The organism is Sphingomonas sp. KR3-1, assembly GCF_040049295.1.
GTDB lineage: Bacteria > Pseudomonadota > Alphaproteobacteria > Sphingomonadales > Sphingomonadaceae > Sphingomonas.
In genome coordinates, this window is the sequence record NZ_JBDZDQ010000002.1 from 115,343 (window position 1) to 173,013 (window position 57,671).

At 68.4% G+C, this 57,671-nt stretch carries 33 protein-coding genes and 1 pseudogene (1 of these 34 cut by a window edge); 14 read left to right on the forward strand and 20 right to left on the reverse strand.

Translation table 11 applies throughout. From position 1 onward, the window contains the following. Both ABLE38_RS12590 and ABLE38_RS12595 read left to right on the forward strand, forming a co-directional pair. On the forward strand, window positions 1–463 hold the 3' portion of the coding sequence (locus ABLE38_RS12590; protein ID WP_348974573.1) for an SDR family oxidoreductase. Its footprint begins 320 nt before the window's first position; only the last 463 of its 783 coding nucleotides appear in the window; its start codon lies off the left edge, out of view; its stop codon occupies window positions 461–463. A gap of 10 nt (window positions 464–473) precedes the next feature. Then, entirely contained in the window at window positions 474–2,195 is a 1,722-nt protein-coding gene (locus ABLE38_RS12595; protein ID WP_348974574.1) for an acyl-CoA dehydrogenase, read from the forward strand. On the opposite strand, the gene ABLE38_RS12600 is transcribed toward ABLE38_RS12595, so the two are convergent. The 6 genes from ABLE38_RS12600 to ABLE38_RS12625 are packed head-to-tail and all read right to left on the reverse strand — an operon-like array spanning window position 2,192 to window position 13,537. After that, window positions 2,192–3,658, reverse strand: a complete 1,467-nt coding sequence (locus ABLE38_RS12600) for an MFS transporter (protein ID WP_348974575.1) — start codon at window positions 3,656–3,658, stop codon at window positions 2,192–2,194. The two genes, ABLE38_RS12595 and ABLE38_RS12600, sit on opposite strands and share 4 nt — an antisense overlap. Next, window positions 3,655–5,736, reverse strand: a complete 2,082-nt coding sequence (locus ABLE38_RS12605) for a glycoside hydrolase family 97 protein (RefSeq protein WP_348974576.1) — start codon at window positions 5,734–5,736, stop codon at window positions 3,655–3,657. The genes ABLE38_RS12600 and ABLE38_RS12605 overlap by 4 nt, the downstream gene beginning before the upstream one ends. A 9-nt stretch (window positions 5,737–5,745) precedes the next feature. Next, window positions 5,746–7,365, reverse strand: a complete 1,620-nt coding sequence (locus ABLE38_RS12610; protein ID WP_348974577.1) for an alpha-glucosidase — start codon at window positions 7,363–7,365, stop codon at window positions 5,746–5,748. Next, window positions 7,362–9,143, reverse strand: coding sequence for an alpha-amylase family glycosyl hydrolase (locus ABLE38_RS12615; protein ID WP_348974578.1), 1,782 nt, complete (start codon window positions 9,141–9,143; stop codon window positions 7,362–7,364). Before ABLE38_RS12615 ends, ABLE38_RS12610 begins: the two co-directional genes overlap by 4 nt. Further along, window positions 9,140–10,642, reverse strand: coding sequence for a tryptophan halogenase family protein (locus ABLE38_RS12620; RefSeq protein ID WP_348974579.1), 1,503 nt, complete (start codon window positions 10,640–10,642; stop codon window positions 9,140–9,142). Before ABLE38_RS12620 ends, ABLE38_RS12615 begins: the two co-directional genes overlap by 4 nt. 60 nt (window positions 10,643–10,702) lie before the next feature. Beyond that, the gene (locus ABLE38_RS12625) at window positions 10,703–13,537 is read right to left on the reverse strand and encodes a TonB-dependent receptor (protein WP_348974580.1); all 2,835 of its coding nucleotides are present in this window, start codon (window positions 13,535–13,537) and stop codon (window positions 10,703–10,705) included. A gap of 202 nt (window positions 13,538–13,739) precedes the next feature. Between ABLE38_RS12625 and ABLE38_RS12630 the strand changes: the two genes are divergently transcribed. Continuing rightward, window positions 13,740–14,762: a LacI family DNA-binding transcriptional regulator gene (locus ABLE38_RS12630; RefSeq protein ID WP_348975209.1), complete on the forward strand. Its 1,023-nt coding sequence runs from the start codon at window positions 13,740–13,742 to the stop codon at window positions 14,760–14,762. Here the strand turns inward: ABLE38_RS12630 and gluP are convergent. Together gluP and ABLE38_RS12640 are read right to left on the reverse strand one after the other, a co-directional pair. Continuing rightward, complete coding sequence (gene gluP, locus ABLE38_RS12635) at window positions 14,719–15,969, reverse strand: glucose/galactose MFS transporter (RefSeq protein WP_348974581.1); 1,251 nt, start codon at window positions 15,967–15,969, stop codon at window positions 14,719–14,721. The two genes, ABLE38_RS12630 and gluP, sit on opposite strands and share 44 nt — an antisense overlap. Continuing rightward, window positions 15,966–17,369: a glycoside hydrolase family 30 beta sandwich domain-containing protein gene (locus ABLE38_RS12640; RefSeq protein WP_348974582.1), complete on the reverse strand. Its 1,404-nt coding sequence runs from the start codon at window positions 17,367–17,369 to the stop codon at window positions 15,966–15,968. Before ABLE38_RS12640 ends, gluP begins: the two co-directional genes overlap by 4 nt. Before the next feature lie 56 nt (window positions 17,370–17,425). Between ABLE38_RS12640 and ABLE38_RS12645 the strand changes: the two genes are divergently transcribed. Next, window positions 17,426–18,412 carry a cupin-like domain-containing protein gene (locus ABLE38_RS12645; RefSeq protein ID WP_348974583.1) on the forward strand — a complete coding sequence of 329 codons (987 nt, stop codon included), beginning with the start codon at window positions 17,426–17,428 and terminating at the stop codon, window positions 18,410–18,412. A gap of 284 nt (window positions 18,413–18,696) precedes the next feature. Here the strand turns inward: ABLE38_RS12645 and ABLE38_RS12650 are convergent, their stop codons facing one another. From ABLE38_RS12650 to ABLE38_RS12665, 4 genes are all read right to left on the reverse strand, one after another. Beyond that, window positions 18,697–20,208: a tryptophan halogenase family protein gene (locus ABLE38_RS12650; protein WP_348974584.1), complete on the reverse strand. Its 1,512-nt coding sequence runs from the start codon at window positions 20,206–20,208 to the stop codon at window positions 18,697–18,699. Window positions 20,209–20,329: 121 nt separating this feature from the next. Next, a complete protein-coding gene (locus tag ABLE38_RS12655; protein ID WP_348974585.1) occupies window positions 20,330–22,249 on the reverse strand; it encodes a glycoside hydrolase family 3 protein in 1,920 nt (639 codons plus the stop codon). 120 nt (window positions 22,250–22,369) lie between these two features. Then, the gene (locus ABLE38_RS12660; protein WP_348974586.1) at window positions 22,370–25,261 is read right to left on the reverse strand and encodes a TonB-dependent receptor; all 2,892 of its coding nucleotides are present in this window, start codon (window positions 25,259–25,261) and stop codon (window positions 22,370–22,372) included. A 159-nt stretch (window positions 25,262–25,420) separates the two neighbouring features. After that, complete coding sequence (locus ABLE38_RS12665) at window positions 25,421–26,524, reverse strand: LacI family DNA-binding transcriptional regulator (protein WP_348974587.1); 1,104 nt, start codon at window positions 26,522–26,524, stop codon at window positions 25,421–25,423. 254 nt (window positions 26,525–26,778) lie between these two features. Between ABLE38_RS12665 and ABLE38_RS12670 the strand changes: the two genes are divergently transcribed. Beyond that, window positions 26,779–27,105, forward strand: coding sequence for a hypothetical protein (locus ABLE38_RS12670; protein ID WP_348974588.1), 327 nt, complete (start codon window positions 26,779–26,781; stop codon window positions 27,103–27,105). Here the strand turns inward: ABLE38_RS12670 and ABLE38_RS12675 are convergent. The 3 genes and pseudogenes from ABLE38_RS12675 to ABLE38_RS12685 form a co-directional block, all read right to left on the reverse strand. Beyond that, entirely contained in the window at window positions 27,102–28,631 is a 1,530-nt protein-coding gene (locus tag ABLE38_RS12675; protein WP_348974589.1) for a DHA2 family efflux MFS transporter permease subunit, read from the reverse strand. The two genes, ABLE38_RS12670 and ABLE38_RS12675, sit on opposite strands and share 4 nt — an antisense overlap. Before the next feature lie 10 nt (window positions 28,632–28,641). Continuing rightward, window positions 28,642–29,787: pseudogene (locus tag ABLE38_RS12680) on the reverse strand (HlyD family efflux transporter periplasmic adaptor subunit). Then, on the reverse strand, window positions 29,780–31,252 hold the full coding sequence (locus tag ABLE38_RS12685; protein WP_348974590.1) for an efflux transporter outer membrane subunit: 1,473 nt from the start codon (window positions 31,250–31,252) through the stop codon (window positions 29,780–29,782). The pseudogene ABLE38_RS12680 and the gene ABLE38_RS12685 overlap by 8 nt, the downstream one beginning before the upstream one ends. Window positions 31,253–31,341: 89 nt before the next feature. Here ABLE38_RS12685 and ABLE38_RS12690 point away from each other — a divergent pair, with 89 nt between their 5' ends. Both ABLE38_RS12690 and ABLE38_RS12695 read left to right on the forward strand, forming a co-directional pair. Then, window positions 31,342–31,971, forward strand: a complete 630-nt coding sequence (locus ABLE38_RS12690) for a TetR/AcrR family transcriptional regulator C-terminal domain-containing protein (protein WP_348974591.1) — start codon at window positions 31,342–31,344, stop codon at window positions 31,969–31,971. A 179-nt stretch (window positions 31,972–32,150) separates the two neighbouring features. Further along, window positions 32,151–46,358, forward strand: coding sequence for a hypothetical protein (locus ABLE38_RS12695; RefSeq protein WP_348974592.1), 14,208 nt, complete (start codon window positions 32,151–32,153; stop codon window positions 46,356–46,358). 69 nt (window positions 46,359–46,427) lie between these two features. Here ABLE38_RS12695 and ABLE38_RS12700 read toward each other — a convergent pair whose 3' ends face one another. Then, a complete protein-coding gene (locus ABLE38_RS12700) occupies window positions 46,428–47,789 on the reverse strand; it encodes an alginate export family protein (RefSeq protein ID WP_348974593.1) in 1,362 nt (453 codons plus the stop codon). A 15-nt stretch (window positions 47,790–47,804) separates the two neighbouring features. Continuing rightward, window positions 47,805–48,500: a DUF3313 family protein gene (locus ABLE38_RS12705; protein WP_348974594.1), complete on the reverse strand. Its 696-nt coding sequence runs from the start codon at window positions 48,498–48,500 to the stop codon at window positions 47,805–47,807. Between the two features lie 230 nt (window positions 48,501–48,730). Here ABLE38_RS12705 and ABLE38_RS12710 point away from each other — a divergent pair, with 230 nt between their 5' ends. Further along, on the forward strand, window positions 48,731–49,708 hold the full coding sequence (locus tag ABLE38_RS12710) for a transporter (RefSeq protein WP_348974595.1): 978 nt from the start codon (window positions 48,731–48,733) through the stop codon (window positions 49,706–49,708). A gap of 250 nt (window positions 49,709–49,958) precedes the next feature. On the opposite strand, the gene ABLE38_RS12715 is transcribed toward ABLE38_RS12710, so the two are convergent. Both ABLE38_RS12715 and ABLE38_RS12720 read right to left on the reverse strand, forming a co-directional pair. Further along, the gene (locus ABLE38_RS12715) at window positions 49,959–50,861 is read right to left on the reverse strand and encodes a formylglycine-generating enzyme family protein (protein WP_348975210.1); all 903 of its coding nucleotides are present in this window, start codon (window positions 50,859–50,861) and stop codon (window positions 49,959–49,961) included. Between the two features lie 50 nt (window positions 50,862–50,911). After that, window positions 50,912–51,574 carry a DUF202 domain-containing protein gene (locus ABLE38_RS12720; protein WP_348974596.1) on the reverse strand — a complete coding sequence of 221 codons (663 nt, stop codon included), beginning with the start codon at window positions 51,572–51,574 and terminating at the stop codon, window positions 50,912–50,914. A gap of 210 nt (window positions 51,575–51,784) precedes the next feature. On the opposite strand from ABLE38_RS12720, the gene ABLE38_RS12725 reads away from it, so the two are divergent. From ABLE38_RS12725 to ABLE38_RS12750, 6 genes are all read left to right on the forward strand, one after another. Next, entirely contained in the window at window positions 51,785–52,612 is an 828-nt protein-coding gene (locus tag ABLE38_RS12725; RefSeq protein ID WP_348974597.1) for a hypothetical protein, read from the forward strand. Window positions 52,613–52,710: 98 nt separating this feature from the next. Then, a complete protein-coding gene (locus ABLE38_RS12730) occupies window positions 52,711–54,246 on the forward strand; it encodes an arylsulfatase (RefSeq protein ID WP_348974598.1) in 1,536 nt (511 codons plus the stop codon). 84 nt (window positions 54,247–54,330) lie between these two features. After that, window positions 54,331–54,687 (forward strand): UrcA family protein, encoded by a 357-nt coding sequence (locus tag ABLE38_RS12735; protein WP_348974599.1) that lies wholly within the window; start codon window positions 54,331–54,333, stop codon window positions 54,685–54,687. After that, on the forward strand, window positions 54,688–55,479 hold the full coding sequence (locus ABLE38_RS12740; protein ID WP_348974600.1) for a phosphatase PAP2 family protein: 792 nt from the start codon (window positions 54,688–54,690) through the stop codon (window positions 55,477–55,479). Window positions 55,480–55,580: 101 nt separating this feature from the next. Continuing rightward, a complete protein-coding gene (locus tag ABLE38_RS12745; RefSeq protein WP_348974601.1) occupies window positions 55,581–56,366 on the forward strand; it encodes a DUF2092 domain-containing protein in 786 nt (261 codons plus the stop codon). A gap of 383 nt (window positions 56,367–56,749) precedes the next feature. Continuing rightward, a complete protein-coding gene (locus ABLE38_RS12750; RefSeq protein ID WP_348974602.1) occupies window positions 56,750–57,058 on the forward strand; it encodes a hypothetical protein in 309 nt (102 codons plus the stop codon). 66 nt (window positions 57,059–57,124) lie between these two features. Here the strand turns inward: ABLE38_RS12750 and ABLE38_RS12755 are convergent, their stop codons facing one another. Continuing rightward, window positions 57,125–57,559 (reverse strand): EF-hand domain-containing protein, encoded by a 435-nt coding sequence (locus tag ABLE38_RS12755; protein WP_348974603.1) that lies wholly within the window; start codon window positions 57,557–57,559, stop codon window positions 57,125–57,127. Window positions 57,560–57,671: the final 112 nt, after the last annotated feature.

Genomic DNA, 57,671 nt, shown 5'->3' on the forward strand with positions numbered 1-57,671 from the left:
AGCCTATCCGCTCGAGGGCTGGAACAAGGTGATCGACCTCAACGTCACCGGCCTGTTCCTGCTCACCCAGGCAGTGGCGCGCACGGCGTTCCTGCCGCAGGGCAAGGGCGCGGTGGTCAACGTCGCGTCGATCGAGGGGCTGCTCGGCCATCATCCCGACCGGCTCGGCACGATCGCCTACAACACCGCCAAGGGCGCGGTGATCAACATGACCCGCGCGCTCGCCGCCGAATGGGGGCCGCGCGGCATCCGGGTCAACGCGCTGGCGCCGGGCTTCTTCCCCTCCAAGATGACCGCGGCGACGCTTGACGCGCACGGGGCCGAGATGCTGCACCAGACTCCGCTCGGCAAGCTGGGCGGCGAGACCGACCTGATGGGGCCCGCGCTCCTCCTCGCCTCCGATGCCGGGGGCCATATCACCGGCCAGACCATCGTCGTCGATGGCGGCATGACCATCGTTTGAAGGTAACCCCATGCTGCTCGACCGTCGCGATATCGACTTCCTGCTCCACGACTGGCTGAACGCCAGCGCGCTGGCCGACCGCGCGACTGTGGATGCAATCCTCGACTTGTCGGAGAAGCTCGCCGCCGAGCAGTTCCTGCCGCATTACAAGCGCAGCGACGTGGAGGAGCCGTGGCTCGACGAGGCGGGGCAGGTCCATATCTGTCCGGCGATCGGCGAGGCGCTGGCGCATTATGCCGAGCTCGGCCTGTTCGCCGCGGGCTTTCCGGAGGAACAGGGCGGGCTCGGGCTGCCCTATCTGGTCTGTGCGGCGTCCTTCGCGTTCTTCGCCGCGGCCAATGTCGCGACCGCGGCCTATCCGATGCTCACCGTCGCCAATGCGCGGCTGATCGCGGCCTTTGGCAGCGAGGTGCAGTTCGAGGCCTTTGCCCGGCCCGAGATCGAGGGGCGCTGGTTCGGGACGATGTGCCTGTCCGAGCCCCAAGCCGGATCGAGCCTCGCCGATGTGCGCACCCGAGCGGTGGCGGACGGGGAGGACCTGCTCGGCGCGCGCTACCGGCTGACCGGCAACAAGATGTGGATCTCGGGCGGCGACCAGGATGCGAGCGGCAACATCGTCCATCTCGTGCTCGCCAAGGTGCCCGATGCCGCGGGCGTTCTGCCGGAGGGGACCGCGGGCATCTCGCTGTTCATCGTGCCCAAGATCCTGCCCGACGGCAGCCGCAACGACGTGCGCGTCGCCGGGCTCAACCACAAGATGGGCTATCGCGGCACCGCCAATTGCCTGCTCAATTTCGGCGAAGAGGGCGGGGCGACCGGCTGGATCGTCGGCGCGCCGGGCGAGGGGCTGCGCCAGATGTTCCAGATGATGAACGAAGCGCGGATCGGCGTCGGCATCGGCGCGGCGGCGCTCGGCTATCGCAGCTATCTGCTCTCCGCGCGCTATGCCCGCGAGCGGCTGCAGGGCCGGTCGGCCGGGGTGCGCAGCGGCGCGCCGGTGGCGATCATCGAGCATGCCGATGTGCGCCACATGCTGCTGCGGCAGAAAGCCTATGTGGAAGGCGCGATGGCGCTCTGCCTCTATTGCGCGCGGCTGGTCGATACCGCCGAGGACAATGGAGAGGATGCCGCGCTGCTCGGCCTGCTCACCCCCGTCGCCAAGACCTGGCCATCCGAGCATGGCCTTGCCGCCAACGACATCGCGATCCAGATCCATGGCGGCTACGGCTATACGCGCGACTTCGATGTCGAGCAGTTGTGGCGCGACAACCGGCTGAACCCGATCCACGAGGGCACCACCGGCATCCAGGCGATCGACCTGCTCGGCCGCAAGATCCTGGGTGATGGATCGGGGCTGCCGGTGCTGAGCCTGCGGATTGCGCAGGCAGTGAAGGCGGCGCGCGCGGTGCCGGCGCTCGCGCGGCATGCCGATGCGCTTTCGGCATCGCTGCAGCGCGTGACCGACACGATCGAGCTGCTGCGCGGTGGCAATCGCGCCGCGGCCGCGGACAATGCCACGGCATTCCTCCAGGCGTTCGGCCAGGTCGTGCTGGCCTGGCTGTGGCTCGAGCAGGCGGTCGTGGCCGATGCGGTGGGCGGCGAGATGGCCGAGGGCAAGCTGCGCGCCTGCCGCTATTTCTTCGAATGCGAGCTGCCCAGGGCCGACCTGTTGCTCGGCTTCGTCGCCTCGGGGAGCGATGTCGCGTCAGGCGCGCCGACGCGGATCTTCTAGGCTTCGCGCACCCGGAGCGTCGCCAGCGCGGCGAGCAGCATCACTGCGGCGGCGATCGCCATCGTCCAGATCGGCTGACCCGGGAACAGGTGGCGCATCACCGTGCCGATCACCGTCGCCACCAGCAGCTGGGGAATGACGACGAAGACGTTGAACAGGCCCATGTACACGCCGAGCTTTGCCTGGGGCAGCGCCGAGGCGAGGATCGCATAGGGCATGGCGAGGATCGAGGCCCAGGCCACGCCGATGCCGATCTCGGCGAGGAGCAGCGCCTGCGGGTCGCGGATCACCAGGAAGCTCGCATAGCCGAGCGCGCCGAGCGCGAGCGCGATCGCATGCGTCCTCACCTTGCCGAGGCGACGGGCGAGGGGGCGGAGCACGAACAGCGCAGCGAGCGTGGCGACGGCATTGTAGGCGGCGAAGAGGATGCCGACCCAGTTGCCGGCCTCGTTATAGCCGGCGCTGCTGCTGTCGGGCGCGTGGAAGACATATTGGGCGACCACCGGCGTGGTGTAGATCCACATGATGAACAGCGCGGACCAGCTGAAGAACTGGACCAGCGCGAGCCGCTTCATCACCGCCGGCATGCCCGAGAAATCGGCCATCAGGTCGCCGAGCAGCCCGGTGCCGCTGGTCAGCGCCGTGACGATCCTGGCGGCGCCATAGGCGGCGAGCAGCCCGGCGAGGAGGTAGAGTTCCTTCTCGAGCCCTAGCGCGAAGACCAGCAGGCCGAGCACCGCGCCGCCGATGAGCCAGGGCAGGCCGGCGCCGGCCTTGGCGGGCGGGGCCGGTTGCGGCGCGGGGGCGGGGCCGTCGAACGCCAGGATCTCGCCGGGGGAATGTTCGCGGGTGGTGAGCACGGTCCACAGCACCGCCAGCAGCAGCGCCGCGCCGCCGAGGTAGAAGCTCCAGCGCACCGTGTCGGGCAGGCCGCCGCCGGGGGCGGCATTGGACACGCCGAGATGGTCGAGCAACCAGGGAGTGGCGGAGCCCATCACCGCGCCTGCGCCGATGAACGCGGTCTGGATCGCATAGCCGGCAGTGTGCTGTTCCTTGTCGAGCATGTCGCCGACAAAGGCGCGGAACGGCTCCATCGAGACGTTGAGCGATGCGTCGAGTATCCAGAGCAGCAGCGCCGCGGCGAGCAGCGCCGGCGCGTTGGGCATGGCGACCAGCGCCAGCGTCGCCAGCACCGCGCCGGCGAGGAAATAGGGGCGGCGGCGGCCGAAGCGGCCCCAGGTCCGGTCCGAATAATGGCCGATGATCGGCTGGACCAGCAGCCCGGTCAGCGGCGCGGCGATCCACAGCAAGGCGAGGTCGTCGATGCTCTCGCCGAGCGACTGGAAGACTCGGCTCATGTTCGCGTTCTGCAGCGCGAAGCCGATCTGGATGCCCAGGAAGCCGAAGCTGATGTTCCACAGCCCGGCAAATCCCTGGCGCGGGCGGCCCGCCGATGTCGTCACCGGCGGCGCGCCTTTTTCGGGCTCGCGACGAAGCGGATCGCCTCGCCGCCGCCCGGCGCAAGCGCGATCGTCAGCGTGTCGCCCTTCTTCACCTGGCGCGTCTCCATCGTGATCGATTGGCGGGCGTCGGTGCGATAGTCGGCGCCGGGGCCGTCGCGATAGATCTCGGCGGTGTAGCTGCGCCCGGCGTCGAGGAAGTCGAGCGTGACGACCGAGCTGCGCGCCTGCTCGTCGCCGACCGCGCCGAGATACCAGTCGTCGCTGCCCCTGGCCTTGCGCGCGAAGGTCGCATAGTCGCCGACCTCGCCGTTCAGCACGCGGGTGTCGCTCCAGTCGGTCGGCACGTCGCGGATGAACTTCATCTCGCCGGGGTACTTGGCGTAGTTCTCGGGCGTGTCGGCGGCCATCACCACCGGCGAATAGAGCACGACGTAGAGCGCGAGCTGCTTGGCGACGGTCGACTGGATGTCCGAATTGTCCGAGCCCTTGAGGCTGAGCACGCCGGGGGTGAAGTCCATCGGCCCGCCGAGGAACTGGGTGAAGACCATGTTCGCCTCATGCTCGGGCGGATTCTTGCCACCCCAGGCGTTGTATTCCATGCCCCGGCCGCCCTCGCGCGCCACCCAGTTCGGCCAGGTGCGGCGCAGGCCGGTGTCCTTCACCGGCTCATGGCTGTCGATCGAGACGTGATAGTTGGCGGCGGTGGTGACGACGCGGAGGTGGTGGTTCACCATCCACTGGCCCTCATGCCATTCGCGGTGCTGCGAGCCGTCCGGATCGACGCGCTCGATCTGGCCGGCGTCCGTCACATAGCCGGTCTTGACCACCGGGATGCCGTGGTCACGGGCATAGCCGAAAGCGCGGTCGAGCTGGCTGTCGTAATGGCTGGCCGAGCCGCCGGTCTCGTTATGGCCGATCAGATAGACGCCCTTGGCCTTCGCATAGCGCGCCAGCTCGGCGGCATCGAAATCCTCGGTCGGCTGGTCGAAGTTCATCGCGTTGCCGTTGCCGAACCAGTTGCCGTCCCAGCCGACATTCCAGCCCTCGACCAGGACGCCGGGGATGTGGTTGGCGGCGGCGAAGTCGATATAGGCCTTCACATGCGCGGTGGTGGCGCCGTGCTTGGGCCCGCGCGACCAGGTCCATTCGCCCTTGATCATGTTCCACCACACGCCGACGAACTTGCCCGGCTTGATCCAGGAGACGTCCCCAAGCTTGTTCGGCTCGTTGAGGTTCAGCGTCATCCGGCTCGCGGCGTAGAGCCCGGCCGCGTCGTCGGCGATCGCGATCGTGCGCCACGGCGTCGAGAAGCCGGCATCGCGCGAGACCTTGGGGGCGCCGGCACCGGGGGTGAGCGAGGCCTTGAAGGTGTTCCCCTCGGCCCGCTGCAGGTTCATCGCGGCATAATCGACCAGCGCCGCCTCGTGCAGCGCGACATGCGTGCCGTCGGCGAGCTTGACCGTCATCACCGTCTGCGCGGTGCCGACCGCGTCGAGCGCGGTCTTGTTGTAGAGATATTCCTCGCGGTTCCACAGATAGGCGGGCTTCCACCAGGCGGTGCCTGGCTCCGCGAAGGCGAACTCGGTCAGCTCGTCGGCGATGTTGGCGTGATGCAGGTTGGGCTGGTCGGGCAGCGTGTAGCGGAAGCCTACGCCATCGTCGAAGATGCGGAAAGTGACGTCCATCTCGCGCTTGAGATCGGCCTTTTCCCGAAGACGAACCGTCATCTCGGTGTGGTTGTCGCGGACCGTGGTCCATTCGCCAAAGGGCTGGGTCCAGCTCGTGTCGGACTTGTCGCGCTTGATCTCGACCAGGCTCATGCCGCGATCGAGCTTGGGCGCGTCGGTGAACAGGAAGCCCAGGCGGCTGTCGCTCAGCAGCGGCTTGCCGGCGCGCTGGACGGCATAGCTCGCGCGGCCCTCGCTATCGAGGCTGATCGTCACGCTGAGCTTGCCGTCGGGCGAGGCGGCGCGGGCGACGACATTGCCATCCTGCTTCTGCGACAGATCGTCCTGGGCGAGCGCGGGGGCGGAGAAGGTGAAGGCAGCGAATGCCAGCGCGATGGGGGCGAGCTTCATGGGTTCTCCTCAGGCTTCGAAACGGGCGATCAGCCCGGAATGGGGGACAAAGGCCCAGGCGTCCACCATGCCGGTGGCGAGCAGGCTGTGCCATCGTGCCGGGTCGGCGGGTGCCCAATGCTGCGCAGCATCGCCCAGGTTGAAGACGCAGAGCAAGCGCTCGCCCTCGGCCGCGCGCTCGAAAGCGATCAGCTCGCCCGGCGCATCGATGAACGCGATGTCGCCAGTGCGTAGCGCGGGCGAGGCGTTTCGGAAGGCGAGCACCTGGCGGGTCCAAGCGAGGTGCGAGGCCGGATCGGCATCCTGGACGTCGATCGCGAGCCTGTCGTGGTTGGGGCCGAGCGGCAGCCAGGGCTTGCCGCTGGTGAAGCCGAGTTGCGGCGCCCCGGCTTCCCACGGCATCGGCGTCCGCGCGCCGTCGCGCGACAGCGTGCGCGGCCAGTTGGCGATCGCCTCGGGATCCTGCAGCGCCTCGAACGGGATCTCGACCTGGTCAAGCCCCAGCTCCTCTCCATAGTACAGGAAGATGTTGCCGCGCAGTGCGGCGAGCAACAGCATCTTCATGCGGGCGAACGCGTCGGCCTGCGCGGGCGCCGCCCAGCGCGAGACGGCACGGGGCGCGTCGTGGTTCTCGAATGCCCAGCTCGGCCAGCTGCCGCCCGCGGGCCAGTTCTGCAGCGCCGCGCGCACCGCCGCCGCGGTCAGCTTCGGCGCGTAGAGGAAGTCGAAGCCATAGGCGGTGTTGAGCCGGTTGTCGCCGGCGGTGAACAGCTTCATCTCGCGGTCCGCATCCGCCCCGCCGACCTCCGCGACGGTGAAGCGATCGGGATAGGCATCGAACACGCCCCGCAGCCGCTCGAGAAAGCCGGGGATGTCGGCATGGCTCTGGTTGTAGATGTGCTGCTGGAAGTCGAACGGGCGGGTGCGCGGCTTGCCGTCGTCAGGCGCCGGCGGATTGTCGCGGAATTCGGGATCGTGCATCGAGAAGTTGATCGCATCGATGCGGAAGCCGTCGACGCCGCGATCGAGCCAGAAGCGGGTGATCGCCAGCAGCTCTTCCTGCACTTCGGGCAGGTGACAGTTGAGCTGCGGTTGCTCCTTCAGGAAATTGTGCATGTAATATTGGCCGCGCCGCGCGTCCCAGGTCCAGGCCGGGCCGCCGAAGACCGACTGCCAGTTGGTCGGCGGCGAGCCCTCGGGCTTGGCATCATGCCAGACATACCAGTCGGCCTTGGGATTGTCGCGGCTGGCCCGGCTCTCGACGAACCATGCATGTTCGTCCGACGTGTGCGCCCAGACCTGGTCGATCAGCACGCGCAAGCCGAGCGCATGGGCGCGGGCGATGAGCGCGTCGAAATCGGCGAGTGTGCCGAAGATCGGATCGACGTTGCGATAGTCCGCCACGTCATAGCCGAAATCGGCCATCGGTGATTTGAAGAAGGGCGACAGCCAGATCGCATCGACGCCCAGGCCCGCGACATAGTCGAGCCTCGCGGTGATGCCAGGCAGGTCACCGATCCCGTCGCCGTTCGAATCGAAGAAGCTGCGCGGGTAGATCTGGTAGATCGACGCGCCCCGCCACCAGGGCTGTGCATTCTGAGGTTCCGCCTTCGCGGCAAGCTGGTTCACTGCTGGGTCTCCGCCGCGCACACCGCATAGCCGAGCGGTGGCAGGGTGATGGTCAGGGAGCCGGGGGCGCTGGCCGTGGCGGCGCAGTTTCCGGCAAGGGGATGGAAACGGATGGAGCGCGTCTCGACCTGCACCTGGCGGGTCAGCGGCTCGGTGGACGTGTTGAAGGCGAGCAGCACTTCGCCGCCGGTGACGGGATCGAAGCGCGAGATGGCGAGCAGACCGGGCTTGTCCTCCCGGGCGCGCAGCAGCTGGCGGCCGCGGGTCAGCGCCGGCGTGGCGGTGCGCAGGCGGGCCAGCGCGGCGATCTCGCGAAAGAGCGCGCCGCTTTCCTCGAAGCGCGGGGTTGCGGTGGTTGCGGTGCTGCCGACCAGCCTGTGCGCGTTATACTGCTCGACCTTGCTGCCGAACTGGTCCTCGCGCGCATCGACATCGTTCGCGCCGCCCGAAAAGCCCTGCTCGTCGCCCGCATAGATCACTGGAACCCCGCGCAGGGTGAGCAGCAGCGCGTTGGAGAGGAGGACGCGCTGGAGCACTTCCGCCTCGCTTGCCTGGGGGAATGCCTTGCGGACGAACCAGGCAAAGCGGCCATTGTCGTGATTGCCGGTGAAGGTCGGCAGGATCGCGGCGGTGTCGGCGCCTCCGGCATAAAGCACATCGCCGTCGAACAGCGTCTCGAACACGTCGGTGCCCTTGGCCCCGGCGACGCTGTCGAGCACCGCCTGGCGGAAGGCGAAGTCGAGGACGGAGGGGAGCTTGGCGGTGATCGTGTGCGCCGCCTGGGCCGCCGGATCGGCGACTTCGCCGAAGATGTGGAAGTGCGCGATGTTCCTCGCTTTTGCCCGTTCGAGCATTGCGGGGACGAAGGCCGCCCAGAATTCCGGGTTCACATGGCGCGCCGTGTCGATGCGGAAGCCGTCGACGCCGAAGCGATCGATCCAGCTGCCATAGATCTCGATCATCCCCGCAAGCACGCGCGGATGCTCGGTCATCAGATCGTCGAGCCCGATGAAGTCGCCCATCGTCGAACTCTCTCCCGCAAAGGTCGAGTCGCCGCGGTTATGATAATAGATCGGCTCGTTGAGCCAGACCGGATGCTTGGCCGCCCTTTCCGCATCGGGGACGAAGGGCGTGTAGGCGTAGCGCGGGTCGGTGAGGTGGGCGAAGTTCGCCGCTGTCCCGATCGCATCGCCTGCGAAGCCCGGGTTGATCGGGGCGCCGTGCACGCCGCCCCGACGCGCATATGGATAGTCGGCGCGGCTGCGATAGGAGCAGGCGCCGCATTCGCGATACTGGATGACATCGGCCGTGTGGTTCACGACGATGTCCATGTAGAGCTTCATGCCGCGGGCATGCGCCGCGTCGACCAGCGCCTTGAAGTCCGCGTCCGTTCCCAGATGCGGATCGACATGGGTGAAATCGGTGATCCAATAGCCGTGATAGCCGGCGCTCTGCTGGCCGGCGGCGCCCTGAACGGGCTTGTTGACGAAGATCGGCGCGACCCAGATCGCCGTGATGCCGAGCGACTGGAGATAGGAGAGCTTGCTAGCCAGGCCCTTCAGGTCCCCGCCGTGATAGTAATGCGCGTCCGAAGGATCGAAGCCGGTCTTGCTGCGGCCGCCGGTAAGGCCGCCGCGGTCGTTCGCGGAGTCGCCATTGGCGAAGCGATCGGGGAGGACGAAGTAGATCACCTCGTCCTGGGGCAGGCGGGCGCGGTAGTCCTGCGCGGCGGCTGGAGCCGAACCGAGCGCCAGGAGAAAGGCAAAAGCGTGCTTCATGTCTTAACCCCCGCACAATGCTGCGCCACGTACGCAGCATGATCGGGCATCTGGGCGACTTCGCGGGCGTTCAGCGCCTCGACCAGCTCGAGATATTCGGCGACCTGCTCGCGCGGCACGGCATCGGCGAGCGGATGGTGGCCTTGTGCGGCGATGCCCTGGCCGGCGAGGACCTGGAGCCAGGCGACTTCGCTGAACAGGTCCGCCTCGCCGCGGACGAGCTGGCCGGCGGCGCGCCAGAGCGCGACCTTGTGTTCGAGGCCCTCGGGCAACGGGACTTCGCGGCGCTCGCGCCAGAAGGGTTCGTCGCGGTCGTTCGCCCAATAATGCAGTACTAGGAAGTCGCGGACGCGGTCATATTCGAGATGCGTCTGGCGGTCATATTCGTCGCGCTGGACCTGACTGACCCCCGCGCCGGGGAGCAGCTTGAGGATCCGCTCGATGCCCGACTGGATCATATGGATACTGGTCGATTCGAGCGGCTCGAGGAAGCCGCTCGCCAGGCCGAGCGCGATGACGTTGTGCTTCCAGAAGCCCTGCCGCTTGCCGGCGGTGAAGCGCAGCCGACGGGGATCACCGAGCGCGGGTTCGTCGAGCCCGGCGAGCAGACGGGCGGCGGCTTCGTCGTCGGAGAGATGCGCGCTGGAATAGACCAGGCCGTTGCCGGTGCGGTGCTGCAGCGGGATGCGCCATTGCCAGCCAGCGCCATGCGCGGTGGCGCGGGTATAGGGCGTGAAGTCGCGGGCACGCGCGCTCGGCACGGCCATGGCGCGGTCGCAGGGGAGGAGGGCGCTCCAATCCTCGTAGCCGGCGCCCAGCGCCTCGCCGATCAGCAGCGCGCGGAAGCCGGTGCAGTCGATGAACAGGTCGCCTGCGACTTCGCGCGCGCCGTCAAGCCGGAGAGCAGTGACGTCGCCGCTCTCGCCATCGCGTTCGATCGAAGCAATGCGCCCCTCGATCCGCTCGACGCCGCCGCTCTCCGCCAGCTCGCGCAGGAACTTCGCATAGAGCCCGGCGTCGAAATGGAAGGCATAGGGCATTTCGGGCAGCATCCGCGCCGTCCGTGCCGGGCCGCGCTGCATGCGGTTGGCCAGCGCCGCGGCATTGTTGAGCGAATAGCCGGCGAGCGGCCTGGACAGGCCCTCGGTGAGCCCGCGCAGCCAGATATGGTGGAAGGCGAGCAGCCCATTGTCGCGGCCGACATCGCCGAACGCGTGCATGTAGCGCCCGCTTTTGGTCCAGCCGACGAACTCGATAGCGAGTTTGAACGAAGCCTGGGTAGCGGCGATGAACTGGTTCTCGTCGATGCCGAGGCTGGCGTTGAACAGCCGGATCTGCGGGATCGTCGCCTCGCCGACGCCGACCGTGCCGATCTCCTCGGACTCGACCAGCGTGATCCGGTAGCGGGGGCCGAGGAACCGCGCGAAGGCCGCCGCGGCCATCCAGCCCGCGGTGCCGCCGCCCGCGATCACGATCCGGATCGGCTGCTCACTCTGCACGTCGGCCTCTCGACAAAAACAGGTGGCCCGGCCGGACAGCCGGGCCACAGCTCGGGGGGATCAGAACTTGTACGAGATGCCGAGATAATAGTCGCGGCCGTAACGCTGATATTCGCGCACCAGGCGGCTGTCGTTCGCCTCGGTGGTGACGAAGGGCTGATCGGTGAGGTTCTTGCCCTGGGCGAGGATCGAGAGGCCGGTCAGCGGGCCGCTTTTGAACTCATAGCCGATCTGCGCATCGAGCACGCCTTCGGCACGGCCCAGGCGGTATTCCGGGTTTGCCGAAAGCCCGGCCAGCTCGGCCAGGAAGCTGTCGCGCCAGCGATAGGTGGCACGCGCCTGGAAGCCGTTCTTCTCGAAATAGGCGGTGCCGGTGGCGACCCATTTCGACTGGCCGGGCAGCGTGATCGGCGTCGCGTTGTTGGCGTAGCGGATCTTGCTGTCGACATAGGTGCCGCTGGCGAAGATGCCGAACCCGTCGAGCGACGAACTGAACACGGTGAAGGGCAGCGAGGCCGTCGCTTCCACGCCCATGATGTCGCCGCGGCCGGTGTTCGCCGGTGCGGTGACCAGGCCGACCTGCGCGTTCTGGGCCCGCACCGTCGCCTGCTGCGCCGGCGTCAGCGCCGGGAGCAGCGCCGAGAAGTCGTAGAGCACCGAATTGTTCGGATCGACGAAGTCGGTGAGGTGCTTGAAGAAGCCGGTCAGCGCCAGATAGCCGCCGCCATTGCCGAGATACTTCTCGAACGAGATGTCGATATTGGTCGACTGATAGGGGCGCAGGTTCGCATTGCCGCCGTTCGAGCTGAACGGGCTGTTCTGCGGCAGGCTGCCCATGCCGATCTTGGAGATGTCGATCGACACCGCCTGGGTCACGCGCTCCTGGTCGAGGCGCGGGCGCACCATCGTCTGCGCGGCGCCGAGCTTGATGTAGAAGCTGGGCTCCAGCTCGAGGCTGAACGAGGCCGAGGGCAGGAAGTTGGTGTAGCTGGTCGAGGCATCCACCGGCGAGATGGTCACTGCGCCGTTGAGGAGGCTGGCGATCTGGCCGACGCCGCCCTGCTTGGTGTGGACGACCTGGACGCCGAGCGAGCCCTTGAGCGGCTTGCCGCCGACCAGGCCGTCCACGGTCAGCTTGGCATAGCCGGTCAGCACGTCCTCGGTGACCGTGTTGTCGCGCACCAGCGATTCCGGGCGGTTGTCATAGACCGAGTTGAGCAGCGCATAGATCTTCATCGGATCGAGCGTGAGCATCTTGGGCACGCCGAGATAGTCGAGGCTCACCGGATCGAGGATTGCATCGGCGGGCACCGCGACGCTGGTCGGCGTGCCGCTGGCGACGGTGCAGTTGGTGCCGCCGCCCTTGGGGCAGAGGAAGTAGCTGGTGTAGCGGCTCTGCTTCTCGCGGCGGCTGTAGTTGCCGCCCACTTCCCAGCCGCTCAGCACGCTGCCGCTGATCTCGCCCTTGAAGCCGGCGCGCAGCGACTTGAGGTCGTCGACGAAATCGGGGCGGTTGAGGAAGCCGGCCTGCACCACGGCGGTGGTGCCGTTATAGCCCCAGCCGCGCGGATCGGTCAGCTTGATGATGCTGGTGTTGGTGTAGTCGAGCGTCGGCACGATGTCATAGGTGCCGTCGGCGTTCTGGTGGATCTTGATCGTGTCCTTGACGCCGCTCGAATTATAGCCGGTGCCCGAATAGGTCTCGAGCAGGAAGTCGGTGCGGGTCGCGCGGCTCCAGCTGGCGTCCACGTTCAAGTGGATCGTGTCGCTCAGCTTCAGGTCGTTGTTCCAGCCGATCGAGAAGTTCTCGGCCTTGCGCTGGTTGAGGTCGTTGCGCTGAACGTTGACCAGGTTGCTGATCGTCGCGTCGGTCACCAGACCGTTCTGCACGGTGTAGCCCGGCGCGATCGTGCCGTTCGAGCCCCAGGTCGGCGCGACGCCGAACTCGATGCCGCGCAGGTGCTGAGTCTCCTCGAAGTGCGAATAGAGCAGGTCGAGCGTCGAGTGGAAATTGTCGCTCGGCGCCCATTCCACAGTGGCAACGCCGCCATAGCGCTTCAGCAGGTTCGACTGGACATAGGGCTTGGCGCCGCCGAGGAACAGGTTGCCGCCGGCGGCGGGCTCGTTCGGGAAGCCCCAGGCGGCGTAGCGCTCGATCTGGGTGGGCGTGCTCTGCGCCGAAACGCCGAGCGCGATGCCGAGCGTGTCGTTGGCGAACTTGCCGACATAGGTCGCCGACGCCTTGTAGCCATAGCGCGTGCCGTCCGGATTGAGCTTGTCCTTCTCGTTCATCTGGCCGCGGGCCGAGACGATGAACGTGTCCTTCTTCTGCTCGAGCGGGCGCAGCATGCGCAGGTCGACGGTGCCCGAGACGCCCGCGGCGATCAGCGAGGCGTCGGCCGACTTGTAGACATTGACGTTCTTGAAGAATTCGGACGGATACTGGTCGTACTCGACGCCGCGATTGTCACCGACGGTGACCTGCTCGCGACCGTTGAGCAACGTGGTCGAGAAATCCGGGCCGAGGCCGCGGATCGACAGGCGCTGGTCGCGGCCCTCGAGGCGCTGGGCGGTGACGCCGGGGATGCGGGCGAGCGAGTCGGCGATCGAGACGTCAGGCAGCTTGCCGATGTCTTCCGAGGAGACCGAGTCGACGATGGTGACGTTGTTGCGCTTGATGTTCGCCGACGAGGTCAGCGAGGCGCGGATACCGGTGACGACGAGTGCGGCGCCGTCGTCGCTTTGGTCGGCCGGCGCCGGTGCGGGCGTCGCATCCTGGGCGAAGGCCGGGGTAGCGCCCAGCAGCAGCAATGCGGCGCCGAGCGTGCGGGTGCTCGTGCCGAGCGAAAGCGCCGAGCGGGCGCGCAGAATCGCGGCGTGATTGGACAATGCCATTTCTAACCTCCCCAGTATCTTCGCCGCCTTCACTGGCGACGGTTTTTCTAACCTCTCCCCATTCGGCGCATGCGGCCGGCAAGTGAAGGCGATCACATACGTATTCAGCGGTTCTATTCAGGGGCGACTTTCGATCCGGGGTCAGGCAGGCTAGTTGCACAGGAGCGCGCAGCAATGGCGCGGCACGGGAGACGGGAACGGCATGGCCTCGCCGGACAAGCCGACATCGTTCGACATCGCGGCATTGGCGGGGGTCTCGCAGCCGACGGTGAGCCGTGCGCTGCGCGGCGATCCCACCGTCAACGAAGGCACCCGCAAGCGGATCGAGGCAATCGCCACGCAGATCGGCTACAAGGTCGACAAGAACGCATCCTCGCTGCGCCGCGGGCAGAGCAGCACGCTGGCGCTGCTGTTCTTCGAGGATCCGCTGCCCGACGGCACGGCGATCAATCCCTTCTTCCTGGCGATGCTCGGCTCGATCCTGCGCACCTGCGCCAAACGGGGATACGACCTGCTCACCTCGTTCCAGCAGCTCTCGTCCAACTGGCACAAGGATTATGAGGATGCCCGCAAGGCCGACGGGCTGATCCTGCTCGGCTATGGCGACTATGAGCTCTACCGCGCTCGCCTCCAGGACCTGGTGCGCCAGGGGACGCATTTCGTGCGCTGGGGCTCGGTCGAGCTCGACGGGCTGGGCACCACCATCGGCTGCGACAACATGCTCGGCGGGCGGCTGGCGGCGGAGCATCTGCTTGCCCAGGGCCGGCGGCGGCTGGCGTTCATCGGCGACGCGACCAGCCACTATCCCGAGTTCCGCGACCGCTATCACGGCTTTTGCGACACCCAGCTCGCCGCCGGGATCGAGCCCGATCCGCGGCTTCAGGTCGGGGCGCTCTCCATCGAGGAATCTGGGTTCGCCGCGGCCCGGGAGCTGCTGCGCGGCGGCGTGCCCTTCGATGCGATCTTCGCGGCGTCGGACCTGATCGCCATCGGCGCGCTCAGGGCACTGCAGGAGGCGGGCAAGTCAGTGCCGGGCGACGTCGCCGTGGTCGGGTTCGACGACATTCCCGCCGCCAGCCTGACCCATCCGCCGCTCACCACGATCGCCCAGGACTATAACGCTGCCGGCGAGGCGCTGGTCGATACGGTGATCGGCGAGATCAGCAATCGCTCCTCCGAGCTCACGCTGCTGCCGCCGACGCTGATCGTCCGCCGGACGAGCTGAGCGCGAACGCCAGGATGTAGCAATAGGCCAGCGCGGGCACGGCAAAGGCCCAGCCGAGCCCGGCGCGGTCGGCGATGCCGCCGGCGAGCAGCGGCAGCGCGGCGCCGGGGCCGATAGCGAGGATGAGCAGGCCCGAGGTGGCGGCGGTCGGGGCGGCGGAGCGCTCGAGCGTAAGCGCGAAGATCGTCGGGAACATGATCGAATTGCACAGCCCCACTGCGAGCAGGCACCAGGCGCTGGCCGGGCCGGGCAATATCAGCGAGGCGAGGCAGAGGACGGCGGCGGCGAGGCCGGCGAGGGCCAGCAGGCGGGGCGCGGGAATGTGACGCAGCGCCCAGCTCCCGGCGAAGCGGCCGACCAGCGCGCCGCCCCAATAGAGGTTCGCGACATAGCCGCCGGCGGCGTCGAGCGGCAGGGCGAGCGTGCCGGGCTGCGACAGATAGAGGATCAGCGTGCTGCCGATCGTCACTTCGGCGCCGACATAGAGCGCGATGCCGAGCGCCCCGAGCAGCGCCCAGCGAGAACGCAGCGCGGCCAGCGCGCTGCCGCCGGGCTGGGGGATCTCGGCGCCGGCGATCGGGCGGCGGGCGACGAGGATCAGCGCAGCGAGGACGGCGAGGAGCAACGCCATCACGAGATAGGCGCCTGCCATCGCGGCGATGCCCGATGCGCGTTCCGCCGCGTCGCGGATCGGCGCGGTAGAGCGGAAGACGTCGCCCGCCAGTACGAAACGCGCGCCGAAATGGACGCCGCAGACCACGCCGAGCGCGTTGAACGAATGGGCGAGGGTGAGCCGGTAATGGCTGCGCTCGGGCGGACCGAGCGCGGCGGCAAGCGGGTTGGCGGCGACCTGGAGGACGGTCACGCCGCTCGCCAGCACGAAGATCGCGGCGAGGACGACGGCGAAGTCGGGAAGCCAGCGGATGCCCTGCATCGCCACGCAGCCGGCGGCCATGCCGCCAAGCGCCAGCCAGATCGTCCGCACCGCGCCGAGCCGGGCGAGCAGCGCTGCGGCGGGGAGCGACAGGAGCGCGAAGGCGGCGAAGGAGGCGATCTGGGTGAGCAGCGCCTGGGTGTAGTTCAGCCCGAACACCCGCCGCGCGGCGGCGAGCAGCGGATCGTTGTTGGCGCAGATGAAGCCCCAGCCGAAGAACAGCGCGGTGACGCTGGCAAAGGCGAAGCGGGAAGGCGCGGCGGCCTGGCTCAACGCGGTCTGCGCCAGCGGAAGGTGACGGCGCCGTGCGGGGCCAGGCGATAGGCGAAGTGGCTGCCCTCGGCAGTGACGTCGACCGGTTGCGTCTCCGCGGCGGCGTTGAACGCGATCAGCACGCGGGTGCCGTCGGGATTGGCATAGGCGACGGTCTCGATGCCGCCGGGCGTGCTGGTCGACGCGATCCGCCAGGCGCCGGGGCGGACGAAGCGCGAGGCCTGGCCGAGCGCATAATATTCGGGATTGCGGGTGACCGCGCCGGTCCTGCTGTCGATCGTCACCACGCCGCGGCAATCGCTGCAGCCGCCGAGATGGGGGCCGTGCGCCTCGTCGAGCGCCAGGTTCCACAGCAGCACGCCGCGCGCCCAGTTGCGCGGGGCGCCCATCACCAGCGTGCGCAGCGTCCAGCTCCAGCTGTCCGCCCAGGGGCCGGACCATTCGCCGCCCGAGCATTCGGTGAAGAACACGTCCTTGGCGGGAAAGGCGTCGCGGACCTTGCTCTGCGCGGCGACGTCGCCGCCATAGCAATGCCAGGCGACGCCCGCGACGTAGCGATTGGCGGCGGGATCGGCGAGGACGCCGAGCGGGTGCTCGGGCTTGTCCCAATTATGATCCCAGTCGAGGATCCTGGTGCGGATGCCCGCCCGGGCGAATTCGGGGCCGACATGGTCGCCGATGATCCGGGCGCGCTGGGCGGCGCTGAGGCGCATGCCGGGATAGTTTTCCGGCTCGAAATCGGGCTCGTTCTGGATGCTGAGATAGTCGATCGGGCCGATCTGCGCGGCGAAGGCCTGGACGGTCTTGCCGAGATAGCGGGCGAAGGGGGCATAGGCTTCGGTACGGAGCGTGCCCTTCACCAGCGAGTCGGTCGATTTCATCCAGCCCGGCGCGCTCCACGGCGAGAGCATCACGGCAAGGCTGGGGTTGATCGCCCGGGCGGCGCGGACCGTGGGCAGGACGTCCGCGCGCGCCGGCGCGATCGAGAAATGGGCGAGCGCCGGATCGGTCGCGCCCTTGGGCATGTCGTCATAGCTGTAGTGGCTGCGCGAGAAGTCCGAGGCGCCGACGGTGAGCCGGGTGAAGGCGAAGCCCTGGGTGCCGAACAGCTCGCGGAGCAGGGCGGTGCGCTGCTGCGGGGTCATCCGGCGCTGGATCAGATAGGCCGAGGCATCGGTGATCGCCGCGCCGAAGCCGACCATCTTCTGGTAGCGCTTGCCCGGATCGACCGCGATCGTGCCGGTGGTGCCGCGCTGGAGGGGGAGCGAGGGCTGCCTGGCGAGCAGCGTCGACTTGTCGGGCAGGGTCAGCCACACCTCGACGCTCGGCCTGGGAACGGGCGCCGCGGCGGTGGCAGCGAGCAGGAGCAAAGGGCTCAGGACGGCGGGCAGGGCGCGCATCAAATGTCTCCCATCGTGCGGTTGGCGGCGGTCGAGGGCGCTGATAGGCTCGGTGGATGAACCCCATTCGCGTCTGGCACGACGTTACTCCCGCGATCTTCCAGGAAATCCGCGCGGCCGGCGAGCCCGCGGTGATGCAGGGGCTGGCCGCCGACTGGCCGTTGGTGCGCGCCGCGGATGCCGCAGGCTATCTGCGCGGCCTCGCGCTGCCCGGCAGCGTCAACTACATGCGTGCCCCGCCCGAGGTGGAGGGGCGGATGCACTATGGCGCCACGATAGCCTCGCGCAATTTCGTCCGTGAGGAAGCGAGCTTCGGCACCTTCCTTGATCGGCTGGCCGAACAGGCCGTCGCGGATCGCCCAGATGCGATGGCGCTGCAGGGCCTGCCCGCGGCGCAGCTGATGCCGGGCTTTGCCGAGGCCAACCCGATGCCGCTGGTGCCGGGCATCGCGCCGCGGCTGTGGATCGGCAATGCCGCCAAGGTGGCGATCCACCACGACCCGACCGAGAATATCGCCGTGGTCGGCGCCGGCCGCCGCCGCTTCACGCTGTTCGCGCCCGAGCAGGTCGGCAACCTCTATATGGGCCCGTTCGACCCGACGCCGGCGGGGGTGCAGGTGAGCATGGTCCACCTGACCGCGCCCGATCTGACACGCTACCCGCGCTTTGCCACAGCGCTGGAAGCCGGGCTGGTCGCCGAGCTCGATCCGGGCGACGCGCTCTACATCCCCTATCAATGGTATCATCATGTCGAGGCGCTCGACGCCTTCAACGTGCTGGTGAACTATTGGTGGGATCCGGTGCCAGATGCCTCGCCCTGGGAGGCGATGATGCACGGCTTCGTCAGCCTGCGCAGCCTGCCGGCCGACCAGCGCCGGGCGTGGCGCGCGATGTTCAACCGCTATGTATTCATGACCGACGGCGACCCCGGGGAGCATCTGCCGCATGAGGCGCGCGGCGTGCTCGGCGCGCATTCTCCGCAGGCGATCGCGCAGATGCGGGCGATGCTGTTCGACGGGCTGCGGAAGCGGCTGCGGCGGTAGGGCGTGTTGAAAGCCTAACCTGGTCCCCGGCGAAAGCCGGGGCCCAGGGGCCCAGGCGATCCGGCAGGGAAACCCTGGCCCCCGCCTTTCGCCGGGGATCAGCTCCTTGCAAATGTGCGGGCGCGCAAGCCCCAAAGTGAAGGGAGTCGGGGCAAATCGTTTCACTTTGCCCGCGCTCCTGCCGCCGCGGTCCAGACCGGGGCGGATTCGAGCTGCGGGCGTCATCGGCGGGATGAAACCAGCCGAAATCCAACATTGCAAGCGCTTCGGCGCCTGCGCGGGCGTCAGGCTGCGCACATCTTTGCCACGAACTCGGCGTGGCTCGGCATCACGGCCACGCACTTGGCGATCACCCGCTGGACGTTGCCGAGAAATTCCTCGACCTGCGCCTCGCTGCGAATGTCGACCAGCGGATCATAGCCGCGCGGGATCACGCCCTGACCGAGGAACACCTGGATCCAGCTCTCCTCGGTGAACAGCTCGTCATCCTCGCGGAAGACGCGGCCATTGGCGCGGAACAGGTCGATCTTGCGCTGGAGCGTGTCGGGCACCTCCATGTCGCGGCAATGGCGCCAGAAGGGCGTGTCGTCGCGCTCGGTCGCCTTGTAGTGGAGGATGATGAAGTCGCGGATCCGCTCATATTCGAAGTCGGCCTGGCGGTTGAACTCGGCGATCGTCGCGGGATCGAAGCCGCAATCGGGGAGCAGGCGAACGAGGCGGATCACCGAGGACTGGATCAGGTGGATGCTGGTCGATTCGAGCGGCTCGAGGAACCCCGAGGCGAGGCCGATCGCGACGCAGTTCTTGTTCCAGATCTGCCGGCGCTTGCCGGTGGTGAAGCGCAGCTTGTTGGGCTCGGCGAGCTGCTCGCCGTCGAGATTGGCGAGGAGCTGCGCCTCGGCCTCCTCGTCGGAGATGAACCTGCTCGCATAGACATGGCCGTTGCCGGTGCGGTGCTGGAGCGGGATGCGCCATTGCCAGCCGGACGTGCGCGCGGTGGCGCGGGTGTAGGGCGTGAAGGGCTCGGTGCGGGCGCAGGGCACGGCCATGGCGCGGTCGCAGGGAAGCCAGTGCGTCCAGTCCTCATAGCCGGTCCGCATCGCCTGCTCGATGATCAGCCCGCGAAAGCCCGAGCAATCGATGAACAAGTCGGCCTCGATCCGGGTGCCGTCTGCCATGGTGACGGACTCGACGAAGCCGTCCTCGCTGCGCAGCGTGACGTCGGCGACCTTGCCCTCGCGGCGCGTGACTCCGCGCGCCTCGGCATAGCCGCGCAGGAACCTGGCATAGAGGCCGGCATCGAACTGGAAGGCATGGGCGATATGGCCGATCGGCGACTCCGCCATCTTGGGATCGGCGCGCAGGAAGCGGTTGGCGCGCGCGGCCATCGAGTTGATCGAATAGGCGGAGAAGTCCGCCGCGCGGCCCTGGGGGCGCATCTTGAGCCAGTACTGGTGGCAGCGCAGCCAGCCGAGATCCTGGCCGATCACCCCGAAGCTGTGGAAATAGGCATCGCCCAGCCGCGTCCAGTCGACGAACTCGATGCCGAGCTTGAAGCTGCCCTGGGTGCGGCGGAGGAAGTCGTTCTCGTCGAGCTCGAGCAGCTCGTTATACTTCTTGATCGCCGGGATCGTCGCCTCGCCGACGCCGACCGTGCCGATCTCCTCGCTCTCGATCAGCGTGATCTCGTACAGGCCCTGGAAGAGCTTGCCGAACAGCGCGGCGGTCATCCAACCCGCCGTGCCGCCGCCCACGATCAGGATGCGCTTGATCTGCTGCATGCCGGTCTCGTTCATCCTCTCTTCGTCACCCCGGCCCTGTGCCAGGGTCCACTGTGCCTCGCGGGCCGGCGTGGCGCCTGTTGTCCGGAGCTTGCCTCCCGGTGGACCCCGGCACAAGGCCGGGGTGACGGGTGGGTCAGCAGGTCGTGGGCACGGCCGGCTCGGCCAGCGCGTTCGTCCGGGCCGGCCTGGCGTAGCTGAGGCCATAGCCGCGGGCGAACTGGACGACATTCCCCGGGCCCTCGCCAGTCGAGCAGGCCGAGCCGGGCCAGGCGAAGGACAGGCGGCCGGTGAAGTCGGTGCGCCCGCCGACGAGCAGGTCGGCAAGGCCCTCGCCCTCGGTGCCAGGGAGGAAGGCGGCGACGAAGGCGTCGGACAGGTTGATCAGGTCGTTGGTGTAGGCCGGGCGGCCCGAATAGAGCACCGAGACCACCGGCACGCCCTTGCCCGACACTGCCTTGAGCACGGCGAGGTCGGCGGGGTGGAGGCTGCTGTGCGCGACCGGTTTGGGCGCGCGGACGTCGCCGTTATACTCGGCATAGGGCGTCTCGCCGATCACCGCGATCACCGCGTCATACTTGCCCGGATCGACGCCCTTGGCGTCTTCGGAATAGGTCACGTTGGCGGTGCCGAGCGTCTCGCGCAGGGCGGCGAGGAGCGTGGTGCCGGTCTTGAAATCGGCGTTCCTGTTCTCGGTGCCTTGCCAGGTGAGCGACCAGCCGCCGGTCTGGTTGGAGAGGCTGTCCGCGCTGCTGCCGACGACGAGGACGCGCTTGCCGGGGGCGAGGGGGAGGACGCCCTGGTTCTTGAGCAGCACCGCCGACTTGCGCACCGCCTCCCGGGCGAGATCGCGGGCGTCGAGCGCCTCGGCATGGCCGGCATAGGCGCTGGCGTTCGGGTTGCGATCGAACAGGCGCGCGCGCAGCTTGACGCGCAGGATGCGGGTGACGGCGTCGTCGATGCGGGCCATCGGCACGCGGCCCTCGCGCACGTCGGCCACGGTGTTGGCGATGAAGGCCTTCCAGTCGTCGGGGACCATGAACAGGTCGATGCCGGCATTGACCGCCTGGGGGCAGTGATCCTTGGCGCAGCCGGGGACCTGCTGGATGCCGTTCCAGTCGGAAACCACCAGCCCGTCGAAACCGAGCCTGCCCTTGAGCACGTCGGCGACCAGCGCGCGGCTGCCGTGCATCTTGCCATAATCGGTGCCGGCAGCGGTGTCGTTCCAGCTGTTGTACGAGACCATCACCGTCTGCACGCCGGCGGCGAGCGCGGGATAGTAGCCGGCGGCGTGGACCTGGACCATGTGGGCGCGCGCGGCGCGGTTCTCGCCCTGGTCGACGCCGTCGAAAGTGCCGCCGTCACCGAGATAATGCTTAGCAGTAGCGACGACATCGCCGTCGCCCGTCAGGCCGCCCTGGAGCCCGTGGACCATCGCGCGGGCATAGGCGGCGACGATCGCGGGGTCGCTCGAATAGCTCTCATAGGTGCGGCCCCAGCGGCGGTTCTCGCCGACCGCGAGCGTGGGGGCGAACACCCAGGAGATGCCGGTGGCGCGGACCTGCTTCGCGGTGGCGCGGCCGATGCGCTCGACCAGCTGCGGGTCATGCGCGGCGCCGAGGCCGATATTGTGCGGGAAGAGCGTGGCGCCCGCGACATTGCCGTGCCCGTGGACCGCATCGGTGCCCCAGATGACGGGGATCTGGACGGCCATGTCGGTCGACATCGAGGCGCGATAATAGGCGTCGGACAGCGCGGTCCAGGCGGTGACCGGCGCGTCCTTCTTCATCCCCGGCCAGGCGCCGCCGCCGTTGAGGATCGAGCCGATATAATAGCGGCGGACCTCGTCGGGGGTGATCGAGCGGATGTCGGGCTGGGTGATCTGGCCGATCTTCTGCTCGAGCGTCATGCCTGCGAGGATGCGGGCGATCCGCGCTTCCATCGCCGCGTCGCGCGGGGTGGGGGAGTGGCGCGTCGGCCAGTCCTTGCCGTGCCAGAGCAGGTCGCCGCCGGGCGTGGTGCCGGCGCAGCCCGCGAGCAGGAGGGGGACCAGCAAGAGCCCGGATCGCACAGCTTTCATAGTTCAACTCGCCACACAGAACGGAAAAAAGGGGAGGCGACGACCGCGGCCGTGCCTCCCCGCGAATGCCCGGAGGGGTAGATCCGGGGGAGGAAATCAGAAGCGGTAGCTCGCGCCCAGAAGGAACTGGCGACCGTATTTCTCATAGGTCTCGGGCAGGCTCTTGCCGTCGGCGGTGTGGGTGCCGCCGCTGTCGAGCCCGAGGCGGGTGCGATAGGGCGAGTCGGTCACGTTGCTGACCTGGAGCAGTACGCCGAGGCCCTTCAGCGCCGAGCTGTCCGGGAAGGTATAGCCGATCTGCGCGTCGAGCTGCTTGTCCGCCAGGATCTCGGTATAGCCCCGGTTGGTGAACAGCTGCACCGTCTCGCCCTTGAACGCCGAGCGGAAGCGGTAGCTCGCCCGCGCCTGGAAGCCCCATTTCTCGAAATAGCCGGTGACGTTGTACACCGTGCCCGACAGGCCCGGGATGCGCACCACGTCGTTGGTATCGGTCGGGTTGAGGTCCGCCTTGGTGTAGGAATAGCTGCCGGTGACGCCGAAGCCGTCGAGCGCGTGGAGGATGCGGCCGATCTCGAGCGCGCCGCTGACCTCGATGCCCTTCAGATTGCCGCCCGGGCCGTTCGCCGGCATCGTCACCTGCCCGAACGGGCTGATGTTGACGTTGGCCGGGATCACGTTGGTCGGGAGCGGCAGGCCGGTGAAGTCGACCACGAAGTTGCGGTTGTAGATGTAGTTGTCGAGCCATTTGTAGAAGCCGGCGACGCTGAAATAGGTCGCCTTGCCGACATACCATTCATAGGCGACGTCGACGGCCTTGGCCCGCCACGGCTGGAGGTGCGGATTGCCGCCGGTCGCGGACCAGGGGTTCACCGTCGCGCCCGGCGCGCAGGGCGAAGGGCTGCCGCTGCACGGATTGGTGTTGAAGCTGGGCGTGAAGTTGGCGCGCATGTCGTCCATGCGCGGGCGCGCCAGCACCTTGGAAGCGGCGAAGCGCAGCCTGTGGCCGCCGCCGATATCGTAGATCAGGTTCAGGCTGGGCAGCACATCGGTGTAGCTGTCGGTCTCGAAGACGTTGGACAGCGCGATCGGCGTCAGCGTCTGGTTGATCCTGAGGCCCGAGGAGGCCTGGGTCTGCTGGACCACCTGCACGCCGACATTGCCGCGCAGATGCCCCCAGTCGATGTTCGCCTTCGCCTTCCAGGTGATGACGTCCTCGGTGATCTTCCACGTCTTGTCGAAGTGGTTGGCGTCCTCGAGCGGCGTCTTGTTGTAATAATTGTCGAGCGCCGCGGGCAGGTCCCAGGCGATCACGTTGCCGAAGCCGACGAAGTCGAGCGAGGTCGGGTCGAGCAGATATTGCGACCCGATCAGCACCTGCTGGCGGCCGTTCTTCAGGTTGAGATCGAGCTCGTCGACGGTCTTGTGCTTGTTGCGCTGGGTGTAGTTGACGCCGATCTCGACGCTGCTGAGGAAGCCCTCAAGGTCATGGCTCAGCGCGAAATCCACTGCGCCCAGCTCTTCCTTGACGTGCGGCGACTTGAGCAGGCCGTCATGCCCCCAGCCGCCCCAGGGCGCACGGTCGCCCAGCGAGACCTGGTTGGCATCGGCATAGTTGAGCCCGAAATCATAGTTCGGGAACGCGCCGTCCACCGGGAAGGAGAAGTCGTAGCTGTCGGGCGTGCGGGTCTGGAACGGGCCCGCGCCATAGCCGCTATAGGTCTCGATATAGGTCTCGTCGCGCTTGTTGGTCGAGTAGCTCAGGTCCGCCACGAAACGCGTGTGCTCGTCGAGCTGGAACTCGTTGTTGAGGCCGGCGGCGAACAGCTTGTCCTTGCGCGTGTTCATGTCGTTGCGCAGGATCGGAACGGCGTTGGCGAAATGGCCGGCATTGGCGACCTGCGATCCGCCATAGGTGGTGGTCGTCTCGTTGGAGAAGGTGCCATTGTCCACCCAGCCGTTCGAGAACCACTGCGCGCCGCGGATCACTTCCTTCTGCTTGAACTGCGAATAATAGAGGTCGAGCGTGCTGTGGACGCTGTCGCTCGGCTTCCATTCGAGCGTGCCCATCACGCCGTCGCGCTGGTTGCGGCGGCTGGTTTCCCAGGCCTCCTGGCCATTCAGCTGCAGCGCATTGTCGGCGGAATCGGGGGTGACGGTGTTCGGGCTGCACGGATTGGCGACCGTCGGCTGGCAGACCGCGCCGAACGGCTCATAGCCGTACGCCTTGTAGTGATCGACATGGCTCGGCGAATCGAGATGCGCATAGCCGATCGACCAGCCGAGCGTGCCGGATGCGTTCTGGTCGATATAGCTCGCGGTGCCGCGCCAGCCCCATTTGGAGATGTCGGCGTTCTTGCCGCCATCGGCATCGAGCTCGCCACGGATGTTGAGCGCGATCGCGCGCTTGCCGTAGCTGAGCGGACGCACCGTGCGCAGGTCGGCGCTGCCCGACAGGCCCATGCCGGCGATGCTGGCGTCGGGCGTCTTGTAGACCACGACGCTCGACAGCAGCTCGGCGGGATATTGGTCGAACTCGACAGCGCGGTTGTCGCCCGAGCTCGCCTGCTGGCGGCCGTTGAGCAGCGTGGTGGTGAAGTCCGGCGCAAGGCCGCGGATCGAGATGACCTGGGCGCGGCCGTTGACGCGCTGCGCGGCGAGGCCGGGGAGGCGGGCGATCGAGTCGGCGATCGAGACATCGGGCAGCTTGCCGATGTCCTCGGCCGATACCGCCTCGACGATCGAGGTGTTGTCGCGCTTCAGGCTGATCGCGTTGCTAAGGCCGGCGCGGATGCCGGTGACGACGATGTTGTCCTCGCCCGGCGGGACCTGCTCCTGCGCTGCGGGCGGGGTCTGGTCCTCCGCGGCAGGCGTGGCATTCTGCGCCCAGGCCTGGGCTGGCAGCGTTGTCACCAAAGCCAAAGTCGAAATGGTCAGACCGAGATTGATCTTCGCGCGATCGATTCCACGCGCCTGCGGATGTGCCGCCATGCCCTATGCCCCTCTCCAAAAAGTAGCGGCCGTTATCGGCCGTCTGTCCCTTCGGCGCCGCCAGAAACTGGAAGCGCTTCCAATTGGTATCATCGCGCGGCGCGAAATTGTCAACGCGTTACAGGAAACGCTTCCGGTTCTTGTCGGGGGCGTTGCCGATCAGCAACGCGGCGGGGCGACCGATTCCCGCAGGACGAGGTGGTGGTCGATCGTGTCGAACCCGGCGATACCGGCGCCCTGGCCGCGCAGCAGCACTTCGATCAGCCGCTCGACGGCGCGCGCGGCGATGCGCCGGATAGGCTGGTGGATCGTGGTGAGCGGCGGCCAGATATAGGCCGCGACCGGCGCGTCGTCGAAGCCGACCACCGAGAGATCGCCCGGCATGGCGAGGCTCATCCGGTGCGCGGCGAACATCGCGCCGACCGCCATGTCGTCATTGGCGCAGACGATCGCGCTGGGACGTTCCGGACCGGCGAGCAGCGCCTCGGCCAGCTCGACGCCCGAGCGGAAGCTGAAATCGCCGCGCAATGCCGTCACCGCGCGCGCGTCGAGGCCGACCTCGGCGAGCGCGCGAAGGAAGCCGGCGAAGCGATGCTCGGCGGCGAGATGGCCCTCGATGCCGAGCATGTAGCCGAAGCGGCGATGGCCGGCGGCGACGACGTGCTGTGCGATCGCATAGCCCGCGGCCTCCTCGTCGAACCCGACGCTGGGCAGCAACGCGCGCACCTCGTCGCTGGGCGAGATGCACACCACCGGGCAGCCGCGCGCGATCAGCCGGTGGGCGAGCGCGAGATCGGCGGAGAGCGGTGGCGAGAGGATCAGCCCGGTACTGCGGCCGGATTCGAACAGCTCGATCAGGCGATCGTCGCGGCGCAGATCCTCGACATGGATGTTGAAGGTCGAAAGCTCGAACCCTGCCGCCGCCGCGGCGCGCAGCGCGCCCAGCTCGATCGCGGCGAAATAATAGGAATTGGGCGGGGCATCGAGCGCGTTGCAGTTGATCAGGGTGAGCGTGTTGCTCGCCCGGCTGGCGAGGTTGCGCGCCTGGGGATTGACCCGGTAGTCGAGCGCCTCGACCGCGCGCATCACCTTGTCGCGCATCTTGTCGCTGACATGCGCCTGATCGTTGAGCGCGCGCGAGACAGTGGCGCGGCCGACCCCCGCCAGTGCCGCGACATCGTCGATCGTCGGCGGACGCCCGTTCCGGGCGGCATCGGTGCCGCGAACGCCCGGGATCGGCGAAGGCTTGGAGAGCAAGGTCATTTCAACGGGCGATGGGTGGCACAGCGTCCGGCGGAGCGGCAACCGAAATTATATGTCCGCATCGCGCGGGATATCGCCGTCGCCAGGAAGATATGCCTCGATTTGCAGATATTCTGTTACGTGTGCAGCAAATACGCTATGAGTGGAGCGCTCGGGCCGATGGCCCGTCGCAACTTCCGCGCGGGGCGCAGCGTTAATTGGCGTTAGGGATGACCCGCTCGGAACGGTGGCCCGCACGCAGCGGATCGGGGGCGATGACTAGCCAATATGACTATTATCAGGCCCGCGCCGACGCACAGCGCGAGATCGCCGACCAGCTGAGCGGGGCCGCCCGCACGCAGCACCTGACCCTTGCCGCCATGTATGATGCGCTCGCGACCCGCCCCAAGCCCAAGGAGGCCGAGCCGCCCGAGGCGCAGCGCGAAGAGGGGCCCGCCACGCCGGAATCGGAAGGCGACTATCTGCGGCGCCGTGCCCGCGAGGAGCGCGCCCGGGCCGCCGATACCGACGATCCCCTGGTCCGCCGGATCCGCTTCGAGATGGCCGACGAATATCTCCGCCGGGCCGAAGCCCATGCCTAGTGCGCCGCGCCCATCGCGACGGCGCGGCGCGGGCGCGGGGTCAGCCAGATGATCATCGCTGCGCCTGCAAAGACGAAGGCCGAGAGCAGGAAGATGTGGCTCGTCGCCAGCGCAAAGGCTTCCTTGTCGACCAGCTGGGCGACCACGCTGCGCGCCTGATCGAGCGAGAAGCCCTGCGCGGCCAGCGCGTTCACCGTGCCGTCGCTGTTGAGCTTCGAGGCGAGCTCGCTGCGCGCGACGCGGGCGCTGTCGTCCCAGGCCGTGGTCGAGATCGAGGTGGCGATCGCGCCGGCCATCGTTCGCAGGAAGCTCATCACGCCGGCGGCCGAGGCCGTCTCCTCCGGCCGGACCGAGCCGAGCGCCAGCGTGGTCAGCGGGATGAAGAAGAACGGCATGCCGATGCCCTGGAGCATCTGCGGGAAGGCGAGGCTCCAGAAATCGGCCTGGCTGTTCCAGTGGACACGCAGCAGCGAGGTCATGCCGAGCCAGAGGATGCCGAAGCAGACCAAGGCGCGCGGATCGACCTTGCTGGTCAGCTTGGCGACGATCGGCGACATGATCACCGCCGCGACGCCGGTGAAGGCGGTGGCATAGCCGGCATAGGTCGCGGTGTAGCCCATGCTTGTCTGCAGCCATTGCGGGATGATCACTGCCGACGAGAAGAAGGTGCCGAAGGCGAAGGCGAGCGATAGCACCGCGACGGTGAAACCGCGGTGGCGGAACACGCGCAGGTCGACGATCGGCTGGTCCTCGGTGCCTTCCCAGGCGAGGAAGACCAGGAAGCCGATCAGCGCGATCACGCCGAGCATCACGATCGTCGTATCGTTGAACCAGTCATGCTCGCGGCCGAGGTCGAGCATGATCTGCAAGGCGCCGATCCACAGCAGCATCAGCATCAGGCCGACCCGGTCGACACGCAGCTTGCTCGTCGGCGTCTCGACCCGCGAGAGCAGGCGCATGCCGCCGAACGCACAGAGCGCGGCGACGGGGATGTTGATGAAGAAGATCCAGTGCCACGACCAGCTGTCCGAGATCGTTCCGCCGAGGATCGGGCCGAGAATCGGCGCGACGACGGTGGTCATCGACCAGACGCCCATCGCCTGGGCGCGCTGCTCGGGCTTGAAGATGCGCATCAGCAGCGTCTGCGAGAGCGGCATCAGCGGGCCGCCGCACAGCCCCTGGCCGATGCGGCAGGCGACGAGCATGCCGAGCGAGGTCGACAGGCCGCACAGCACCGAGAAGACGCCGAAGCCGATCATCCCGAAGGTGAAGGTGCGCACCGTGCCAAAGCGCCCGGCGAGCCAGCCGGTGAGCGGCACGCACACCGCCTCTGCCACGGCATAGGAGGTGATGATCCACGTCCCCTGGCTGCCCGAGATGCCCAGGCTGCCGGCGATGTGCGGGACCGAGACGTTGGCGATGGTGGTGTCGAGCACCACCATGAAGTTGGTGAGCGCGAGCACCGCGCCCGCGAGGATCAGCGAGATGCCCTTGAGGGGCGTCGCCGTCTCGGCCTTGCCGTCCATCGATCCGTCCTCAGTTCTTCGAGATGTCGATCTCGGCGTCCATCGACAGGCCCACGCGCAGCGGGTGCGCCTGGAGTTCCTTCGGATCGAGTGCGACGCGGACGGGCAGGCGCTGGACCACCTTGATCCAGTTGCCCGTGGCGTTCTGCGCCGGGATCAGCGCGAAGGAGGAGCCGGTGCCGCCCGACAGGCCGACGACCTTGCCGTGATATTCGACATTGCCGCCATAGAGATCGGACTTGAGCGTGACCGGCTAGCCGACCTGCACCTTGGTGAGCTGGCCTTCCTTGAAGTTCGCATCGACATAGAGCTGGCCGACGGGGACGATCAGCATCAGCTGCGCGCCCGGGGCGACGCGCTGGCCGACCTGGACGGCGCGGCGCGTGACCACGCCGTCGATCGGTGCGCGGATCACGGTGCGCTCGAGGTCGAGCCGGGCCTGGGCGACCTTGGCCTGGGCGGCCAGCACTTCGGGCGCGGAATTGGCATTGGTGCCGCTGATCAGCGCGTTGTTCGCCGCGAGCTGGCCGCTGGCCGCGCCCTTGGTCGAGTTGGCCTGGGCGATGCCGGCGCGCGCGAGCTCGAGATTGGCCTTGGCCGAGGAGAAGGCATTGGTCGCCGAGGTCAGCTCCTCGCCCGACACCGCGCCATTGGGGGCGAGGCGCTGGCGCCGGGCGAGGTCCACCCGCGCCTTCTCGTAATCCGCCTCGGCGGCGGCGAGCTGGGCACGGGCTCGGGAAATATCGGCACCGCGCGCCTCGACCTGCGCGGCGAGCGCGGCGCTGGTCGCCGAGGCCTGGCCGAACTGGCGGCGGGCCTTGGAGAGTTCGGCCTCGGCCTGGGCGAGCGCGATCCTGGCGTCGCTGTCGTCGAGCTGGACGAGCACGTCGCCCTTCTTGACCGTCGCGGTATCGGCGACGGCGACACCGGCGACCTGGGCGGCGATCATCGGAGTGACGCTGGCGGTGTCGGCGCCGACATAGGCGTTGTCGGTGCTGATATAGTGGCTGCCGATCAGCGTGTACCAGGCGCCGTAGCCGACGCCCGCCACCAGCACCACGCCGGCGATGCCGGTGAGCAGGCGCTTGCGCAGGCTGGGCTTGGCGGGCGCTTCCTCGGCGTTCGCGACATGGATCTGGGGTTCGGCATCAGCCATGGGTCGGGTCCTTGCGAGCGGCATCGGCCGCAGTGTTGGTATCGGTGAAGCCGCCGCCGAGCGCGCGGACGAGCTGGACGTCGAGCGTGAAGGCGCGCGCCTCGAGATCCGCGACGATCTGGCGGTTGAGCAGCACGCTCTGCTCTGCGCTCAGCACGTTCAGGAAGGTCGACAGTCCGCCCTCGTAGCGCAGCTTGGCGACCGCATAGGCGGCCTCGGAATCGGCGAGCGCCTGGCGGCTCTCGGAGAGGCGGGTGACCAGCGCGCTCTTGCTGGTCACCGCATCGGCGACTTCGCGGAAGGCGGTGGTGACGGCCGAGTCATAGTTGGCGACGGCCTGGTCGTAGCCGGCGCGGGCGCCCTTGTACTGGCCCGCCAGCGCGCCGCCCTCGAAGATCGGCAGGCTCACCGCCGGGCCGGCGGAGCCGAAGGTCGAGCCGCTCTTGAACAGATTGTCGATGCCGAGCGCCTGGAAGCCGATCAGCGCGCTGATGTTGACCGAGGGATAGAAGGCGGCGCGAGCCACCTTGATCCGGCTGGCTGCGGCCTCGACCCGGGCGCGGGCGGCGGCGATGTCGGGCCGGCGGCCGATCAGGTCGGTGGTCACGCCGGCGGGCAGGCCGTGCACCTGGGCGGGGCCGGCGGGGAGGGCGATCGCCAGGCCGCGGTCCGGGCCCTTGCCGAGCAGCGCCGCGATGCGGTTGCGGGTGAGGCCGATCGCCTCGTCGGTGGCGGCGAGATCGGCACGCGCGGCGGGGACGGCGGCATCGGCCTGCTTGAGTTCGGCGCGGGTATCGAGGCCGTTGGTGACGCGGTCGCTGACCAGCTTCTGCGTGCTGCTGCGCAGCTCCAGCGCCCGCGCCTGGACCGTGCGTTGCGCGGCGAGGCGGGCGAGATCGGCATAGGCACCGGCGATGTTGGTCGAGAGGACAAGGCGCGACTGGTCGAGCTCGATCCGTGCGGCCTCGGCATCCGAGGTCGCGGCGGCGAGCGATGCGCGGTTCTTGCCCCAGAGATCGAGATCGAAGCTGAGGTTGGCGGCGACCTGGCCGCTGTCGTTCCAGCCCTGCGGCACGAAGGCGGCGGGGATGCCGTTGTTGTAGCTCTGCTTGGCTTCGGTGGCGCTGGCCTTGGCGCCGACCGAGGGGAGCAGGGCGGCGCCGGCCTGCTGGGCATAGCCCTGGGCCGAGCGCAGCCGCGCGGCGGCGGCGGCGAGATCGGGGGAGTCGGCCAGGCCTTCGGCGATCAGCGCATTGAGCTGCGGGTCGCCATAGGCGCTCCACCAGTCGCTGGCGGGCCAGTTCGCGGCATCGGCGCGGGCGCCGAGCGACTGGTCCGCGGCATAGCTGGTCGCCGCGCGCACTTCGGGGCGTGCACCAAGCTCGGGCACCGGCGCGCAGGCGGAAAGCAGCGCGGTCCCGGCGGTCGCGGCGAGCAGGAAGGGACGAAGAGAGAATCGAGTCATGATTTAAATACCGTACTGTCTGGTACGGTGCGGCAGATGGGCTCGGGCCTGCATCTTGTCAAGCGAAAATCGTACCCTATAGTACGGTAATGGAGAAAAACCTCGAGAAGGCGCCCGGCAGGCGCGAGGCACGCAAGCAGGAGCGGCGCGAGGCGATCCTCGCGATCGCCCAGCGCGTGTTCCTCGATCAGGGCTATTCGGCAGCATCGATGTCGGCGATCTCGGCCGAGCTCGGCGGGTCCAAGGGCACGTTGTGGAGCTATTTCCCCTCGAAGGAGGAGCTGTTCGCGGCGGTGCTGGACGATGCGACGATCGAATATCGCCGCCGGCTCGCCGATCTGCTCCAGCCCGGCGAGGACGTGCGCACCGCGATCCTGAAATTCTGCACCAGCTTCCTCGCCAAGATCACTTCGGCGGACGGGATCCGGCTCCATCGGCTGGTCGCGGCCGAAGTCGCGCGCTTTCCCGAAGTCGGCGAAATCTTCTTCCGCCGTGCGCCGCTGCCGACCCAACAGCTGCTGTGCGGCTTTTTCGAGCGCGAGATGGCAGCGGGCAATCTGCGTCGCGACGACCCGCTGTTCGCCGCGCGCGTGCTCGCCAGCCTGTGTACCGGCGTCCAGCAACGGATGCTGTGGGGGCTGACGATGACCGACGCCGAACGCGACCATGAGGCGGAACTGATCACCGACGTCTTCCTGCGCGCCTTCGCGCCCGAATAAGCGCCCCTTCCCAGCGGCTTGTCTCGAAACGGGATACGGCCCGCTCTGCGACATCCATCCAAAATGGTGAGACACTGGTTCAACGGCGATCGGGACAAGCTGGCCTAAGGAATTCCCAATGTCTGTCGTGTGTCCGCGAGTCGGAGACGCGTGTTCAATGGGGTTCGGGGGCTTTCAGAATGATCGATCGTGGCAATGGTGCGCGTGCGTCCAAGTCGGTTTCGGTGCGCGTGGGTCGTGAGGCGCTGCTGCGCAAGGCACTGCTCGGCTCGACCGCGCTGATCGGCGTCACGCTGGCGACGCCGGCGCTGGCCCAATCGACCAGCCCCGCGGGCGGCGGCACGATCTCGGGCTCGGGCACCTATGCCAACAACACCGCAACCGGCGGCGGTGTCGCCGTGACGAACACGCAGAGCTCCGGCATCACCATGGCCGGCGTCACGATCGCGAACACCGGCGGTGGCGCGGTGGATGCCTATCAGCAGGCCTCCGCCAATGGCCAGAGCGCGGTCCTCTACACCACGGGCACCAACACGCTTTCGACCACCCAGAGCAACGCCAATGCGTTGTCCATGTTCGCGTCGAACGGCAACCTGACCTGGGCGATCGGGCAGAACGACACGAGCTCGGTGACCGATCTCACCGGCAGCTATGGCGCTAACTTTATCGCCAACGGCTTCATCAACGTGGTCGATTTCGGCACCGTATCGAGCCTGCGCAACATCACCGCCAACGGCAGCGCCGTAACCGGCATCTATGCCAACTCGACCGGCTCGCTGGTATCCCTGTCGCTGAAGGCGCCGACGATCACCGGCTTCGCCACCGGCATCTATGCGAGCGGCAATACGGGCGCAGTCGTCACCACGACTGGCGGCACGATCAACGCGACCGGCACCGGCATCTCCGTCGCCGGCGCGGGCGTCAATGTCGATTCGCAGTCGGCGATCACCGCGCCGATCGGCATCGATGCGGCCAGCACCGACGGCGCCACCATCACCACCAGCGGCGCGGGCACGATCAACGGGGGCAATTACGGCATCCGCTCGGTCGTTTCGGCGGGTACCAGCCCTACCGTGATCACTGTCGGTGCTGCAATCGGCGGCTCGACCGCCCCGACGACGGGCGTGGACGCCCGCGCCAACGGCACCTCGACGGGCACGGTCAGCATCACCAACACCGCGGCGATCACCGCCACGGGCAATGCGATCTACACCAGCAGCAACGCTACCAGCGGCAACGTGCTGAACCTCAACGCCAACGTCACCGGCAACGGGCTGGCCGCGGTGCAGGCGGTCGGCCAGGGCTACACGATCAATGTCGGCGCCGCCGCGACGGTGACCTCCGGCACCAATAACGGCCGCACGATCCTGGTGCAGTCGGGTGACGCCACGCTCGTCAATGCGGGCACGATCTCCAATACCAGTGCCACCGGCAACTCGGCGGTCCAGTTCGGCCAGGCCGGCACCGTGACCAACACCGGCACCATCTCGACGGTGGGCAGCACGATCGCCGTGAGCGCTGGTACCGGGCTTACCCTCACCAATTCGGGGACGATCGCGGCCGGCGGCACCGGCATCTATGCGGGTGGCACCGGCAACGTCTCGATCACCAACCTGTCGGGCGGCTCGATCACCGGCAATGGCGGCGGCGGCGGCGCGGCGGCGATCGCATTGTTCAACAGCGGCGGCGGCACCAACACGCTCGACCTGCGCGCGGGATCGACCACCGGTGGGGTGACCTCGATCGCCGGCGGCGCCACCACGGTGACGCTCGCGGGCACGATGACCGGCAATTACAACGCCGGCAGCAGCACCGGCGTGAACACCTTCACGCTGGCCGCGGGCGGATCGATGCAGGGCGCCAGCTTCGGCTCCGCCAACGACGTCTTCAACTGGAACGGCGGCACGATCGCAGGGGCGCTCAATGCCGGCGCTGGCACTCAGGACAGGCTGAACGTTGCGCTGGGCGCCGGCAATTCGGCGACGCTGGGCAGCTATAGCGGTTTTGAGCAGATGTACCTCGCCAGCGGCCATCTGACCGTTGGAAGCATCATCGACGGCTATTACTGGACGATCAATGGCGGCACGCTGACGCTGGACGGCAATTACTCTACGAGCGACGCTGCATCCGTCGCGGTGGTGAATGCTGGCGGCACCTTCGAACTGGCGACCGGGCGCACGATGACCAGGGTCAATGCCGTCACCATGGGCGGCAGCACCATCATCAACCATGGCAGCTGGACCGGCTATAACTATGGTGGCGGTACGACCGTCTATGACGGGCCGATCACTTCGAACAGCGGCTTGACCCTGACCAACGACGGCACGCTGCAGAGCGCCGACCTGGACTATTCAACCGGCGTAAACCTGCGTGCCGGCACCAACAGCATCACCAATAGCGGCCTGATCGCCGGCGGCGCGGCGGGGACAACGCGGATCACCACGGGCATCCGCCTGGAAAACCCCACTAGCACCAGCATTACCAATCTGGCCGGCGGCACGATCCGCGGCGCGATCGGCATCGAGAGCTCCGGTCTTTATGGGTTCTCGCTGACCAATGCCGGCACGATTTCGGGCACCAGCTATGGCATCCGGACCGGCAGCACCGTTGCCGGGGCCGCCACCACCATCACCTCCACCGGCACGATCACCGGTGGGACGGGATCGATCCTGCTCGCCGCCGCGGGCGCGCAGACGGTGAACCTCAACGCCGGATCGACCACCACGGGCACCATCTTCGGCAGTGGCACCGGCGCACGCACCGTCACGCTCACCGGCCTGCTGACCGGCGGCTATGACGCGACGGGCGGGGCCAACACCGCGGTCGACAACTTCACGCTGGCCGCGACCGGCAACGTCACCGGCGCGATCGCGCTCGGCGACGGCAACGACACCTTCACCTACCAGGGCGGCACGCTCGGCAGCACGGTCGACGGCGGCGCGGGCTCGGACGTCTTCGCGGTGGACCTCGGTTCGACGACCAACAAGACGCTCGATCTCACCACCCTCTCTTCCACCCTCAGCAATTTCGAGGCGTACAACCTCGTCACCGGCAACCTGACCCTCACCGGCAGCCGCAGCGGCGGCGCGGGCTGGACCGTGGCGGGCGGCAACGCGACGACGTTCATCCTCAACGGTTCGCTGACCAACATCGCGGGCACCGCCGTTACGCTGACCACGCCCGACCTGATGTTCGTCCAGTCGGGCGCGCAACTGAGCGCGACCGGCGACGTCATCTATTCGAGCGGCACCGGCAACAACATCCAGAACAGCGGCACGATCACCTCGGGCACCGGCGCCTCCTCGGCCATCGCGATCGGCAGCGGCACGGTCGATAACTATGGCACGATCACCTATGCCGCCGGCGGCTCGATCACGACGCAGGGCAATGGCATCCTCGCCAGCACCAACCAGCTCTCGCTGGGCAACCACAGCGGCGCGACCCTGATCGGTCGCTGGGACGGCGCGCGCGCCAACAACGGCGCCTACGTCGTCAATGACGGCCTGATCCGCGGCGATCGCTTCGCCGGCGTCGAGATCACCGGCACCAGCGTCGTCATGAACAACAACACCGGCCGTATCTACGGCGCGACTGGCGAAGGCGCGGGCCTGCTGATCAACAGCGGCGGGGTGCAGGTCACCAATGCCGGCCAGATCGTCGGCACCGGCACCGCGGGCATCTACAATGGCGGGGCCGGCCTGCTGGCCGTCAGCAACTCGGGCACGATCGCGGTCGGCACGCTCGATGGCTCGAACAACTATGTCACGGGCGGCAGCACTACCGCGATCCGCAGTGGCAACGCCACCATCACCAATAGCGGCCTGATCGAAGGCCCGGCGGGCGGCATCATCACCAGCGGCGCGCTGACGCTGACCAACACCGGCACGATCAACGGCTTCGGCATCGGCACGCCGAACTATGACGGCATCAATGTCGGCGGCGTCGCATCGATCCTCAATGCGGGCCTGATCTCGCAGTCGACCTACGCCGCGATCTACACCAATGGCGGCGGCACGGTGACCAACGCCGCGGGCGGCACGCTGGCTGGCGGCAATGGCGGCGCGGGCGGCGTTGCGGTCAGCCTCGGCGGCCTGGGCGGGACGTTCAACAATTACGGCACGGCGACCAGCGCGGGCGGCAATGGCGTGGCGACCGGCAGCAACGGCGGCACGATCAACCTGTTCGCCGGCTCGACCACCGGCAACATCACCGGCGGCAGCGGCAACGACGTGCTGGCGATCTACAACGGCCAGGTGAACGCCAGCGCGGTCACGCAGAACTACAACGACGCGGTGACCGGCGCGGCCGGCACCGTGACGCTGCAGAACAGCGGCACGCTGGCGGCGGCGGCGTTCGGCGCGATCGACCTCGGCACGGGCAACGACACGCTGCAGCTGCGCGGCAACGGCAGCGGCGCGCAGGCTGGCAGCTTCTCGCTCGCCACCTCGACCGGCGCGGAGACGATCACCAAGCTCGACGGCGGCACCTGGACGCTCACCGGCGCGGCGATCACGCCCGGAATCCGCATCAACGCCGGCAACGGCAACCCCTCGGGCACGCTGATCTTCAACGGCACCAGCGGCCTGACCGGCACGGTCTATGTCAACGGCTCGCTGGTCGTCGCCAACACCGCCGGCGCATTCGGCACCGCTACGGTCCACATGGCCGATCCGACCGTGCAGTTCGCCGCTTCGGGCATCTATTCCAATCCGTTCGTGCTCGACGTGGGCCTGCCGCTGAACGGCGATCCGAGCGTCTTCAACAACACGTCCGGCGGCATGGTCTCGCTGACCGGCACGATCACCACCGGCAGCGGCACCAATGCAGCCGGCCAGACCATCGATGCGTCGCAGAGCGTGACCTTCTCCGGCGGCATCTTCAACGTGACCAACACCGGCAACAGCTGGACCGGCGTTACCACGATCAACAGCGGCGCGACGCTGCAGGGCTCGACCAGCTCGATCTCGGGCAGCAGCATCGTCGACAACGGCACGCTCGCCTATAACCAGTCGACCACCGGCACGGTGGCCAGCGTGATCTCGGGCACCGGCCAGCTGCAGGTCAGCGGCACCGGCATGGTCACGCTGACCGGGTTCAATACCTACACGGGGCTCACCAGCATCAGCGGCACCGGCACGCGCCTGCAGATCGGCAATGGCATGGGCAGCGGCCGGATCGCCGGCACGATCTCGGTCGGCTCGGGCTCGAGCGTGATCTTCTCGCGCAACGATGGCTACAACTTCGGCAGCCCGATCAACGGCGCCGGCGACGTCCAGGCGCTGGGCACCCTGACGCTGGGCGGCGCGATCACCAGCACCGGCAACTTCTACATCGACTCGGCAACGGGCGGCACGGTAACGCTGAGCGGCTCGCGCAGCGGCGCAAACGCCAGCGGCGTGACACTGGCCGGCTCGGGCAACACGCTCCGTGTCAGCGGTTCGGTCGCCGGCGGCCAGTATGTTGGCGTGCGCCTGGGCGGCACCAATGACGGCGTCGACAATCTCAGCTCGATCACCAACACCGGCACCGGCGGCGATAGCGGCTATGGCGCTGCGATCGCCGTGGTCGCGACCAGCGGCACCTCGACGATCAACAACGGCTCGGCGGGCAACTCGAACGCAACGATCAGCGGCCAGAATTCCGGCATCAACCATGTCGCCTCGGGCGGCGTCGTCGCCACCGGCGCACTAACGGTCAACAATTACGGCCTGATCGCCGGCAACCTCTACAACGCGATCGAGAACCAGAGCGGCTCGGGCAACCTCTCGATCAACAACTACAGCACCGGCCGGATCGTCGGCCAGGGCAATGCCGGCGGCGGCAACGGCATCGGCATGGGCGGCGCGGGCACGCTCAGCCTCTCGAACGCCGGCCTGATCGTCGGCCGCTCGAACGGCATCGCGACCGCCAGCACGGTCAACATCACCAACAGCGGCACGATCGAGACCGGCACGCTCACGCTCGGCACCAGCGGCACGCTCATCGCCGGCGGCGGCAACGGCATCCAGGCCTTGGGCGGCACGATCACCAACCAGGCCGGCGGCGTGATCCAGGGCTCGTTCCTGTCCGGCAGCGGCGGTGACACCAATGCAATCACCACTACCGCGGCGACGATCGTCAACAATTCGGGCCAGATCCTCGGCACCGCGATCGGATCGACCTCGACCGCGCGCACCTACGGCGTCTCCATCACGGGCGGCCTCGGCACGGTGACCAACTATGCCACCGGCCTGATCACCGGCGGCTGGAGCGGCGTTTTCATTAGCAGCAGCAGCGGCGGCGCGGTGACCAATACGGGCACGATCGCCGGTTATCTGTTCAGCGGTGTCGAGGGCGCCACCACCATCACCAACAATAGCGGCGGCCGTATCTTCGGCGTCGGCTCGGGTGCGACGTTGGGTACGGGCGGCACGCTGAACAACAGCGGCCTGGTCGCCGCGGCGACCTATAACTCCTCGGCCAACACCTACACCGCGAGCACCGGCACCGGCGTGTCGCTGACCTCGGGCACGGTCATCAACCAGTTCAACGGTACGATCACCGGCGCGACCGGCGTCAGCGCGACCGGCACGCTGGTCTTCAACAACAGCGGCGGCACGATCACCGCATCGACCAATGCCGGCGTGAGCGTGGCGGGCACCGACAGCCAGCTCTACAATTCGGGCACGATCACCGGCGGCAGCAACGCCACGCAGGGCTATGGCGTGCGCTTCAGCAGCACCGCGACCGGCACGCTCAACAACCAGAGCGGCGGCCTGATCAGTGGCGGTGTCGGCGGTGTCCTGGCGGGTGCGAACGGCATCTCGATCGACAATGGCGGCGCCATGGTCGGCCTCAACAGCGGCAGCCGCGGCATCTACTACTCGACCGGCAACGCCATGATCACCAACCAGATGGCCGGCGTGATCGTCGGCCAGGGCTGGGGTATCCAGGTCGCCACCACCGCGAACATCAACAATACCGGCTTCATCGGCTCGGGCACGCTCTCGGGCGGCACCACCGGCACCTTCACGGTGAACGCCACCGGCAATGGCGTGGTCTTCAACGGCGGCTATCTCAACAACACCGGGACGATCATCGGCGGTAATTACGGCGTCGCCTCGGGCGGCTCGATTGCGGCGAACATCGGCAATGTCGGCGCGATCACCGGCGGCACCTATGCGATCTACCTGACCGGCAACAACGACGACACGGTCAGCCTCTTCTCCGGCTCGACCACCAACGGCGCGATCGCGCTCGGCAACGGCAACGACACGCTCTATTGGTACGGCGGCAGCTTCACCAGCATTGACGGCGGGAACGGCAGCGACCGCTTCGTCGCGAACATCTCCGGACCGGCGACGCTGGACCTCTCCACCATCACCGGCTTCGAAGGGCATAACCTGACCGGCGGCGCTACGCTGACGCTGACCGGCACCCAGGCGCCGACCGACGGCGGCTGGACCGTGAACGGCAGCACCCTGGCGCTCGGCGGCACCGCGAAGCTCGAGATGACGGGCACCGGCGTGACGCTCAACGACGCGAGCGCGAGCCTGACCGTCAACGCCGGCGGCCAGCTGATCGCCCACGACGACAATGGCGTCGCCGCGTACGCTGGCGGCAGCGTGACCAATGCCGGCCTGATCAAGTCGACCGGCGGCTTTGACGGCGTGATCACCAATGGCGGCACCGTCGACAACCAGGCCGGCGGCCGCATCATCGCGGCGGGCAACGGCGTCAGGCTGCAGGCCTATGGCACCACGCTGACCAATGACGGCGTGATCGCCGGCGAGGTCAACGGCGTGATGGGCAGCGACGACTATCAGACGGTGAACAACACCGGCGTGATCGTCGCCGGCACTTCCAGCGATACGGCCACCCAATATTGGCAGACCAATCCCAGCTACACCACCGGCGACGGCGTGCACTTCATCGCCGGCGGCTCGGTGACCAACATCGGCGGCTACGTCAACGGCAGCACCACGGGCATCATCGTCGGCGGCGCCAACGGCGTGAGCATCTCGGGCGGCGCGGCGACGATCGTCAATTCGGGCACGCTCCAGGGCAATAGCGGCTACGGCATCTCGATCGACACCGCGGGCGGCCAGACCTCGACGATCACCAACCACCAGGGCGGCGCGCTCGTCGGCGGCACGGCCGCGGCGCTGCTCTCGGGTGACGGCACGGTCAACATGACCAACGAGTACGGCTCGTACATGTACGGCAGCATCGTCTCGACCGGCAACGGCACACGCAACATCGACCTGTCGGGCGTGGTCTATGGCGATTACGACGCCTCGTCGGGCGCGGGCATCGACAATGTCGTCCTGCGCAGCGGCTCGATCTACAACGCCAATCTGGGCGATGGCGACGACAGCTTCACCTATATCGGCGGCGGCATCTCCGGCATCGTCGATGGCGGCGCTGGCAACGACAAGCTGTTCGCCGATTTCGGCGCGGGCAACAGCTATAATGTCAGCCTGTCCAACTTCACCGGCTTCGAGAGCATCGGCCTCGTCTCGGGCGACATGACGCTGACCGGCACGAGCAACGATCCGAGCCAGGACATCTATGCGGGCGTGGACGGCAACCCCGCCGGCACGATCACCTTCGACGGCACCAGCGACCTGACCGGTGACATCTATGTCAATGGCGGCGCGATCCGCGCGAACACCGCGGGTGCCTTCGGCTCGGGCACGATCCACATGATCGATCCGACCGCCACCTTCGGTGCCACCGGCACCTATGGCAACAATATCAGCCTCGAGGTGGTCACCCCGTCCTCGGCCAACCCGTCGACGCTCAACGCCGACAGCGGTGTGGTCGCGACGCTGACCGGCGCGATCACCACCAGCGGCGCAGCCGGCGTCGATCCGGACCAGGACGTCACCTTTGGCGGCCAGGGCACGATCGTGCTGACCAACGGCGCGAACAGCTGGAGCGGCACCACCACGATCAATTCGGGCACGACGCTCCAGGGCGCCAGCGACACGATCTCGGGCTCGTCGATCGTCAACAACGGCACGCTCAACTATGAGCAGGCATTCGGCGGCACGGTCACGCAGGACATTTCCGGCAACGGCTATGTCAATGTGAGCGGCCTGAACGCGGGCAACACGCTCACCTTCGCGGGCACCAACAACATTGGCGGCAGCTTCACGGTGAACGACGCGTCGAACATCGCGTTCAGCGGCGCGACCGACACCGGCAGCGCCCAGAGCGTCGTCCTGGCCGGGGCCGGCAGCCGCCTCGACGTGACGGCGACGGGCAGCCTGACCAGCAGCAACGCGACCGGCGCCTATGGCGCGACGGTCGGCGCCTATGGCGCGGACCAGAGCGTCTACAATCTCGGTTCGATCACCGGCACCGGCACGGGCGGCACGCCCGCCATCTACTTCATGGGTGCCAACGGGCTGCTCGATAACAGCGGCGCGATCACCGGCGCCCGCGGCGTCTGGGTCGACGGCACCGACGCCCAGCTGATCAACCGTGCTGGTGGCACGATCACCGGCAACGATGGCTTCGCGCTGTATCTCGCCCAGAGCGCCACGATCGACAATTCGGGCACGATCCAGTCGCTCACCGCCAGTTCCGCCATCTACAGCATCGACTCGTCCGCGATCACCAACAACGCCGGCGGCCTGATCACCAGCCAGGGCACCACCATCGCAGTCTATGGTGTGGGCTCGAGCCTGGACAATGCGGGCAGCATCACCTCGACCGGCGACACCGCGATCTATCTCGCCAGCGACGGCACCCTCACCAACTCGGGCACCATCACCGCCGCCGGCACCGGCGTCGGCGTGCTGGCCAGCGGGAACGGCACCTTCACCAACCAGGCGGGTGGCTCGATCACCGGCGGCTATGCGGCCATGTATCTCGCCGGCGGCGGTCTGACGACGGTCAACCTCGACGCCGGTTCGACCACCGATCGCATCCTCTCCGTTGGCAGCGGCAACCGCGTGATCAACATCGCCGGCACGCTGAACGGCGGCTATGCCGGCGGCACCGGCGACGACGCGATCACGCTCGACACCAGCGCGGTCGTCAACGGCACGCTGGACGGCGGTTACGCGGGCAACAACACGCTGACCCTGATCGGCACCGGCTCGGCGACGCTCGGCGATGTGATGAACATCCAGAGCGCGACCATGTCGGGCACCGGCACCTGGACGCTTGGCGGCGCGACCGACATCGGCACCTGGCTGGTGACCGGCGGCACGCTCATCAGCAATGGCGGCTCCATCGCCGACACCGCTTCGGTCGATCTCTCGGGCGGCACGCTGCAGCTCAATGGCAACGAAGCCATCGGCATCCTGACCGGCACCAGCAACGTGTCGCTCGGCACGAACATCCTGGCGCTCACCAGCGGCACCGGCAGCTTCACCGGCAACCTGGGCGGCACCACCGGCGGCCTGCTGATCGACGGCGCGAACCTGAGCTTCGGCGGCCAGGCGACTTATGCCGGCCTCACCGAAGTGCGCAGCGGCTCGCTGGCGCTGACGCCGGGTGCAGCCTTCAATGCCACCTCGACGCTGCTGGTCGGCAGCGCCGGCACGCTGGATCTCGGCACCGCCGCCATCACGGTTGCCGCAGCGCGCCTCGACGGCACGCTGAACGGCAGCGGCACGCTGTCCGCGCACGACATCGAGCTGAACGGCGCGACCGTGAACGGCAACCTGGCGGGCAACACGCTCAACCAGGCCTCGGGCACCTCGCTGATCGCCGGCACGGTCGACATGGACGTGCTGGTGAGCGGTGGCACGCTGCGCCTCGGCGCCAGCGACCGGATCTCCGACGCCGCCACCGTGCAGGTGAACAGCGGCGCGACGCTCGACCTGCAGGGCGGCAACGACACGATCGGCGCGCTCGTCCTGAACGGCACGCTGGCCGGCACCGGCACGCTGACTGCCACGCAGTACCAGCTGACCGGCGCGACGGTGGACGCCAACCTGGGCACCGGGCTGCTCTACAACCTCGGCGGCACCTCGACGCTGAACGGCACCGCGGCGGGCAACGTCTCGGTCCAGGCCGGCACGCTGGCCCTCGGCGCGGCCAACCGCCTTGCCGACAGCGCCATCGTCACCGTCTCGTCGGGCGCGACGCTCGATATCGGCGGGTTCAACGACACCATCGGTGCGCTGGGCCTGAACGGCACCCTGGCGGGCACCGGCACGCTTACCGCGACGGAATATGACCTGAGCGGTGCGGAAGTGGACGCCAATCTCGGCGCCGGCACCGTTTACAATCTGGGCGGTACCTCGACGCTGAACGGCACCGCGGGCGGCGACGTCGCGGTCCAGGCCGGCACGCTGGCGCTCGGCGGATCGAACCGTCTTGCCGACACCGCCACGGTGACGGTTGCGAGCGGCGCGCTGCTCGACATCGGTTCGGCCAACGACACGATCGGCGCACTTGGTCTGAGCGGCACGCTCGCCGGCACCGGCACGCTCACCGCCGCGCAGTATCAGCTGACCGGCGCGACGGTGAACGCCAAGCTCGGCACGGGCACCGTCGTCAACATGGGCGGCACTTCGACGCTCAACGGCACTGCGGCGGGCAATGTCTCGGTCCAGGCCGGCACGCTGGCGCTCGGCGCGTCGAACCGCCTCGCCGATACGGCAACGGTCGCGGTCGCTTCGGGTGCGACGCTCAACCTCGGCGCGTTCAACGACACGATCGGCGTGCTGGGCCTGAACGGCACGCTGGCCGGCACCGGCACGCTGACCGCCAGCCAGTACCAGCTGACCGGCGCGACCGTGAACGCCAACCTGGGCGCAGGCATGGTCTTCAACCTGGGCGGCACCTCGACGCTGAACGGGACCGCGGGCGGCGACGTCTCGGTCCAGGCGGGCACGCTGGCGCTCGGTGCGGCCAACCGCCTCGCCGACACGGCGACGGTGGCAGTTGCCTCGGGTGCGACGCTCAACCTCGGCGCGTTCAACGATACGGTCGGCGCGCTCGGCCTGAGCGGCACGCTCGCCGGCACCGGTACGCTGACTGCGGCGCAGTATCAGCTGACCGGTGCGACCGTGAACGCCCATCTCGGCGCGGGCACGGTGTTCAACCTGGGTGGCACCTCGACGCTGAACGGCACCGCCGGCGGCGACGTCTCGGTCCAGGCGGGCACGCTGGCGCTCGGCGCCTCGAACCGCCTCGCCGATGCGGCGACGGTAACGGTGGCGTCGGGTGCGACGCTCAACCTCGGCGCGAACAGCGACACGGTCGGCGGTCTTGCGCTGAACGGCACGCTCGCCGGCACCGGCACGCTCACTGCGGCGCAGGTCCAGCTGAACGGCGCGACCGTAAACGCCAACCTCGGCACCGGCACGCTGGCCAACCTGGGCGGCGTCTCGACGCTGACCGGCACTTCGGCGGCGACCACCGTTCTCGCCCAGGCCGGCACGCTCAAGCTCGGCGCCAGCGAGCGGCTCGCCGACACGGCGATCCTCGGGGTCAACAGCGGCGCGACCTTCGATCTCGCGGGCTTCACCGAGACGGTCGGCGGCATCGCCAACGGCTCGAGCGGCGGCGGCACGCTGGCGCTCGGCGCCGGCAAGCTGGTGGTCACGGGCAATGCCGATCAGGGCTTCTCGGGCAACATCACCGGCGCGGGCGTGTTCGAGAAGCAAGGCACCGGCCGCCTGACGCTGGCCGGCACGCTCGGCATGACCGGGCGGATCGACCTGACCGCGGGCACGCTGGCCTATTCGGCGAGCAGCGCCGGCGGCCTGCGCGTCCAGGGCGGCACGCTGATCGGCGGCGGCACGATGACCGGCAACCTGACGATCGCATCGGGCACCTTCTCGCCGGGCGGTCTCACCACCGGCCTGCTGGGCAACACGATCCAGCCGATCGGCGCGTTCACGGTGGGCAGCCTCAACGTGACCGGCGGCAACCTGTTGTTCGACTTCGGCGGCGCGGGGTTCAACTTCGCCTCGGACTCGATCAAGGTGACCGGCGCGGCGACGCTCGCGGGCGGCACGGTGACGGTCAACTCGCTCAGCCAGGCGGCAAGCGACTATCGCTTCAGCCAGCTCTACACGATCGTCCAGGCGGGCAGCCTCACCGGCACCTTCGGCAACGGCTCCACCTTCACCACGGTGGCGAACGATCCGAACCTGAAGTGGCGCCTGCGCTACGACCTGGTCGCCAACGCGGTGGTGCTGCAGGTCCAGAAGGGCATCGACTTCTCGGCCGACGTCCCCGCGGGCAGCGGCAATCCCAACAGCGCCGCGGTTGCCGCTGCGCTGACCAACTCGACCACGGGCTCCGGCGCGTCGGACGAATGGTCGAACGTGCTCAACACGCTGGCGGCGCTCACGCCGGCCCAGCGCGTGGCGAGCTACAACACGTTCAGCGGCGAGGCGGTTGCCGACACCAGCACCGCGACGATGCAGGCCAACATGCTGTTCGCCGACCTGCTGCGCCAGCGCATCGGCGACGGCGATCAGCTGACCGGCACGGCCTTCGCCCAGTCGAGCATGGGTGACGTCCGGGTGGCGGCGACCAAGGTGGACAACAAGTTCGCCAGCCAGCTCGTCGCCGGCAGCGACGGCGAGAGCCGTTCGGGCGGTGGCCTGTGGGCGCAGGGCTTCGGCAGCTATCAGCAGATGGACGGCCAGAAGGGCACGCACGACTTCAACTCCACCGTGGCGGGCATCGCCACCGGCTTTGAAGGCCGCAACGGCGATCTGACCGCGGGCGTGGCCGGCGGCCTCACCCAGGTCGACGGCAATGTCGATGCGCTGGCCTCGACGCTGAGCGGTACGCTCTACCAGATCGGCGGCTATGCCAGCTTCGACAACGGCCACGCCTTCGTCAGCGCCTCGGGCAACTATTATGCGGGCGATTTCGATACGACCCGCACGGTCAGCCTCGGCGGTGCCGCGCTTTCGGCGCGGGGCAGCTTCACCAACAGCGGCTATGCGTTCGGCGGCGTCGCCGGCTATCGCTTCGAGCTGGGCAACAGCGTCCGCCTCGTCGCGGTGGCGAGCGCCAACCAGACGCATGACGGCCGCTCGGCCTTCACCGAGAAGGGCGCCGGCGGGCTTAACCTGTCCGCCGCCGCTTCGGGCCGCGACCTGTTCACGGCCACCGGCGAGCTTCGCCTCGGCCAGTGGATCAAGACCGGCGCGAGCACGGCGATGCCCTATGTGACGATCGGCGTGCGCTACAATGCGGGCGACCTCGACACGGTGGGCAACATGCGCTTCGCCAGCGCCCCGGTGGGCACCGGCGCCTTCCAGGTCACCGGCGCGCGGGTCGCGCCGTGGATGGGCACGGTCGGCACCGGCATCGACGTGAAGGCGAACGACACCGTCCGCATGGGCGTGGCGCTCGAGGCAGCCAAGGGTGACCACGTCACCGAAGGCCGCGCCTCGGTGCGCATCAAGATCGGCTTCTAAAGGAGCCGTAACGCGGCGCGGGGTACGGAATCCCTCTTTCCCCCGCGCCGTGTTTTACCTTTCGCGGCCTCAGAGCGCGATCGACAGCGCCAGCGCGACATATCTGGTGTCGCCGGCAGGCGGCGCATTGGCGGCGTCGCGCAGCAGCCGCGCCTTGGCGAGCCAGGCGCCGTCGAGCTCGAGCTGCAGCCGGCTCGGGATCAGCCACCAGCGCAGCCGGCCCTCGACCTGGTGCCCGGCGAAGCTGCCCAGCGTGCCCATGGGATCGCGCACGCCGGTGGTGGAGAAGCTGTCGGCGGTGGTGGCCGACCACATCGGGCGGTAGGACAGGAAGGCGTCGATCCGCTTCGACGGCGCTGCCTCGACCCGTACTTCCGGGCTGCTGATGTTGGCACGCCCGACCGCCGAGTAGATCGCGCCGGGGCCGAAATCGGTGCGCCGGGAGCCGTAGAGCGTGTCGAACCGGCCATAGCCGCGCGCCGGCCCGTCGCCACTGACATAGTCATAGCCAAGCTCGACGCGCAGGCCGGCCGTGCCGGGCAGCGTATAGCCGATCTCGGCATGGACGAACCAGGCGGCGACGTCGAGCGCGGCCGCCGCGGGGCTGGTGTCGGCGCGGATGACGCCGAGCTGATAGGCGCCCTCGACCTCGTAGTCCGGCGCGCCGGGCGCCGGCGCACGGGCGATGCGCGCGTCGATCGTGTGCAGGTCGCGGTTGCGGTTGGGCTCGCCGGGGCGGTCGCGCTCGCGCAGGCGGAAATAGCCCAGCTCCAGATCGGTGCCCCGCCACTGCCAGGCGGCATGCCCGCCCCAGAGCTGCAGGTCGAAGCTCTCGCGGTCGAACGCCGCCTTGTTTTCCAGCACCGAGGGTTGGTCGTCGGGGAGGTGGACCTGGGGGAGGACGTAGAACAGGTCGAACGTGGCGCCGCCGGCCTTGATCGTCGCGAGCGCGCCGGTGAAGGCGCTGGCGGTGTTGCGATAGTCGTGCGCGGCAAGCAGCCGGCGCGCGCCGATATCGAACTTGATCCGGCCCAGCCGCAGCCTGGCGCTGCCCTTGTCGGCAAGCGGCAGGTCGAGCCCGACATAGGCCTGGACCAGCTCCAGCGCATCGACTTCATTGGCGCTCACCGCGCCGCCGGCCTTGCCCAGATAGGCACGGCTGTCGCTCAGCTCGGCGCCGACGCGGAAGCCGCCGGTGCGGTATTCGCCGTGCAGCGTGGTGCGGATGCTGAGCAGCTGGTCGTCATCGGCGATGCCGGCACGCGCCTGGCCGGCAAGCCCCTCGTAGCGTATGCGCATGCCGGCATCGATCGAGAAGGGCGGCGTCTCCGGCGCGGGCGGGGCGCCTTCGTCGGTTACCACCTGCGCCGCAACGGGGCGGGCGAGCACCATAGCGAGCAAGGCGGCAGGCGCGAGGAGCGTGGCGCGCATCGCCACCGCGCTCCGTCACTTCTTCAGCTTGCCGGCGGCATCGACGGGCGACAGCGTCTTGAGCTCGGCGAGGCCCTTCACGCTGGTATCGGCCCATTCGGTGAAGAGCTGCTCGAACGCGCCGGCATTGGTGGCGCGGTTGCGGATATAGGGGCCGAAGTCGCTGGTCTCCTGCCCGTCGACCGCGCGGCCGAGCAGCTGGCCGCTCAGCGAGTCCCGCGCCTCGACCACCAGCACCGCGCCGCCTGCCTCATGCGTATAGGTGCGGGTGATCCCGGGGGAGTCGGTGTCCGGCGCCTCGACATCGATGTCGAGCACCGCGGTGCTGAGCCGCAGCACATCGGCGGCAGGGGCGGTCACCACCTGATAGCCCGCCTTCTGATAGGCCTTCACGAACAGCTCGTTGAAGCCCTTCTGCGCCTCGTCGAGGATGCGGCGGGCATCCTCGTCAGTGATGTGCACCCCGGTCACCACGTCGCTGGTGTCGCGCTGCCAGTTTTTTCGGAAGGCGACCTGGGTGGGGTCGATCATCACCTTGGTGTAGCCGCGGAAGTCGGCGCCGGGCAGCAGATAGGCGAGATCGACCTTCTTGGCCTTCACCCGCACCATCCCGTCCCAATTCTCCGGTGCCTTTTTCTGCTGCGCGAGCGCGGGGGTCGAGAGGCACAGCAAAGCCGCCGCCGTCAGGCCCGCGATGAGTTTCCTGGCCATGGCCGTATCCCGAGGTTGAGCGGCGAGGATGCGGGGAAGCCCCGCCCGCCACCATCGGGGCAAACCCGCGCCCGGGCGGGGGAGCTTCCATGGCCCGCGGCCGCGGCGGGGCGCCTGGCGGGCGGACGGGGCCATCGGAATCATCCACCGGCGCCGCGCGGGTTTTCCCCGATTCAGGCGCGTGCGGGCGGTTGCTAGGCCCGGTGGCGACCCCAGGCAGGAGCGCCACAATGACCGGAAAGCAGCAGCTTACTCTCCTGACGGCGACCGCGCTGGCAGCGCTCGCGGGCGGCGCGGCGCGGGCCGACGAGAATGGCGCGAGCGTCTATCTGCTGGGGACGGGCGGCCCGGGCACGGCGATCGCGCCGCCGCTCGAGGGCATCTATCTCGACAACACGATCTACATCTACACCGGCGGCACCAAGTCGACGCGCGACTTCAAGATCGGCGGCAACCTGGTCACCGATGTCGACATGACGCTGCCGGCGGACTTCCTCACGCTGCTGGCGGTGCCGAGCACCAACTTCCTTGGCGGCACGTTGGGGATCGGTGCCGCGCTGCCGGTCGGCGCGCCGATGATCGATGCCTCCGCGGTGGTCACCGGGCCGCTTGGCCGCGAGATCGGCATCCGCCGGCACGATGCCAACATCATCGTCGGCGATCCGCTGGCGGTTGCCTCGCTCACCTGGAAGAGCGGCAAGTTCCATGCGCAGCTGAGCGGCATGGTCAACATCCCCGTCGGCTATTACCGCGAGGGTGCGCTCGCCAGCCTGTCCTTCCACCGCTGGGCCGAGGATGTCTCGATCGGCGTGACCTATCACGACGAGGACCGCGGCTGGGACCTGAGCCACAAGGTCGGCATCACCTTCAACGGCCGGAACACCGCCACCGACTATGACTCGGGCAACGACCTGCATGTCGAGGCGTCGATCGAGAAGATCCTGTCGAAGAAATTCTCGCTCGGCGTGCTCGGCTATCATTTCGAGCAGCTGACCGGCGACAGCGGCAGCGGCGCGACCCTGGGGCCGTACAAGGGCAAGGTGAACGGCGTGGGCGGGACAATCGCCTATAACACCGTGCTTGGCCGCGCGCCCTCGACCTTCCGGCTGAAGGTGATCCAGGAGTTCGGCGAGAAGAACCGGCCCAAGGGCACCGCCTTCATGCTCGACCTGGCGCTGCCGCTGCACATGAAGATGCCCGGGCGCTAAGGTCGGGCGTTCCTACATCGCGCGCGAGGCCGACTCGGCGAAGTCCACAAAGTTCACGCCAAGAGCGCGTTTTCGCGGCGCTTGAGTTGACACACTTCCCGCGAACGCCCCGCATCTCGCAATATCGTTGCGCGAACGCGATCCTATCTTTCCAACATTGCAAAGAGCGGCCGGGTGGAGGCCCGACCGGAGGAGGGAAACAGGCGAAATCCTACATTGCAAGATGCACTGTCGGGACACGTCGGCGCGGCTAGGGCCGCAGGACGCAGCGAAAGCCGATATGCGAGGTCGAGGTGTCGACCGGATGGGCGTGGCGCGCCGCGGGACGGTAGCGCCGGCAGTAGTTGGGCGCGCAGAGATGCGATCCGCCCTTGAGCACACGCCGGGCGATCGGGATCGGTGCGCCGGGCTCGACGCTGCCGTCGCGGCTTGAGGGGTGGGTTTCGACTCCGCAGCAATTGCGGCTCTGCACGCTCGGCGTCGACCACCAGTCGGCGGTCCATTCCCAGACATTGCCGATCATGTCGACCAGGCCGTACCCGTTCGCCGGATAGGCCCCGACCGGCGAGGTGCGCAGCCAGCCGTCCTCGAGGCTGTTGGCATGGGGGAAATTGCCCTGCCAGCTGTTCGCCATATGCGCGCCATCGACCAGGAAGCTGTCGCCCCAGGCATATTCGGCGCCGTCGAGCCCGCCGCGCGCGGCGAATTCCCATTCCGCCTCGGTGGCGAGATCGGCGCCGGCCCAGGCGGCATAGGCCTCGACATCGGCGAGCGCGACATGGACGACGGGGTGATCCTGCAGCGCCTCGATGCTGCTGTCCGGCCCGGTCGGGTGTCGCCAGTCCGCGCCGGGGACCAGCGCCCACCATTGCTCGACCGATCCGCGCGAGTCGATCGGGGCGGAGGGCAGGGTGAAGACCAGCGAGGCCGGCACCAGCATCTCGGGCAGGGCGCCGGGATAGTCCTCCGGGTCGGGGGCGATCTCGGCGACGGTGCGGTGGCCGGTAGCGGCGACGAAGCGTGCGAAGTCGCGGTTGGTGACCGGGGTGCGGTCGATCCAGAAGCCGCCGACCCGGGCGGGGCGCAGCGGACGTTCCTCGGGATAGTGGCGGTCCGACCCCATGGTGAAGCTGCCGCCGGGGATCCACACCATGTCGCGTTCGGGCGGGCCGTCCAGGCCCGGGCGGACGAGGTGCGGCTCCATCAGCCGAACGCCTGCACGCTGGTCAGGATGCTGAGCACCGCGAGCACGCCGACCGCCAGCAGCAGGACCGCCACCACCAGGGTGAGCGAGACAGGATAGTCCATCTCGCCGTGGAGCAGCTGCGCCTTGACCAGTTCCTTGCGCAGGCGGCGCAGCTCGAGGGCGAACTGGATGTGGCGGGCGATGCCGCCGATCAGCAGCAGCACGCCGAGCACGATCAGCGCCAACCCGAAGTTGCGCGGTGCCGCGGCGTTGTGGATCGTGCCGGCGTCGCGGAGCTTGGCGAAGACCTGGGCCAGGGTGAAACCGAAGCCGATCAGCGACAGCGAGGTGCGGATCACCGACATCAGCGTGCGGTCCGCGCTCATCCGGGTGCGCTGCACCGACATGCCGGTGCGTCGCATCGACAGGTCGGTTCGGTCGGTCGACAGGTGCGTGCGGTGCTCGGACAGGTCGGTCCGGTGGGTGGACAGGTCGGTCCGGTATTCCGAGAGGTCGGTGCGGTGCTCCGAAAGCCCGGTGCGGTGCCGCGACAGGCCGGTGCGGAAGTGCGAATAGGCAGTGGGCACCTGCTCGCCGCTCATGCCGCTGGTGTCGGGGATCTCGGGGACGGGGCCGGGGGAGAAGCGGTCCGGGCGCTTGGGACCAGGCAGGTCGCTCATCGAGGGGAATCCTTTCGGCTGCCCGGGCATCTTCTCCAAGCGGGCGCCCGCCGCCCATCGGGATGAACCCCGGCTTCGCGGCAAGGGCGACCCCGATGCGGCCCCCGCCGCTTTCTCGGGGAAAAGCGCGGATAGCGCTCGGGGTTGGGCCCGATGGGCGGACGGGGCGGACGGGACGAGACTTGGCGGCCATTTCCGGAGGAACCGCCGATGCTCAGGTCCATGCTGTCCTTCGCCGCCCTGGCCGCGAGCCTTCCCGCTGCGGCGCAGACCGGCGTTCCGGAAGCCGCTCCGCCCGACGCGCCGCCCGCGCAGGCGGATGCGGCCTCACTTGCCGAGAAGGCGGCCAATCCGATCTCCGACCTGATCAGCGTGCCCTTCCAGAACAATTTCGACTGCTGCTTCGGGCCCGACGGTGCGGCGCGCTACACGCTCAACATCCAGCCGGTGATCCCCACGCCGCTGACCGACAGCCTGCACCTGATCGTGCGGACCATCTTGCCGTTCATCTCCGAGGGGACCAGCGCCCCGGGCAACCTCGGCGGCACCGGGCTGGGCGACACCACGCAGAGCTTCTTCCTCAAGCCCGCGACCGGCGGCGGCCTGACCGTCGGGCTGGGCCCCGTGTTCGTCTATCCGACCGGCAATTCCGATTTCGGATCGCATAAATGGCAGGCGGGCCCGACCGGGCTGATCCTGAAGCAGACGCCGAGCGGTTACACCATCGGCATCCTCGCCAACCATCTCTGGTCGATTGCCGGCAAGGACGACCGGCCGAACACCAGCAACACCTTCCTCCAGCCCTTCTTCAGCAAGAACTTCAAGGACACCACCAGCCTCGGGATCAACACCGAGACGATCTATGACTGGAAGCGCAGGCAGTGGACGGTGCCGGTCAACCTGACGCTGGGGCGGATCGCCAGGATCGGCAGGCAGCCCGTCCAGATCGCCGCGACCGGCAAATATTACGCCGTCAGCCCGACCGGCGGCCCGGAATGGGGAGCGCGGCTGACGCTGACTTTGCTCTTCCCCGAATGACCGGGAAAGTCCCTCCTGCAAGGCGGGGTTAGTGCCGATGTCCCGGCCAGCGCGCCGGCGTCAGGGTCCGGGCCGACTTCCACCAAGGAGACTCGGTCATGGCGAAGAAGCCCAATATTCTGGTGATCTGGGGCGACGACATCGGGATCAGCAATCTGAGCTGCTACAGCCATGGCCTGATGGGGTATCAGACCCCGAACATCGATCGCCTCGCCAAGGAAGGCATGATGTTCACCGACAGCTATGGCGAGCAGAGCTGCACCGCCGGGCGCTCGAGCTTCATCACCGGACAGAGTGTGCTGCGCACCGGCCTGTCCAAGGTCGGCGCCCCCGCCGCGCCGGTGGGGATGAGCGAGAAGATCGTCACCATCGCCGCGCTGCTCAAGGAACAGGGCTATGCCACCGGCCAGTTCGGCAAGAACCATCTCGGCGACCTGAACCACATGCTGCCGACCAACCACGGCTTCGACGAGTTCTTCGGCAACCTCTACCACCTCAATGCCGAGGAGGAGCCGGAGATGTACGACTATTATCCGGACAAGGACTTCCCGGGCTTCAAGGCGAAGAACGGCCCGCGCGGCGTGGTCCATAGCTGGGCGACCGATACCGACGATGCCACCACGCATGCGCGCTGGGGCAAGGTCGGCAAGCAGAAGATCGAGGAGACCGGGCCGCTCAGCGTCGCGCGCATGCCGACGGTCGACGACGAGTTCGAGGCGGCGTCGAAGGACTTCATCAAGCGCCAGGTCGACGACGACAAGCCGTTCTTCGTCTGGGTGAACTTCACCCATATGCACATGTTCACCCATACCAAGCCCGAGAGCCTGGGCCAGGCCGGCCGCTGGCAGTCGCCCTATCACGACACGATGATCGACCATGACAGGAATGTCGGCGCGCTGCTCGACTATCTCGACGAGCTCGGCATCGCCGACGACACCTTCGTGATGTATTCGACCGACAACGGGCCGCATCGCAACTCGTGGCCGGATGGCGGCATGACTCCGTTCCGTTCGGAGAAGAACACCAATTGGGAAGGCGCCTTCCGTATCCCCGAGATCGTCCGCTGGCCGGGCAAGATCGCGGCCGGCAGCGTCTCGACCGAGATCGTCCAGCATCACGACTGGCTGCCGACCTTCCTGGCGATGGCCGGGGCGGCGGACGTCGTCGAGAAGCTCAAGACCGGCTACCAGGCGATCGGGCGGACCTACAGGAACCACATCGATGGCTTCAACCTGCTGCCCTATCTGACGGGCGAGGTCGACGAGGGGCCGCGCAAGATGTTCGTCTATATCAGCGACGACGGCGACATACTGGGCGTGCGCTACGACAATTGGAAGGTCGTGTTCCTCGAGCAGCGGCTGCCCGGCACGATGCAGCTCTGGGCCGAGCCCTTCGTCAAGCTGCGCCTGCCCAAGCTGTTCAACCTGCGCACCGACCCGTACGAGTTCGCCGACATCACGTCGAACAGCTATTACGAGTGGTTCCTCTACCACGCTTACATCCTCTACGGCGCCTGGGGCCTGGCGGACCAGTTCGCGGCGACGTTCAAGGATTTCCCGCCGGTCCAGAAGCCCAACACCTTCACCATCGACGATGCGGTGGCGAAGATGGCGGAGGCATCCGGCGGCGGCTGAGCTCCCCGAACGGGGCGGCGCAACCCCTCGCGTCGCCCCACCCCGCGAAGCTGCCCGCATCCCTGCTTTCAACGGGAGGTTGCCATGACGCTTGCTCACCACATTGCCTGCTGCGTCGCCGGATCGCTGCTGGTGCCGGCCGCCGTGCTAGCGCAGAGCCAGGACGACCGGAACTCGATCACCGTCACCGCGCCGCGCCATGGCGGCAGCCCCGGCGACATGACCGATACCGTGGCGCATTCGGTCAAGGTCGATGTCTCCGACCTCGACCTGACGACCGCCGCCGGGCTGGCGGCCGCGCAGACGCGGTTCGGCGCCGCGGCCAGGAAATCCTGCGACTGGCTCGACGCGCATTACCCGGTGGTCGACAGCACTTCGGGCTGCGTGAAGGACGCAGTCGATCGCGCGATGGCGAGCGCCCGCGCGGTCGCCGGGCAATAGATGCGCACGCCGCTCGCGCCCGCGCTGGCGGGAGCGCTGCTCCTGCTGACGAGCGGCGCCGCGTCGCAGGATGCGGCGCCGGCGACCGCCAAGCCCCTGCCGCAGGGCTATCTCGCCCGCAGCGACTATCCCGACAGCCTCGCGCTGCTGCCGCCGCCGCCCGAGGCCGGATCGCCGGCCTTCGCCCGCGACGAGGCCGTGAGCGCGGCGATGACGCGGCCGCCGGGCAGCCCGCGCTGGACCCAGGCGGCGCGCGACGCGGACCTGGACTTCGCGCACCTGGCGCAGACCTTTGCCTGCGCGGCGGGCTTCGCGCCCGATCCCACGGCCACGCCGGTGCTGTTCAAGCTGCTCGGCAAGTCGGCGGTCGACATCGGTCTGTCGACCTACAAGGCGAAGACGCACTACCAGCGCACGCGGCCCTTCATGGCGCACGGCAACGCGACCTGCTTCCCCAAGGACGAGGCGGCGCTGCGCAGCGACGGCTCCTATCCTTCGGGGCATAGCGCGATCGGCTGGGGCTGGGCGCTGATCTTCACCGAGATCGCCCCGCATCATGCCGATGCGATCCTCGCGCGCGGGCGGGACTTCGGCGAGAGCCGGCTGGTCTGCAACGCGCATTGGGAAAGCGATGTCGAGGCGGGGCGGGTAGTCGCCGCCGCGGCGGTGGCGCGACTGCATGCCGATCCGGGGTTCCGCGCCGACCTGCTCAAGGCGAAGGCGGAGGCGCTGCGCGCGCCGCTGCCGGCCGAGGCTGCCTGTGCGACCGAGGCGGCGGGACTGCGCGGCTGAACGCTCGGGCAAAGTCCCGAGGCTTTCAGCGGGTTTCCCCTGATTGGAGTGGCCCGGCGCGCGCGCGATCCTCGCACCGCAACCAGCCTTGGAGAAGCGCGATGGACGGACGGAATCGATGGAAGCTGGGCATGGCCGCGATCGCGCTGCTCGCCGCGCCCGCCTTTGCCCAGGACGCCGCGCAACCGGCACCGACGACCGCCGCCGGCACGATCGATCCGCTGGCGGTCGCCGCGCTCCAGGCGATGGGCAGTTACATGAAGTCGCTGAAGAGCTTCGAGATCCACAGCAAGGCGACGATCGAGACCAACATGGAGGACACCGACCTGAAGGTGACCCTGGGGCTCGACAATATCTACCGCGTGCAGCGGCCCAATGCCTTCTTCATCGAGTTGCGCTCGGACCGGCAGTTCCGCCAATTCTACTATGACGGCAAGACCTTCACGGTCAGCGTGCCGCGCCAGGGCTTCTATTCGGTGGTCGATGCGCCGCCGACGATCCGCGCCGTCGTCGACGGGCTGTACGACGAGTATGGCGTCAGCCTGCCGCTGTCGGACATCTTCACCTGGGCCGATGCCGGGGCGCCGACCGAGGGCCTCCAGTCAGCGGTGCGGGTGGGCTATGCCAGGATTGGCGGTGTCGACACCGACCAGTTCGCCTTTCGCGGCGAGGACCTGGACTTCCAGCTGTGGATCGCGCGCGGGCCGAAGCCGCTGCCGATGAAGATCGCGATCACCGATCGATCGGATCCCGTCCACCCTTCCTATTCGGCCGAGCTGACCTGGAACACGGCGGTGAAGTTCACGCCCGCCAGCTTCGCCTTCAAGCCCCCGAGCGGCGCCAGCAAGATCCAGATGGCCAAGCTCGACAGCGTGGAGAAACCGTGATGCGCGCTTCCGCTCCTCTCCTCGCCGCCAGCGCCTGCGCGGCGCTGCTCGCCTCCACCATGGACGCGAGCGCGCAGCGGCGCTTCGGCGGCGGCGGCTTCCACGCGCGCGGCGGCAGCATGCATGCCGGCGTGCCGAGCAACTTCCACGGGCCGGGCAGCGGCGGCGGCGGCATCCATGACGGTGGCGGCATGCCACCGCGCCCGAACGGCGGCGGCGGGGCAGGGCCTTCGCCGCGCCCGCCGGGGCCAGGGCCAGCGCCTGGACCGCATCCTCCTGGGCCAGCGCCGGGACCGGGGCCTGGGCCACATCCGGGACCTGGACCGGGACCCCATCCGCCCGGGCCGCCGCCGGGGCCAGGGCCGCACCCGCCGGGGCCGCCGATGCCCTATCCGCCGCCACCGCCTCCGGGCTGGGGCTGGGGTTGGGGCTGGGACGACGATCCCTTCTGGGACTTCGCCGCCGGCGCGGTGATCGCAGGCACTACCGCCGCGGTGGTCTCCGCCGCGAGCCAGCCCGATGTCGTCGTGGTCAACACGGCGACCGCGCCGGGCACGGTGGTCTACGCACTGCCGCCCAACTGCCCCAAGGTGGTGCGGGCCGACATGACCTACTTCACCTGCAACAACCTCTGGTATCGCCCGCAATATCTCTCGTCGGGCGTCTCCTATGTGATCGTCGCCCAGCCCTGAATGACGGTCACGAAAGGGGCCCGCGGCCACGCCGCGGGCCCCTTTTTTGCGCGCATGCGGCGCGAGTCAGTGAGTGGCGCGCGCCTTGGCCGCGGCGGCGCGGGCGGCTTCGAGCTCGGCCTTGGTGACGAACCCGTCATGGTTGGTGTCGACCCGGTCGAAGCCCGGCGCAGGCGCCTTGTCGAGCTCGGCGCGGGTGACCTTGCCGTCCTTGTCGGCATCGGCCTCGTCGATCATCGAGGCGATCCGCGTGGCCGCGCTGGGATTGCCAGCGGCGCGGGGGAAGTCGGCGTTGCTGATCGCGCCGTCCTTGTTGCGGTCGAGCGTGGCGAAGCGCGACGCGCGCGCGGCGACATATTCGGCGCGGCTCACCTTGCCGTCCTTGTTGGTGTCCATGTTGGCGAACACCGCGGCGGGATCGGGATGGGCGGGTTTGGCCTGGGCAGGCTGGGCTTGGGGCGCGGCGAGCGCCGTGGCGACGAGCAGGAGCGGGAGCAGCATAGTCTTGCCTCTTTCATCCTAGGGGGTGGGTGGCGCCGATCATGCCTTCCGGGCTCCGGGCGCGGCATCGGGGCCGGCCCGAAGGCGGCGCGCGGCGGGCTGGCGAAGCATC

What these genes read in the sequence shown, in the direction of transcription:
- ABLE38_RS12625 (WP_348974580.1), bottom strand. Translation starts at nt 13,537, where the DNA reads ATGGCATTGTCCAATCACGCCGCGATTCTGCGCGCCCGCTCGGCGCTT.
- ABLE38_RS12605 (WP_348974576.1), bottom strand. Translation starts at nt 5,736, where the DNA reads ATGAAGCTCGCCCCCATCGCGCTGGCATTCGCTGCCTTCACCTTCTCC.
- ABLE38_RS12745 (WP_348974601.1), top strand. Translation starts at nt 55,581, where the DNA reads ATGGACGGACGGAATCGATGGAAGCTGGGCATGGCCGCGATCGCGCTG.
- ABLE38_RS12640 (WP_348974582.1), bottom strand. Translation starts at nt 17,369, where the DNA reads ATGCGCGCCCTGCCCGCCGTCCTGAGCCCTTTGCTCCTGCTCGCTGCC.
- ABLE38_RS12630 (WP_348975209.1), top strand. Translation starts at nt 13,740, where the DNA reads ATGGCCTCGCCGGACAAGCCGACATCGTTCGACATCGCGGCATTGGCG.
- ABLE38_RS12710 (WP_348974595.1), top strand. Translation starts at nt 48,731, where the DNA reads ATGACCGGAAAGCAGCAGCTTACTCTCCTGACGGCGACCGCGCTGGCA.
- ABLE38_RS12615 (WP_348974578.1), bottom strand. Translation starts at nt 9,143, where the DNA reads ATGAAGCACGCTTTTGCCTTTCTCCTGGCGCTCGGTTCGGCTCCAGCC.
- ABLE38_RS12660 (WP_348974586.1), bottom strand. Translation starts at nt 25,261, where the DNA reads ATGGCGGCACATCCGCAGGCGCGTGGAATCGATCGCGCGAAGATCAAT.
- ABLE38_RS12645 (WP_348974583.1), top strand. Translation starts at nt 17,426, where the DNA reads ATGAACCCCATTCGCGTCTGGCACGACGTTACTCCCGCGATCTTCCAG.
- ABLE38_RS12675 (WP_348974589.1), bottom strand. Translation starts at nt 28,631, where the DNA reads ATGGACGGCAAGGCCGAGACGGCGACGCCCCTCAAGGGCATCTCGCTG.
- ABLE38_RS12755 (WP_348974603.1), bottom strand. Translation starts at nt 57,559, where the DNA reads ATGCTGCTCCCGCTCCTGCTCGTCGCCACGGCGCTCGCCGCGCCCCAA.
- ABLE38_RS12695 (WP_348974592.1), top strand. Translation starts at nt 32,151, where the DNA reads ATGATCGATCGTGGCAATGGTGCGCGTGCGTCCAAGTCGGTTTCGGTG.
- ABLE38_RS12665 (WP_348974587.1), bottom strand. Translation starts at nt 26,524, where the DNA reads ATGACCTTGCTCTCCAAGCCTTCGCCGATCCCGGGCGTTCGCGGCACC.
- ABLE38_RS12595 (WP_348974574.1), top strand. Translation starts at nt 474, where the DNA reads ATGCTGCTCGACCGTCGCGATATCGACTTCCTGCTCCACGACTGGCTG.
- ABLE38_RS12735 (WP_348974599.1), top strand. Translation starts at nt 54,331, where the DNA reads ATGACGCTTGCTCACCACATTGCCTGCTGCGTCGCCGGATCGCTGCTG.
- ABLE38_RS12715 (WP_348975210.1), bottom strand. Translation starts at nt 50,861, where the DNA reads ATGGTGTGGATCCCCGGCGGCAGCTTCACCATGGGGTCGGACCGCCAC.
- ABLE38_RS12705 (WP_348974594.1), bottom strand. Translation starts at nt 48,500, where the DNA reads ATGGCCAGGAAACTCATCGCGGGCCTGACGGCGGCGGCTTTGCTGTGC.
- ABLE38_RS12740 (WP_348974600.1), top strand. Translation starts at nt 54,688, where the DNA reads ATGCGCACGCCGCTCGCGCCCGCGCTGGCGGGAGCGCTGCTCCTGCTG.
- ABLE38_RS12700 (WP_348974593.1), bottom strand. Translation starts at nt 47,789, where the DNA reads ATGCGCGCCACGCTCCTCGCGCCTGCCGCCTTGCTCGCTATGGTGCTC.
- ABLE38_RS12725 (WP_348974597.1), top strand. Translation starts at nt 51,785, where the DNA reads ATGCTCAGGTCCATGCTGTCCTTCGCCGCCCTGGCCGCGAGCCTTCCC.
- ABLE38_RS12750 (WP_348974602.1), top strand. Translation starts at nt 56,750, where the DNA reads ATGCCCTATCCGCCGCCACCGCCTCCGGGCTGGGGCTGGGGTTGGGGC.
- ABLE38_RS12685 (WP_348974590.1), bottom strand. Translation starts at nt 31,252, where the DNA reads ATGACTCGATTCTCTCTTCGTCCCTTCCTGCTCGCCGCGACCGCCGGG.
- ABLE38_RS12690 (WP_348974591.1), top strand. Translation starts at nt 31,342, where the DNA reads ATGGAGAAAAACCTCGAGAAGGCGCCCGGCAGGCGCGAGGCACGCAAG.
- ABLE38_RS12650 (WP_348974584.1), bottom strand. Translation starts at nt 20,208, where the DNA reads ATGAACGAGACCGGCATGCAGCAGATCAAGCGCATCCTGATCGTGGGC.
- ABLE38_RS12670 (WP_348974588.1), top strand. Translation starts at nt 26,779, where the DNA reads ATGACTAGCCAATATGACTATTATCAGGCCCGCGCCGACGCACAGCGC.
- ABLE38_RS12730 (WP_348974598.1), top strand. Translation starts at nt 52,711, where the DNA reads ATGGCGAAGAAGCCCAATATTCTGGTGATCTGGGGCGACGACATCGGG.
- ABLE38_RS12720 (WP_348974596.1), bottom strand. Translation starts at nt 51,574, where the DNA reads ATGAGCGACCTGCCTGGTCCCAAGCGCCCGGACCGCTTCTCCCCCGGC.